This window comes from Nostoc sp. FACHB-892, assembly GCF_014698795.1.
Classification (GTDB): Bacteria; Cyanobacteriota; Cyanobacteriia; order Cyanobacteriales; family Nostocaceae; genus Nostoc.
The window spans coordinates 115344-173014 of sequence record NZ_JACJTR010000015.1; the positions used below are offsets into that span (position 1 = coordinate 115344).

52 protein-coding genes, 2 pseudogenes and 1 CRISPR repeat array (2 of these 55 cut by a window edge) are annotated in these 57671 nt (G+C 41.9%); of the genes and pseudogenes, 13 read left to right on the forward strand and 41 right to left on the reverse strand.

Annotation, left to right across the window (positions count from 1 at the left end):
• The 6 genes and pseudogenes from H6G96_RS20260 to aat all read right to left on the reverse strand — a co-directional run.
• On the reverse strand, positions 1 to 153 hold the 5' portion of the coding sequence (locus tag H6G96_RS20260) for a UPF0175 family protein (RefSeq protein ID WP_190913117.1). It extends 96 nt beyond the left edge of the window; the window shows 153 of its 249 coding nt (coding positions 1–153); it begins with the start codon at positions 151 to 153; the stop codon falls past the left edge of the window.
• Positions 154 to 252: 99 nt separating this feature from the next.
• The gene (locus H6G96_RS20265; RefSeq protein ID WP_190913118.1) at positions 253 to 591 is read right to left on the reverse strand and encodes a DUF5615 family PIN-like protein; all 339 of its coding nucleotides are present in this window, start codon (positions 589 to 591) and stop codon (positions 253 to 255) included.
• Positions 588 to 812 carry a DUF433 domain-containing protein gene (locus tag H6G96_RS20270; RefSeq protein WP_190913119.1) on the reverse strand — a complete coding sequence of 75 codons (225 nt, stop codon included), beginning with the start codon at positions 810 to 812 and terminating at the stop codon, positions 588 to 590. Before H6G96_RS20270 ends, H6G96_RS20265 begins: the two co-directional genes overlap by 4 nt.
• A gap of 81 nt (positions 813 to 893) precedes the next feature.
• Positions 894 to 1112 (reverse strand): annotated as a pseudogene (locus H6G96_RS42860) (type II toxin-antitoxin system HicB family antitoxin).
• 142 nt (positions 1113 to 1254) lie between these two features.
• The gene (locus H6G96_RS20280) at positions 1255 to 2148 is read right to left on the reverse strand and encodes a hypothetical protein (RefSeq protein ID WP_190913120.1); all 894 of its coding nucleotides are present in this window, start codon (positions 2146 to 2148) and stop codon (positions 1255 to 1257) included.
• 189 nt (positions 2149 to 2337) lie between these two features.
• The gene (gene aat, locus H6G96_RS20285) at positions 2338 to 2913 is read right to left on the reverse strand and encodes a leucyl/phenylalanyl-tRNA--protein transferase (RefSeq protein ID WP_190913121.1); all 576 of its coding nucleotides are present in this window, start codon (positions 2911 to 2913) and stop codon (positions 2338 to 2340) included.
• Positions 2914 to 3015: 102 nt separating this feature from the next.
• On the opposite strand from aat, the gene H6G96_RS20290 reads away from it, so the two are divergent.
• Positions 3016 to 3345 carry a hypothetical protein gene (locus tag H6G96_RS20290; protein WP_012410384.1) on the forward strand — a complete coding sequence of 110 codons (330 nt, stop codon included), beginning with the start codon at positions 3016 to 3018 and terminating at the stop codon, positions 3343 to 3345.
• An 89-nt stretch (positions 3346 to 3434) separates the two neighbouring features.
• On the opposite strand, the gene rpsN is transcribed toward H6G96_RS20290, so the two are convergent.
• The 6 genes from rpsN to H6G96_RS20320 all read right to left on the reverse strand — a co-directional run bounded on the left by rpsN (position 3435) and on the right by H6G96_RS20320 (position 8401).
• Positions 3435 to 3737, reverse strand: a complete 303-nt coding sequence (gene rpsN, locus H6G96_RS20295; RefSeq protein ID WP_190728168.1) for a 30S ribosomal protein S14 — start codon at positions 3735 to 3737, stop codon at positions 3435 to 3437.
• Between the two features lie 75 nt (positions 3738 to 3812).
• A complete protein-coding gene (gene nth / locus H6G96_RS20300; protein ID WP_190913122.1) occupies positions 3813 to 4502 on the reverse strand; it encodes an endonuclease III in 690 nt (229 codons plus the stop codon).
• A complete protein-coding gene (gene rseP, locus H6G96_RS20305) occupies positions 4478 to 5581 on the reverse strand; it encodes an RIP metalloprotease RseP (RefSeq protein ID WP_190913123.1) in 1104 nt (367 codons plus the stop codon). The genes nth and rseP overlap by 25 nt, the downstream gene beginning before the upstream one ends.
• A gap of 131 nt (positions 5582 to 5712) precedes the next feature.
• Complete coding sequence (gene serS, locus H6G96_RS20310; RefSeq protein WP_190913124.1) at positions 5713 to 6993, reverse strand: serine--tRNA ligase; 1281 nt, start codon at positions 6991 to 6993, stop codon at positions 5713 to 5715.
• Positions 6994 to 7191: 198 nt separating this feature from the next.
• Positions 7192 to 7512 (reverse strand): hypothetical protein, encoded by a 321-nt coding sequence (locus tag H6G96_RS20315; protein ID WP_190913125.1) that lies wholly within the window; start codon positions 7510 to 7512, stop codon positions 7192 to 7194.
• 310 nt (positions 7513 to 7822) lie between these two features.
• Positions 7823 to 8401 carry a DUF3611 family protein gene (locus H6G96_RS20320; protein WP_190913126.1) on the reverse strand — a complete coding sequence of 193 codons (579 nt, stop codon included), beginning with the start codon at positions 8399 to 8401 and terminating at the stop codon, positions 7823 to 7825.
• Positions 8402 to 9144: 743 nt separating this feature from the next.
• On the opposite strand from H6G96_RS20320, the gene H6G96_RS20325 reads away from it, so the two are divergent.
• Together H6G96_RS20325 and H6G96_RS20330 are read left to right on the forward strand one after the other, a co-directional pair.
• Positions 9145 to 9492 (forward strand): PadR family transcriptional regulator, encoded by a 348-nt coding sequence (locus H6G96_RS20325; RefSeq protein WP_190728174.1) that lies wholly within the window; start codon positions 9145 to 9147, stop codon positions 9490 to 9492.
• A 52-nt stretch (positions 9493 to 9544) separates the two neighbouring features.
• Positions 9545 to 10075 (forward strand): cofactor assembly of complex C subunit B, encoded by a 531-nt coding sequence (locus tag H6G96_RS20330; protein ID WP_190728175.1) that lies wholly within the window; start codon positions 9545 to 9547, stop codon positions 10073 to 10075.
• A gap of 450 nt (positions 10076 to 10525) precedes the next feature.
• Here H6G96_RS20330 and H6G96_RS20335 read toward each other — a convergent pair whose 3' ends face one another.
• Entirely contained in the window at positions 10526 to 10843 is a 318-nt protein-coding gene (locus tag H6G96_RS20335; RefSeq protein WP_041566316.1) for a DUF3155 domain-containing protein, read from the reverse strand.
• Between the two features lie 282 nt (positions 10844 to 11125).
• Here H6G96_RS20335 and H6G96_RS20340 point away from each other — a divergent pair, with 282 nt between their 5' ends.
• On the forward strand, positions 11126 to 12466 hold the full coding sequence (locus H6G96_RS20340; RefSeq protein WP_190913127.1) for an ATP-binding protein: 1341 nt from the start codon (positions 11126 to 11128) through the stop codon (positions 12464 to 12466).
• A 26-nt stretch (positions 12467 to 12492) separates the two neighbouring features.
• On the opposite strand, the gene H6G96_RS20345 is transcribed toward H6G96_RS20340, so the two are convergent.
• From H6G96_RS20345 to H6G96_RS20385, 9 genes and pseudogenes are all read right to left on the reverse strand, one after another.
• A complete protein-coding gene (locus tag H6G96_RS20345) occupies positions 12493 to 13737 on the reverse strand; it encodes an S-layer homology domain-containing protein (RefSeq protein WP_190913128.1) in 1245 nt (414 codons plus the stop codon).
• Positions 13738 to 14115: 378 nt separating this feature from the next.
• A pseudogene (locus H6G96_RS20350) lies at positions 14116 to 14697 on the reverse strand (S-layer homology domain-containing protein); the annotation flags it as partial.
• A gap of 1739 nt (positions 14698 to 16436) precedes the next feature.
• The gene (locus tag H6G96_RS20355) at positions 16437 to 17150 is read right to left on the reverse strand and encodes a conjugal transfer protein TrbI (RefSeq protein WP_190913129.1); all 714 of its coding nucleotides are present in this window, start codon (positions 17148 to 17150) and stop codon (positions 16437 to 16439) included.
• Positions 17151 to 17933: 783 nt separating this feature from the next.
• On the reverse strand, positions 17934 to 18674 hold the full coding sequence (locus H6G96_RS20360; RefSeq protein WP_242063344.1) for a choice-of-anchor K domain-containing protein: 741 nt from the start codon (positions 18672 to 18674) through the stop codon (positions 17934 to 17936).
• A 390-nt stretch (positions 18675 to 19064) separates the two neighbouring features.
• The gene (locus H6G96_RS20365) at positions 19065 to 21278 is read right to left on the reverse strand and encodes a tetratricopeptide repeat protein (protein WP_190913130.1); all 2214 of its coding nucleotides are present in this window, start codon (positions 21276 to 21278) and stop codon (positions 19065 to 19067) included.
• A gap of 263 nt (positions 21279 to 21541) precedes the next feature.
• Positions 21542 to 21721, reverse strand: coding sequence for a ssl1498 family light-harvesting-like protein (locus H6G96_RS20370; RefSeq protein ID WP_190728182.1), 180 nt, complete (start codon positions 21719 to 21721; stop codon positions 21542 to 21544).
• Positions 21722 to 21895: 174 nt separating this feature from the next.
• Positions 21896 to 23893, reverse strand: coding sequence for a glycine oxidase ThiO (gene thiO / locus H6G96_RS20375; protein WP_190913131.1), 1998 nt, complete (start codon positions 23891 to 23893; stop codon positions 21896 to 21898).
• Between the two features lie 97 nt (positions 23894 to 23990).
• Positions 23991 to 24374: a hypothetical protein gene (locus H6G96_RS20380; protein WP_190913132.1), complete on the reverse strand. Its 384-nt coding sequence runs from the start codon at positions 24372 to 24374 to the stop codon at positions 23991 to 23993.
• A 16-nt stretch (positions 24375 to 24390) separates the two neighbouring features.
• Complete coding sequence (locus tag H6G96_RS20385; RefSeq protein WP_190913133.1) at positions 24391 to 24729, reverse strand: 2Fe-2S iron-sulfur cluster-binding protein; 339 nt, start codon at positions 24727 to 24729, stop codon at positions 24391 to 24393.
• 75 nt (positions 24730 to 24804) lie between these two features.
• Between H6G96_RS20385 and cimA the strand changes: the two genes are divergently transcribed.
• Positions 24805 to 26466, forward strand: a complete 1662-nt coding sequence (gene cimA / locus H6G96_RS20390) for a citramalate synthase (protein WP_190913134.1) — start codon at positions 24805 to 24807, stop codon at positions 26464 to 26466.
• Between the two features lie 495 nt (positions 26467 to 26961).
• Here cimA and H6G96_RS20395 read toward each other — a convergent pair whose 3' ends face one another.
• Entirely contained in the window at positions 26962 to 27195 is a 234-nt protein-coding gene (locus H6G96_RS20395; protein WP_190913135.1) for a hypothetical protein, read from the reverse strand.
• Positions 27196 to 27355: 160 nt separating this feature from the next.
• Here H6G96_RS20395 and H6G96_RS20400 point away from each other — a divergent pair, with 160 nt between their 5' ends.
• Positions 27356 to 29500, forward strand: coding sequence for a flavin-dependent dehydrogenase (locus H6G96_RS20400; protein WP_190913136.1), 2145 nt, complete (start codon positions 27356 to 27358; stop codon positions 29498 to 29500).
• A gap of 42 nt (positions 29501 to 29542) precedes the next feature.
• Here the strand turns inward: H6G96_RS20400 and H6G96_RS20405 are convergent, their stop codons facing one another.
• Positions 29543 to 31084, reverse strand: coding sequence for a hypothetical protein (locus H6G96_RS20405; RefSeq protein WP_190913137.1), 1542 nt, complete (start codon positions 31082 to 31084; stop codon positions 29543 to 29545).
• A gap of 788 nt (positions 31085 to 31872) precedes the next feature.
• Between H6G96_RS20405 and H6G96_RS20410 the strand changes: the two genes are divergently transcribed.
• The 3 genes from H6G96_RS20410 (at position 31873) to H6G96_RS20420 (ending at position 35606) form a co-directional block, all read left to right on the forward strand.
• The gene (locus H6G96_RS20410) at positions 31873 to 33327 is read left to right on the forward strand and encodes an aminotransferase class V-fold PLP-dependent enzyme (protein WP_190913138.1); all 1455 of its coding nucleotides are present in this window, start codon (positions 31873 to 31875) and stop codon (positions 33325 to 33327) included.
• A gap of 93 nt (positions 33328 to 33420) precedes the next feature.
• Positions 33421 to 34707: a sulfite oxidase gene (locus H6G96_RS20415; RefSeq protein WP_190913139.1), complete on the forward strand. Its 1287-nt coding sequence runs from the start codon at positions 33421 to 33423 to the stop codon at positions 34705 to 34707.
• A gap of 116 nt (positions 34708 to 34823) precedes the next feature.
• Complete coding sequence (locus H6G96_RS20420) at positions 34824 to 35606, forward strand: sulfite exporter TauE/SafE family protein (protein ID WP_190913140.1); 783 nt, start codon at positions 34824 to 34826, stop codon at positions 35604 to 35606.
• A gap of 222 nt (positions 35607 to 35828) precedes the next feature.
• On the opposite strand, the gene H6G96_RS20425 is transcribed toward H6G96_RS20420, so the two are convergent.
• The 6 genes from H6G96_RS20425 to H6G96_RS20450 all read right to left on the reverse strand — a co-directional run bounded on the left by H6G96_RS20425 (position 35829) and on the right by H6G96_RS20450 (position 42089).
• Positions 35829 to 37328 carry an Ig-like domain-containing protein gene (locus H6G96_RS20425; RefSeq protein WP_190913141.1) on the reverse strand — a complete coding sequence of 500 codons (1500 nt, stop codon included), beginning with the start codon at positions 37326 to 37328 and terminating at the stop codon, positions 35829 to 35831.
• 94 nt (positions 37329 to 37422) lie between these two features.
• Positions 37423 to 38196, reverse strand: coding sequence for a TIGR03943 family protein (locus H6G96_RS20430; RefSeq protein ID WP_190913142.1), 774 nt, complete (start codon positions 38194 to 38196; stop codon positions 37423 to 37425).
• Positions 38197 to 38266: 70 nt separating this feature from the next.
• Positions 38267 to 39322: a permease gene (locus H6G96_RS20435; RefSeq protein ID WP_190913143.1), complete on the reverse strand. Its 1056-nt coding sequence runs from the start codon at positions 39320 to 39322 to the stop codon at positions 38267 to 38269.
• A gap of 699 nt (positions 39323 to 40021) precedes the next feature.
• Positions 40022 to 41086: a WD40 repeat domain-containing protein gene (locus H6G96_RS20440; protein WP_347242258.1), complete on the reverse strand. Its 1065-nt coding sequence runs from the start codon at positions 41084 to 41086 to the stop codon at positions 40022 to 40024.
• Between the two features lie 71 nt (positions 41087 to 41157).
• Positions 41158 to 41451: a hypothetical protein gene (locus tag H6G96_RS20445; RefSeq protein WP_190728197.1), complete on the reverse strand. Its 294-nt coding sequence runs from the start codon at positions 41449 to 41451 to the stop codon at positions 41158 to 41160.
• 467 nt (positions 41452 to 41918) lie between these two features.
• Positions 41919 to 42089 carry a hypothetical protein gene (locus tag H6G96_RS20450; RefSeq protein WP_190728198.1) on the reverse strand — a complete coding sequence of 57 codons (171 nt, stop codon included), beginning with the start codon at positions 42087 to 42089 and terminating at the stop codon, positions 41919 to 41921.
• Positions 42090 to 42505: 416 nt separating this feature from the next.
• Here H6G96_RS20450 and ald point away from each other — a divergent pair, with 416 nt between their 5' ends.
• Positions 42506 to 43597, forward strand: coding sequence for an alanine dehydrogenase (ald, locus tag H6G96_RS20455; protein ID WP_190913144.1), 1092 nt, complete (start codon positions 42506 to 42508; stop codon positions 43595 to 43597).
• Positions 43598 to 43898: 301 nt separating this feature from the next.
• Positions 43899 to 44216: a CRISPR direct-repeat array (repeat unit 35 nt; unit sequence TGCAATTAACCAAAATCCTTATTAGGGATTGAAAC).
• 1 nt (position 44217) lies between these two features.
• Here the strand turns inward: ald and H6G96_RS20460 are convergent.
• The 7 genes from H6G96_RS20460 to H6G96_RS20490 form a co-directional block, all read right to left on the reverse strand.
• On the reverse strand, positions 44218 to 44628 hold the full coding sequence (locus H6G96_RS20460) for a hypothetical protein (protein WP_190913145.1): 411 nt from the start codon (positions 44626 to 44628) through the stop codon (positions 44218 to 44220).
• Positions 44621 to 45199, reverse strand: coding sequence for a Panacea domain-containing protein (locus H6G96_RS20465; RefSeq protein ID WP_190913146.1), 579 nt, complete (start codon positions 45197 to 45199; stop codon positions 44621 to 44623). The genes H6G96_RS20460 and H6G96_RS20465 overlap by 8 nt, the downstream gene beginning before the upstream one ends.
• 490 nt (positions 45200 to 45689) lie before the next feature.
• On the reverse strand, positions 45690 to 46199 hold the full coding sequence (locus H6G96_RS20470; RefSeq protein ID WP_190913147.1) for a Uma2 family endonuclease: 510 nt from the start codon (positions 46197 to 46199) through the stop codon (positions 45690 to 45692).
• Between the two features lie 82 nt (positions 46200 to 46281).
• Positions 46282 to 47337, reverse strand: coding sequence for a tRNA dihydrouridine synthase DusB (gene dusB / locus H6G96_RS20475; RefSeq protein ID WP_190913148.1), 1056 nt, complete (start codon positions 47335 to 47337; stop codon positions 46282 to 46284).
• A 77-nt stretch (positions 47338 to 47414) separates the two neighbouring features.
• Entirely contained in the window at positions 47415 to 48212 is a 798-nt protein-coding gene (locus H6G96_RS20480; protein WP_190913149.1) for an Rpn family recombination-promoting nuclease/putative transposase, read from the reverse strand.
• Between the two features lie 114 nt (positions 48213 to 48326).
• Positions 48327 to 48749, reverse strand: a complete 423-nt coding sequence (locus H6G96_RS20485; RefSeq protein WP_190913150.1) for a hypothetical protein — start codon at positions 48747 to 48749, stop codon at positions 48327 to 48329.
• Between the two features lie 89 nt (positions 48750 to 48838).
• Positions 48839 to 49720, reverse strand: a complete 882-nt coding sequence (locus H6G96_RS20490; protein ID WP_190913151.1) for a fatty acid desaturase — start codon at positions 49718 to 49720, stop codon at positions 48839 to 48841.
• A 172-nt stretch (positions 49721 to 49892) separates the two neighbouring features.
• Between H6G96_RS20490 and H6G96_RS20495 the strand changes: the two genes are divergently transcribed.
• Positions 49893 to 51122, forward strand: a complete 1230-nt coding sequence (locus H6G96_RS20495) for a TetR family transcriptional regulator (protein ID WP_190913152.1) — start codon at positions 49893 to 49895, stop codon at positions 51120 to 51122.
• 514 nt (positions 51123 to 51636) lie between these two features.
• On the opposite strand, the gene H6G96_RS20500 is transcribed toward H6G96_RS20495, so the two are convergent.
• Positions 51637 to 51981: a hypothetical protein gene (locus H6G96_RS20500; RefSeq protein ID WP_190913153.1), complete on the reverse strand. Its 345-nt coding sequence runs from the start codon at positions 51979 to 51981 to the stop codon at positions 51637 to 51639.
• 201 nt (positions 51982 to 52182) lie between these two features.
• Positions 52183 to 54084: a DUF1565 domain-containing protein gene (locus tag H6G96_RS20505; protein WP_190913154.1), complete on the reverse strand. Its 1902-nt coding sequence runs from the start codon at positions 54082 to 54084 to the stop codon at positions 52183 to 52185.
• Between the two features lie 464 nt (positions 54085 to 54548).
• Between H6G96_RS20505 and H6G96_RS20510 the strand changes: the two genes are divergently transcribed.
• Together H6G96_RS20510 and thiS are read left to right on the forward strand one after the other, a co-directional pair.
• Positions 54549 to 55664 carry a thiamine phosphate synthase gene (locus tag H6G96_RS20510; RefSeq protein ID WP_190913155.1) on the forward strand — a complete coding sequence of 372 codons (1116 nt, stop codon included), beginning with the start codon at positions 54549 to 54551 and terminating at the stop codon, positions 55662 to 55664.
• A 77-nt stretch (positions 55665 to 55741) separates the two neighbouring features.
• On the forward strand, positions 55742 to 55954 hold the full coding sequence (gene thiS / locus H6G96_RS20515) for a sulfur carrier protein ThiS (RefSeq protein ID WP_190913156.1): 213 nt from the start codon (positions 55742 to 55744) through the stop codon (positions 55952 to 55954).
• Here thiS and blaOXA read toward each other — a convergent pair.
• On the reverse strand, positions 55951 to 56853 hold the full coding sequence (gene blaOXA / locus H6G96_RS20520; protein WP_190913157.1) for a class D beta-lactamase: 903 nt from the start codon (positions 56851 to 56853) through the stop codon (positions 55951 to 55953). The two genes, thiS and blaOXA, sit on opposite strands and share 4 nt — an antisense overlap.
• 133 nt (positions 56854 to 56986) lie before the next feature.
• Positions 56987 to 57671 carry the 3' portion of a glycosyltransferase family 4 protein gene (locus H6G96_RS20525; protein ID WP_190913158.1) on the reverse strand. It continues 533 nt past the right edge of the window, so only the last 685 of its 1218 coding nucleotides appear in the window; its start codon lies beyond the right edge, outside the window — the gene reads right to left on this strand; it ends in the stop codon at positions 56987 to 56989.

Sequence of the window (57671 nt, forward strand, 5' to 3'; positions counted from 1 at the left end):
GCGAAAAGTATTGGGTTGCATATCCGCTAGCTGACTCGCGTAGCCTATCGTTAAGCGCCCTGTCTGGAATAGGAACAGCGCAATTTCTTGACAAAACTCGCTTGGAGTAAGCTGAGATGCTTGGAGAATTTCGTCTGAGATTACAACACTCATAACAAGGCTAGTTTTCCGATTATTATGTTTAGGGTAGCTTAAGAAGCTTCAGGTGCAGTAGGTTTGTTAGACTGCGATCGCTTTTCTTAGCCTCCACCGTTAATCCCCTCTGATTTCGACTAACGCTTCACCAGATCGCAAAAGCTCTAATGCTTCTAGCAATGTAGAATTCAAAATCTCTTTCAATCGGGTATTTGACGTATTGCCACATGTTAACCAGATAACTTGTGGCGGTGTTCCAAGACGATCAACTAAGTCAGCAAAGTCACTGTCTTTGGTGATGAAAATGACTCCTCTAGCCCTAGCTGCCTCGAAAATCTCAGAATCTTCGGCATCTCTTAGCCCAACATCACGCAAAGCTAATGCGGTTATGCCGAATGTGGTGGTGATCCAAATTGCAATTGCGGGTGACAGATGTGCATCTACCCAGATCGTCATGCAACCAAAACGGGATGATTGAGCTTACGTGAAGCATACACAAGTGCTGCTTTAAGATCATCCGCTTCTAAATCAGGCATTTCTTCTAGAATTTGTTCGGCACTCAGTTCAGCCGCAAACAAGTCGAGTATATCTGATACTCGAATTCTCATGCCCCGGATACAGGGACGACCACCACATTGTTTGGGATTAACTGTAATTCTTCCAAGTAAGTCTGACATACGGTTTCACTCGGAGATAGTCTTTAACCTAGTATATAAGGTAGACGCTTCTTAAGTTGCAAGTGTTGAATTGCTTGGTAATCAGGCAATTTGAAGCGTGCTAGGTTCAGGAATAGATTCATTTTCTACTTGCCAAGCTTCCAAGTACATTTCAATCACTTCTTCGCCATTACGAATAGCTTACTCACGAGTTTTGCCATGAGTGCAAGGCATAATAACGCGATCGGCAAACTCTGGAATTGTGACTAAGAAAAGCTGATTTTCATCAAACCATTGAACAATCATCGTGTATCGACTCATCAATCCTAGTTCTTGATCGCTTTTCTTAGCCTGCACCGTTAATCCCCTCTGATTTCGACTAACACTTCACCAGATCGCAAAAGCTCTAATGCTTCTAGCAATGTAGAATTCAAATTGAATTGTTATGCTGTGGTGCATAGTGTTACTGTCCATCCATCCACTCGGAACAAGACTCACAAAAACCAAAGTTCCAGGAAAAACCTGTCATGACTTCTCCACATCTACCACACTCTGTTAGAGGATTAATACTATTGCACTCTGAGTTGCTACAGATACCTTCAAATTCCCCAAGAGTAATCAGAGTTTCTTGATAGCAATCTGGGCATATCGTAAATGGAAAGTATGCTCCTTTATTGACTCTATATTCTTGCTCTATTTCTTGAAGAATACGACTATGGTTACGCTTAAATTTTCTAACTTTAAGCTGAATATCTTGATTCCACTTTTGTTTTTTTTGTTGTTCGATACGTTTCCATATTGAATCAATAGTATGTATTTTTTTCTGAAGTTCTAAGCTTTCAGATGAAGCTTCAATATTTATTTGAAGCTCGTTAACAAGAAATCTATCAATCAACTCCAAAAACTTTGAAATATTCGTCCATAAACGATATTTATTAGTGGAAACTTTATAATGCTCAAACTGGTTTCTAATATCCTGAACAGTCCTAATTACTTCAAGCTCATCGTTAGAAAATATAACTTTTGGGCCAATCTCAAGCCTTTCTAATGCTTCATCCAGGTCAATTGTATTAGGAGTCTTGCCAGAAGATATTTTTTGTTTTACTTCATTGACTCGCCCTTTAAAGATAAGTTCTGGTAAACGACGGGAAAGACGTTCTTTGAGAAGCAATAAAAAGCCAGAGAATAGATGCAACACACCATACTTGTAGCTACTTATAGTTATATCTGTAGCGCTGGAATACTCTCTAAGCACATGGTCTTCATCAAAGAGTTCATCTATACCCTTAAGTATGAAGTCAACTCCATTATCAAGTAAGTTAAATTGAAGTGTAGAATCAGATTTTTCGTTACTCATGGAAAACTTTATTATCCCAATCTCGGCTTCTCACAAATAACCTCGAAATTGCGCCCTAAGCCTGAAAAAGCTACTGAATTAAATGTCCTATAAAATTTGACCTCGCTTAAGCACTATTCTTACATAACAGGAAAAGCTTAAGCACTATTCTTACATAACAGGAAAAGCTATGTTAAAAAGTTTACGGAACTATACCAAAAAACAACGACGTTGTAACGCTTGCTTTAGTAGCATTTGATATTCTTCATCTTCAACTTGATAAGCCCCAAACCTCTCCAAATGGGGATTCATCATTTGGGCATCGAAAAACACAAATTTTCTCTGGCGTAATCTTTCCACCAACTTTACCATCGCTACCTTCGAGCCTTCAGGAATGCGGTAAAACATCGACTCTCCAATAAAAGCCCCACCAATAACAATCCCTAAAATTCCCCCAGCTAATTCGTCACCTTGCCAAGTTTCAAAACTATAAGCATAACCACTCTGGTAAAGTAGCCAGTAAATCTTTTGTAATTCCGGTGAAATCCAAGTTGTCTCTCTGTCAGCACACCCAGCCACCACAGCTTGAAAGTCCCGATTAATCGCCACACTAAAACGCTCTTGATTCAGGACACGCTGCAAAGACTTGGGGTAGCGAAACCGTTCATCCAAAGGAATAAAAGTCCGATCGCAACTTCCGTACCAACTCAGGCGATCGTGTTCATCAGCCATGAGAAAATAGCCTTGTGCATAACCCTCAACAATAGCCGCGATATCATATTCCATAAATAAATATAAAAAAAACACCAGAGAAACGCAATTTGATGTTAACAGTCAACCTCAGCGTTCCTCTGCGTTTCCCTCCGCGTCCCTTTGCGTTTAAAAAAAATGACTCAACCAATTCCCCCCATTACCCTACCACCGCCTGAAAACCCCTTGCTCGAAGGTGAATGGTTACGAGAACGCCTACAACGATGGCTAGATACAGAATTTATCCCCGAAGCAGTCAACCAAAACATCGCCCAACGAGCCGCACAGATTTTTGTGCGTCAACGGATGGAAGGAGAAAACGACCTTGGTTCTCTGGTAATTGCCATTGTCACAGAGATGCAGTCGTATGATTTTTCCAATAGCTTTTATGGAGAGTTTGCGATCGCTAACGCCGTCAGCGATCTACTCTTAGAGAGTCTGGGAATTGATAAATGTTGTGGTCAATAATAAATAGTTAGGAGTTAGGAGTTAGGAGTTAGAAGTTAGGTTTGTCTCAATTAATAACTCATCACTCATAACTCATCACTCATCACTTTTTACCAACTAGACTTAACAACTCCAGGCAATAGACCTTCATGCGCCCATTCTCTCAGCACGTTCCGAGACAACCCAAAATCGCGGTAAACACCTCTAGAACGACCAGTCAACCAACAACGGTTGCGGTGGCGGGTGGGCGCACTATTCCGGGGTAGCTGTTGAATCTTGCGGTGGATTTCCAACTTATCTAGGGGAGATGCTGCACTTTTGAACTCTTCCAAAAGAGCTTCCCGCTTGTCAGCATACTTTTCTATCAACCTAGTGCGCTTTTTCTCGCGCTCAATCATGCTCTTCTTTGCCATTATTCTCGAACTTATTTAAAGACACCGTTCTCTATTCTACAGTTTCTCCATCAATTCTGGGATTACTTGTGTCGCTTACCCTACAACCATTGGCTTATTAGCAGCAGGGCATAAGTCGGCAAGCTCACAAGCAACGCAAATAGGAGAGCGTGCTTTACAAATAGCACGACCATGATAAATCAGCCGAATTGACCAATTTTCCCAATCACGCTGCGGCAGTAAACCCATTAAATCTTGCTCAATCCGAACAGGGTCTTTTGCTTGGGTTAAACCCAAACGTTCGCTAAGGCGCTTGACGTGAGTATCTACCGTTACGCCAACATTAATGCCGTAACCATGACCCAGAACTACATTTGCTGTCTTCCGCGCCACACCTGGAAGCTTTAACAACTGTTCCATTTGGTTGGGAACAACAGAGTCAAACTCATTAACAATCATCCGACAGGCGGCTTGAATGTTCTTGGCTTTATTGCGATAAAACCCTGTTGAACGCACCAAATTTTCTAATTCTACCAAGTCAGCGATCGCTAAACTAGCAGCATCAGGAAACCGCTCAAATAAAGCTGGTGTTACTTTATTCACCCGTTCATCAGTACACTGAGCAGAGAGAATAGTTGCCACCAACAATTGTACTGGTGTTGAGTAGTTCAAAGAGCAAGTAGCATCTGGATAAAGACGCTTCAGGCGAGCTAAAATTTCTATCGCCCGTTGCTTTTTAGATAACGATTTGCGGGTAATGCTCACTGGAACAATTTTTGTACCCACTCCAATTGGCTAGTTAATTGAGTAGTTTCTTTAACTATCAGAAAAATTCCTAGCCCTAAGAGTAACACTAAACCAGTTTGCATTACACCTTCTTGAATGCGAGCCGGAACAGGCTTACCACCGCGCAAGCCTTCAATCAGCAGGAAAGCCAGTTGTCCGCCATCCAAGGCTGGCAAAGGCAAAATATTGATAATAGCCAAGTTAATGCTGATAATTGCCCCAAAAGACAACAGATTTACAGTATTGTCCTCAGCTAATTTTGCACCAATTTTGACAATATTAACCGGCCCAGAAACTTGTCCAGCAGTTTGTTGAAAGTTGGTAATCAACTGTCCAAAACCGCTCAGTGTCCCAACAAATAATTGTTGAAACCTGTTAGCAGCAAGACCAAAAATTTCAAAAGGACTATTAGGACGGCGATAAATTGCTGTAGCATTAGGACTAAGCGCCACACCAACTACACCTTTGCCATCGGCTCCCTCTTTTGGCGTTAATTTTATGGATTGTTGTTGGTTTTCACGCTGAATTTTCAGTTCGATTTGCTGATTTGGATGAGTTTGAATTTCTTTTGTCAGCAAAGGAGTTGACTTGTCAGAAGCCGGGAGTTCTTGACCGTTAACAGCCAGAATAATATCTCCTTCCCGAATTCCTGCTTGGTAGGCAACAGATTCTTGATTAACAGGCTGGACAACGACACCAGCCTTATAGTTTAATTCCTTGGGAATGCCAACGATGCCTAATTGCAGAACCAGCACCAAATAGGCAAATATTAAATTTGCTATCACTCCGGCACTGATAACGATCGCCCGGTCTAAAATTGGACGATTACGCAACAGATTTGGGTCATTGGGTGGAACATCGCTATCGGGGTCATCATCAGGAAAGCCCACAAAGCCGCCCAAAGGAAAGGCGCGGACAGCATATTCGGTTTGTGAACCTTGATACTTCAAAAGAACTGGGCCAAAACCCAAAGAAAAACGGTTAACGAGAATGCCTTGAGAACGGGCTGCAACAAAATGTCCCAACTCGTGTACCAAGATTAAAACAGCCAAAACTGCGATCGCTGCTAAAACTGACATAGAGTAAATGAGTGAAAATATTAAGCTATAGTTATCTCCATTCTAATTGGGCATTGGGCATTGGGCATTGGGCATTGGGCATTGGGCATTGGTAAATAACAAAGGACAAAGGACAAATGACTAATGACCAATCATAATACTTCCCGCCCCAAGTAAGGTTGCAGCGCTTCTGGTATCCTCACTGTTCCATCAGGTTGTTGATAATTCTCCAAAATTGCTGCCATTGTCCGTCCCACAGCTAAACCCGAACCATTGAGGGTATGTACAAACTGAGTGCCTTTCTTCCCTGCTTCTTTGAAGCGAATATCAGCTCGTCGCGCCTGGAAATCTATAGTATTGGAACAGCTAGAAATTTCGCGGTATTTGCCAGAAGAGGGCAACCAAACCTCTAAATCATAAGTTTTGGTAGAGGCAAATCCCAAATCTCCAGTACTTAAATTTACTACTCGATAAGGCAACTTCAACGCCTGTAAGATTGCTTCTGCATTCCCCACCAATTTCTCCAGTTCATCAAAAGATGTACTTGGTTCGACAAATTTCACCATTTCCACCTTATTGAACTGATGCAGGCGAATTAATCCTCGCATATCGCGCCCATAGCTACCAGCTTCGCGGCGAAAACAGGGAGTAAAAGCACAGTGGTAGATAGGCAAGTTTTCAGCAGCGAGAATTTCGCCCCGATAAAGATTTGTAACCGGGACTTCAGCCGTAGGAATCAGCCACAAGTCATCATCAGCACATTTAAAGCTTTCTTCAGCAAACTTGGGTAACTGACCGGTCGCCGTCAAAGACTCGGTATTCACTAACAACGGTGGACTGACTTCTACATACCCAGCTTGAGTATGAAGAGTTAGCATAAATTGAATTAATGCCCTCTCTAATGCCGCACCAGCGCCTATCAATGTCACAAAGCGACTTTGGGCAACTTTTACAGCCCGTTCAGTATTGAGAATTCCTAGCTTTTCGCCGATTTCCCAGTGAGGGAGAATATTCGGATTTTGGGGAATGTATTCATCACCCCAACGGCGCACCTCTACGTTATCTTCCTCATTTTTACCAAGGGGTGTAGAGTCGCTTGGTAAATTGGGAAGTGCCAACACAAGTTGGGCAATTTCAGCTTTGAGGTCTTTTTCCTGGGGTTCCAGTTCGCTCAATGTAGCCTTGACAGAGTTCCCTTCATCGCGCAAAACTTGAATTTCTGGGTCTTGAGGATTGATTCCAGATTTAATCTTTTGCCCAACAATTTTACCAATTTCGTTACTCCGAGCTTGGAGTTGACTGCGTGTCCCCTCTAGTTCTCGTTGCTTGCGATCTAACTGTAAAATCGGTTCAATGTCGTATTTGCCACTACGACTATTCAATCGTTCTTGAACTAATTGCGGATTTTCCCGTATTTGCTTAATATCCAGCACAGATTTTTCTCAGTTTTTAGCCTAAAATCTTCCTGTCAATACAGTTAACACATAAGCATTTAGCATATAGTAATTTTGGTTGGCTGTGACCTGAAAAACAAAGTTTATTAGAAAAATTCAGTCTTAATCTCTGAATCAAGATTTTACCCTAGCATCACTGCCAGGGCTAAGAAATCATATAATAATCTATTTAGCTAATCATAAACTCTTATTTTGAGTCACTGTCGTTTCAGAAAACTGACCAAGACTCTGACCATTACCACTACCATTATTATCAGTGGCTGCAAACGTCCTTTGAGTGATATTAGGTGGTTCCTTATCGTCTCTGGTTTGTCCAGGTGAAGGTAACCAGTATGCAAGCACACCTGATAAACCACCCCAGTAAAGCGCAATATTTTTATCATCTGTTGGTGAGCCAAGCTTGAAAATGCACAGTCCCAAGACGATGCTACTAAAGAAAACCTGTACGCCAAATCTCCATACGTCTTGATTAAATTTCTGTGCTGATTGATTTCTCATGGTGTCATACTTCCAAAAAAGGTACATATCATCCCTGTGCTAGTTTTGGCATCACCAATACAACTTGGCGGAATTCGTAATTATGCTCGTACCCTTACAGGTATCTTGCTTGGCGCAGCGTGCCGCTTTTTTGACTCGCTAACGTAATTCGTAATTCCTATACCGCAAGCGTTCCATTGATTTGAATTACGCAGTGCTGTACTAGCAGTATGTTTTTCAAGGATTATGTAGTTGTCTTCACACCCAGCTTTGTCCGTTTCGGAAAAATATGATTAACTTCTTTTGATTCTTAGAAAACTCAGCACTTGTATTAGGGCCGGTTAATCCGATTCAGTAGCCATAGTGATGCAATAAGCCCTGCAAAATGTGCTGAAACAGTGTTGGTGTTTGCCTGTACCACAAGCATATCTAGACCGCTAATAATCCGGGTAGGGTCAAAAAATTGGGTAGTTATAGCTTGGGGTGATATGGATCTTGCTACCAGTGTACCAACGATCGCTTGCGCCCCCAAAAGAGTTACCAGCGTTCCCCCTAAATTCAGCCACAGCCCTAAGCGTAATACTTGCACAGTCTCGCTTTTCCGAGGGCGGTTACTGGGATTCGAGGATTCCAATTGCTTGCCAATTCTAGTGTAACGATAAGCTAAATAAATGCCCCCACCCAAAATAACCAGTCCACAAATTGCTAAAAATACACCAAAGCCAGTCCCAGGATTATTACTAGAACTGCCACTTCTTTGATTAAAGATGGCGAACAGCAACACAATTATGCTAGAAACAACGCCTAGTACTAGCTGAATCCAAAAGCTAATCCAACCTGTAAGGCGAAAAGTTTGGGCAATTGCCCGGAGAGTTGAGGAAGATGATGGAGCATCGGGAGTCTGTGACATACTGATCACTAATGTGCTGGGCGCTTGATTAAAGGACACGGGGACAAGGAGAACTTTGTTGAGAAGTTATCACACTCCGCGTCTCTGGCTCTCCGAGAACACCAATTCAGTAATCCTGGAAGAACCTTTCCCTCAACCCTACAAGGGTTGTAAGCTAGGGGGTTACGTTTTTGATTCCTGAATAGATGCTCTAGTCTTTGCGTCTTCTTTGATCAATTTACTATCACATATACCAAATGGGACAAGAGATTATCTTGTCCAGCCAATCAGCAATGGTTACTACTTAAATAAATATGTCCAAAGGCATAGCAGCTTTAATCCAGGCATATTCCTTAGCTTAAGCTTTTAGAATCTGCATTGAGAAAATCACTGTAAAACAAAGTGTTTATTAAGTTCTACAGACAAAATAGCATTTTACCTGTAAAATTTCTTCGATGGCATTTTATTGCTTAAGCAGTTCTAACTAGCTCGGCATCACTTAACACCAAGGCAGTGGCCTTGCCACTGTCTGTTCGCTCCTCACCACACCGTATCGAGCTTGAGTAGGGGTACATTCTTTTATGCCCCTAAAACTCGCAAACTCGTCCCACAACTTCACAGGTGTGGGTAATTATTTCGTATTTACGCTTTGGAAATCTATTCTAAGTAGTTTTCTGTACTGTGTTTGCTTAGTTGCATCACTGTATACTGACTACAAGAATTGTAGACCGACCCTAAGGCATTTTTTTAGCCATTCACTAACCATGAAACTTGAGGATATATATCAATTCTTTGAGAATCCTCCGCCAACTTACCTTTGTCAGGAAGTAGCAGTTTGTTACATACTGTCTGTTTTGTTACAAGGTGAATCCTACGGAACCGAGTTGATTGAGCAATTAGAAACTGAATATCCAACCTATAGGCTTTCGGATACCGTACTTTATAGTGCAATCAAATTTCTGGAAGACCAAAGGGCAATCACTGGATATTGGAAGAAACTGGAAGGACGAGGACGCCCTAGGCGGATGTACCAAGTTTCTCCAGAATGGCAAGTTCAAGCGCAAGAGTTAGCTTTTCAATGGCTTGATTACATCAACAGGAAGACAAAGTAACGAATGATTGATAATGAATAAGTCTCCTCCAGTCAAACAGTAACAATTAGTTATGGATACTGCTATTCTGCCATCTACGTTCCTGCTAACCTTGTTGTTATCGGTTGGGCTGTTTTTCTTTATTCGTGCCTCGACTAAAGACCGCATAGAAACAGCGCAACTGGTATCTGAGCAAGACGAAGCTGCTTTAATGTCTCAATTACAAGAGTATTTTCGCTCACGGTCTTACCGAGTGGCAGAGGTAGACCGAGAACAAAACAAAGTGACTTTTGAAGGTAATGTTCGCCCCAGTTGGTTCTTAGCTATATTTTTAACTCTGCTGGCAGCGACTGGTATTGTTTGTCTATCACTAGTCGTGTATCTGCTTTTTCCTAACCTCAGTACCTTTGTTCTGGCTATGGTACTGCTGTCGCCTTTAAGTGGCCTATTTTATTGGAAAAAATCTGGGAGACTTGAGAAGGTGTCGCTCAAAGTAGAAACAACTCAGAGCAAACAAACCCCCTCAAGTAAAATCACTGTAGTTGCCCATCGGGATGAACTGGGCGAGTTACAGAGAACTCTACAGCTCAAGGCTGGGGAATAATTTTTGGTTTTTATGACCATCTATTAACTATGATATGCAGACTTCTGACCTGACCTACTCTTTAGGCAATGGAAAGTAGGAAGGAGGAAATCAAGACTTCTGCTTTGTCAGTTTTCCCCACAACTTTTGTCGTGGGGAAAAATTTAAATTCATTAACTTAAATTTGTTGACAGAGCTTGGTTAACAATTCACGGCATAAGAGCACAACTTCACTAGCGCTTTTGGACGCGCTTGGCTTTATACCCACTCCCTTCTGCATCGTCAAAATAGCATCAATCCATGCAAGATAGCGTGGTTTGAGACAAATTAACTTTCCAACTACCTGGACTAGCCTTAAAAAGCAAATCAACTCCAAACTAAAAAAAGATTAAATTCTGCATAAACTTAGCAATTTTGCCAGTTAATGATAGTCAGGAGCCATATTCAATGCGTATGATGACCGTTTATGGTTCACCGACTAGCTAAAGCAAGAGGTTCTTGACCTGGCGAGGGTTCTAATACCCTTAAGCTAGGAAACAAGAAATGGTTTTCCTCTACGTATTGAGCACCAAACAGTCCCTTTTCTGCCCAGAAATAACGATCTGTAGTGTGTTCGTTTCGCTTTACGAGTAGCAACGCAGGTGGCAAAATACCTTCAGCTTGAATGAATCTTCTTGCTGCTGTCACAGGTTTTTCTTCGCCACTTTCGATGCTATATTGAGGCACATGTTCCAAAATTCGCCGTCCTTCCTGACGACGACGACTTTTCCTTTTGCGTCTCCTTGCCAATCTATTGTCCTCCTCTTTCAAGCTATAGATTGTAGTGATAGCTACAAAATCCGTCGCCATTATATAAGTTCTAGTTCAAAATATCAATAGGTTTTAGCGTTTTAATGCAAAAAAATTAATACCTTTGAAGATAGAGAAAAAAATCACCCAAGAATATAATCCCTTGGTACAAACCATCACTAAGAAGATTTTAGTTAAGCTTTATTAAATGAGTGAGGTAAACACTAAGTATCTTCTCTTAATCATGCCTCAAAATCTGTAATCTTGAGCAAAAGCTAAAAAATGTTAATGTCTGCCAGTTCCGATTTTCTTGCTCTGTGTCGAGAGCAAATAGCGTTGCTAACCCAAGGGCTGGGAGCAACTTTAAGTATTGTGTACCTGACACAAGAATTGGTAGAGACTCCTTCAGGTGAGGCCAAACTGATTCCTGTAGTGATTTATCCGGAAACAGCATTATTACCGCCAGGGGAGGAAACTGCTGAGGCGACAGCATATAAGCAACTTCAAGTTGGAAATGTGTTTATATTACCTAATCAACAAACAAGGTTATTGACAGCAGGATCAGAATCTCCAACCTCGTCACAGGAGTTTGAGGCGTCTCAACCCCATCTAAAAGAGGAATACCTTTTTAGTGGCAACCAAATTGTTTTACCTCTGGTTTATGAGGGTGTGATGATGGGGTTACTGGTCACGGGTAGGCAAGACCGGGCATGGAATGAACAGGAGGAAAGTCAGATTCAACGGATAGCCCAAAGTTTAGCGATCGCTTGTATTTTAGATCAGCGACGAGCATGGTTTGAGCATGAGTTACATGAGCAACAAATTCTCCAAGAAAAACAGCGAGATTTGCTTGATAATCTGTTACATCAGTTTCGTAACCCATTAACAGCATTACGGACTTTTGGTAAACTGCTATTAAAAAGGTTGCGACCAGGAGATGCTAACCGGGATGCGGCAACTAGTATTGTGCGAGAAAGCGATCGCCTCCAAGAATTGTTGCAACAATTTGATCAAGTAATTGATTTGACAGAGGCAGATTTAGCACCACTACATCTGCCCGGACATGAAGTATTTGTGGAAGCAACTATCCAAAAAGACGCTAATCCACCGCTATTATTGCCGGGAACGGGAGATAAAGCAGTTGACTGCTTTTTAGCAGATATATTAGAACCATTATTAATATCAGCCAAAGCAATCGCCCAAGAGCGAAAGTTAAAACTAATAACTGAAATTCAACAGAATTTACCTTTAGTACGTGCCAACATCAAAGCATTACAAGAGGTTTTAACTAATATCATCGATAATGCGTTAAAATATACCCCCACTGGGGGCAAAATTTTAATTCAGGCGGGGCAAAAAAAGTCTAATTTTCAGGGAATTGTGATCAGTGATAACGGACCTGGCATTCCACCCGAAGATTTAGAGCATCTTGGAGAACGACATTATCGGGGTGTACAAGCGCAAACAGAAATCCCCGGCACTGGTTTGGGGTTAGCGATCGCAAAACAATTAATAGAGCAAATGCAGGGCGAAATCGAGGTTTTCAGCCCTGCAATCAACTCTAAGTTCACTTCACCCCATGCACCAGGGACTACGTTTATTATTTGGTTACCGGAAGTTTAGGATTTGTTCTTTGTAAAGACCAATGACTATCTTAGTGAAACCAACAGATTTTGATTAATTGTCATTTGTAAATCGGTATCTGGGTCAATCGCTACTAAGTCAACACTATTTCTACCGAAGAACAAACCAATTAACGCACCGATACCAGCACCACCCAAGACTTCTTCTGTGGCAATGGCGCGATCGCCTGTGACAGCAGATACCGCAGCGGCTGCACCTGCGCCCAATACAGTATTTTTAACAATTGACCCAGTACTAGTACCCTTGTTGACTCTTTCAGTTTTAGTAATCACTTCAGAGCTAGCGTTCAGTTGATACTCTTGGCCTGTAGTCAAAACCAGTTTTTCGGCAACGAATTGAGAACCACCTGTAGCAGGTTTTAGTTGACCAATAACCTGGCTACCAGCAGGAATCACTACAGATCCTTCTTGTGTAATTACGTTTTGGGATACTGTCAATGTCAAAGGCGCTGTCTCATCCTTTGTAACCAGAATTTTATCTGCCTTGTCATACTTCACGGGGATAGCAGTCCCTTGAGGAATTGTCACAGCTATAGGTGTTGGGGTAGTAGTAGACCCGACAGCGACGACATAGGGCGAGTTAATTGCTGAGGCTTGATTAGAACTAACTAATGCTTGGTAGATAAAAGCTGCTACCTGGGCGCGAGTGGCGGTTGCGGTTGGATTCAGGAACTTCACATTAGGATAGTTCACCACAATTTGCTTCTCAGTTGCTGCTGCGATCGGGCTACGGGCATAGCTAGCGATGTTAGAGGCATCGTTGAAGTATTGCAGAGTACTTTCGGTATTACCGCTAGGAGCATATTCTAGACCGTTAGCGAGAGAAACCAAAACCTGCTGGCGGGGAATAGCTTGGTTAGGCTCAAAACGATTGCCAGGATATCCTGATAAGAAACCAATGGTATAGGCTTGTTGAATCGCACTGGATGCCCAATAGTTGCTGGGTACATCAGCAAAATTGATTCCTTGCCGCTGCGGTGCTTTTTGAAAAGCTTTGTTGACCATAGCGGCAAATTGAGCGCGTGTCACCTCTTCTTCAGGACGGAAGCTACCATCAGGAAATCCGGCAATTACACCTCGTTGTGATAATTGTTGAATAAATTGTGCCGCCCAATAGTTAGATGAAACATCAGAAAAAGTAGTTTGAGCAAAAGATGGTGAAGCTGTAATCAAAGGCGCTACAGTACCAACTGTGACGCTTAAAGCCATGAGTGCAGTTGTTCCAGATTGCAAACGATTTAAATTAAACATTAAATTTTAACCTTGAAAAAATCATTTTTTTACTGTTAATTAATTAGACCTTTGCTGAAGTATTAAGTTGCCAATCATTTCTTATCTATTGTTAAATAAATTACTAAGGAGTCTACAAATAAATTAGATATCAAAAAGAATAAGCTAACTGTCAATATAGTTAGCAATAGATAATAGCTGAATCAGCCTCTTAGCGATGAACGCTATTAAAAAAATGTTGTAAAAAACCTGAATACTATATGAGACGATACAGAGATAGAATAGTTTCTGGAAAATGGAATTTTTAGGAAAAATAAAGGCGATCGCACACTATAGTTGAAGTTGCGATCGCCTATCAGAGATGATTAAAGTCACAACAGACAATTAATTCCTAGGGGCTGACACGACATAGGGCGAGTTAATTGCTGGGGCTTGATTAGAACTAACTAATGCTTGGTAGATAAACGCTGCTACCTGGGCGCGAGTAGCAGTTGCGGTTGGATTCAGAGACTTCACATTAGGATAGTTCACCACAATTTGCTTCTTAGTTGCTGCTGCGATCGGGTTACGGGCATAGTTAGCAATCTTAGAGGCATCATTGAAATATTTCAGAGTACTTTCGGTATTACCGCTAGGAGTATATCCCAGACCGTTAGCAAGAGAAACCAAAACCTGCTGGCGGGGAATAGCCTGGTTAGGCTGAAAGCGATTACCAGGATAACCTGATAAGAAACCAATCCTATAGGCTTGCCCAATGGCACTAGAGGCCCAATAGTTGCTGGGCACATCAGCAAAATTGATTGCTTGCCGTTGCGGTGCTTTTTTGAAAGCTTTGTTGACCATAGCGGCAAATTGAGCGCGTGTTACAGGTTCTTCAGGACGGAAGCTACCATCAGGAAATCCGGCAATTACACCTCGCCTTGATAATTGTTGAATAAATTGTGCCGCCCAATAGTTAGATGAAACATCAGAAAAAGATGAAACATCAGAAGAAGCAGTTTGAGCCAAAGATTGCGGAGAGCATCCCACTCTGACGGGTTTGCTTTGGAAAGTAAAAGTCATTGGCTGACAAACAAAACCTGCCGACTTAGGCTCTACATAAGGTCGTTTTGGCGGATTTTGTTTGTCTAGCCGCGATTTCCAACCGCTAGATATTTTTTTTAAAGTAGGATGCTTACTTAAAAACTCTGAGTCTGCAATAATATCGTTAGGGCCCTTAACACTTACCTTAGAAGCATTGATGTAGAGATTATAGTCATAAACAACGTTTTTAGTTTGATAATTACTGTTAATATTCTTACCAGGAAAACCATAGAGAATGTTTCTTAAAATTCTCACATCAGATGAATTATTAGCAAATATCTGCCCATCTTTAATTTCTGGACTCTGATTATTTAAAATAGCAGTGTTATTTACAATATCAACATGATCACTTAAAAACGCATGAATACCTGAGCCACCATTATTAAATGTAAGATTGTTTTGAACTAAAGTACGCCCTTTATATGCACCCAATTTTGAGTTATTACGATTATTTTTTGTAGTATCGATAATAATTCCATTACCGTCAGTGATCTTTCCGACTTCAATCCAAGGGATGTACATGCGATTGTTGTAACTCTTATTGTTGGTTACAAACATTTTGTATCCCTGTTTGTTGTCAAAATTCCAATTGCTCAACATTGAAATGCCACTGTTACCATAAACGCTGTACCAAGCATTATCAAACACCACGTTATTGTCTATTGTCACATAGTCCGATTCAATCGCTGCAATGCCTCCTCCTCCACACTTATGTACCTTGTTGTTGATAATGCGTATATGGTGAGTATGACCATTTTTTCGACCATCCACGCTGATGCAGTTTCCATTCGTCAACGGGTTTAATCTGTTATTCTTCTGACTCCTCGCATAATCAAGGCTTACATTGGCATTGTTCCCTATCACTTCAAGCCCGTTGATTTCGATATATGAAGCTCCATGTGAAATTAGGATACCATTCCATGTATTGTGCTGAATTTTGGGAAAATGCCCAGGATATGCTTTATACCTAATCCATGCATTTGCAGTACCAGAACGTTTAATACTTAATACACTCGCAGCTTTGGCTATATTTTTGTATACTCCGTTCATAATCAATACTGTATCGCCAGGATTGGTCAGGTCTGCTGCCTTTTGAATTGTTCTAAAGGCAGATGAAGTAGAAAGTCCGTTATTTTTGTCATTTCCATTACCACTAACATAGTATGTTTTCGGTGTTGAATTTTGGCTAATTAGGTGGCGGCTGGATAGGCTCATTTCCTTGTTAGCCGATACCTGATGGGCATTTTCAAGTAAAGATATTTTTATCCTTTCTCCCTGAGCCAAAAGACTTAATACTACGGGAATTGCAAGATATGTGCTTACACTGAAACCTTGAATTACCACAAGTAAAATCTCCTTTTTTTGCCACTATTTAATAAAAATATCAGGATACTAGGTAATTTTGAATCCTCTTTTGGATTGAAAACAAAATAAAACCAATTTTACTAGCTCCCCACATAGCTCAATTAAATAAGTATCCCAATAAATATTGATACTGATTAAGACGATATAGAAGTAGAATGGTTGCTGTTAAATAGAATTTTTTACTGTCAAAAATGAAGGCGATCGCACTCTATAGTTGAAGTGGCGATCGCCTATCACGGGTGATTAAAGTCACGATTTGAATTGAATTAAATCTAGTAGCGGGATTGTGGTACTAAATTCAAGTTAGAATTCAGTGTGAGCCTCAAATCCTGTGCGGGTCTGAGGACAAAAGCATTTCCTTGTTTTTTCCGCAACAACACACTTGCTCCCGCACCCGCAGCCCCACCGAGAACAGGTTTTAAATCGTCAATTCTGCGGTTCCCAGTAACTAGTGAACCTAAAAGACCAGCACCCGCACCAATAGCTGCATCAGTTAAAACCTGACCTGTGCTAGGCCCTTGTGAAACTCTTTGAGTTGTGGTGTATGTCCGAGAAGTTGCATTAATCGACTGACGCCGACCATTAGAAAATTCTAATTCTTGAGCTACAAACTGCACGCCTTTTCCTTGGTTATCATCTGTATCTCTTGAATAACTATTTAGGTCAACAGATTCTAGTCGTCCAATTACTTTAGTACCAGCAGGAATCAAGACATTTCTATTCCTGTCGATAATGTCATTCGCTATTCTTAGCGTTAAAGATTGACTTTCCCCAGGAGCAATAGTAATTGTCTCTTTCTCATAGGTAACAGGTAAAGCAACCCCAGAAGGAATGGTAACGTTTCCATATTGCCCAATTCTGTCTTGCCCAATTCTGTATTGTGCATTAGCAGGAGCTAAAGTTAATAGTGGGGCAGTGACGCTTGCGGTAACAGCTATTGCCATGAGCGCAGCAGTTCCAGATTTCCATTGATGTAAGCGTGTCATAAGAGGGTTGTCCTTTGTGTATGTGATGTATGTAATGACGAGGGTTCACTGAGTTTGTTTCTGGCTGTTTTGGAACCTGTCTATAAGCGTATTCCGAGGATAAAAGTACTTATTATGATGGGAAGTTTATGCGATCGCAATCGCTCTTCAGAATTTGTATTTTGCTAATGTGCCTTATTAGAATCAGAGGCAAGACAATTATAGGACGCAAAATGAGTATCATTTTGTTCCCAAATGCTGTTTTATTACTTATGTCCACATATCTAAGCCATTGATATAGAGGCGAATGGGCTAACTGCGAACTCTTACTTCCATTTTAGATTGACTTGCTAGGACTTGGGAAATATTTTCACTTTCTTAACAAATGATTTAGCTGTGGGACTGAAAGAGCAACTAAGCTGATGCGCGCCTAAATTGTATAAACATTCTTTACGGTGGTTAACTGTTAACTGTTGACGGTTAACGGTTATCAGTCATCAGTCATCGGTTATCAGTCCTATCAATTTTTGATGCGATCGCAGCAATTCTTGTGCTGGGTTACAATTTATTCAATTACCATCAAGAAAAATAAAATATGGAGGTTTATAGCAGTTCTTAATTGCGGAAAATAATACAACCAGTTGTGTGCAGGGTTTAACAGACTTGAGTAAACTGGCGTACTGTTTGTAGAGCTTCCCTCAGGTACGAGAACCGCTAAAAACCTCATATTGGAGCAGAAAAATTATCTAGTGTAATTACATCCTCAAGGGCAAACAGGAGCAGATGTTCTAACACCCAAAGCTCTTATGATTTCTTGTCCAGTAATTTTTTACGAGATATCAGGTATATCCCTACTAGGGATAGACCCGCCACTGTTGCAGGTTCGGGTATGGTTTTGGTTTTAATTTTGGCATAAATAGCTGTTGTAGTTGTGGCTGCTTCAAGAGCTTTAATATTTATCTGGCCAACATCTGGATTAAAGCCAGTTAGCTCAAGCGTGTATTCATTGCCTTCAAAGCTAAAACTGCTATTACTCAAGCTTGTGTCTATAATTACAAAGTCTGCATTCTCTTCAGGATCTGTTGCGTTATTAGGTGTATTTACTAGACGCAAGTTAAAGTCAAAAACTTGGCTGGCTCCAACGGGAGGGCTGAAGGATAGATTGAGATTTAGAGGTACAGATTCAACGCTTGTACCTTCAGCTACCGTTCCATTAAAGTAAGTTAAATCACCTACTTTGAATGCAGAGTTGATCTCAGTTGAAAATGAATTTCCATTAAAGTTAAGTTGATTTGAGCCTGTTATCGTACACTCACTAGGGCCTGGTAGACACACATTAGGATCACCCCAAGTAAATGTGTTGCTTCCCACACCTGTGTATATGGGATTGGTATCGGTGCTTCCTGGAATAGGTTCACCCCATGTACCACTAGAGATTCCAGAAAAAGTTAGAGCATATACTTGGTCAGAAAAACCAAGTGTTGTGGTCGCACCGACAAAAAAACTAGATATAGCAGTCGCAAAAACCAAACTTAATTTCATCATTTAAGTATCCAAATCTCAATACTGGAGCTTTTTTCAATTATGTCTCTGGTCTAACTTAGTAAATTTACTTAAATATGCCAATGCTTTATTGTATTCTTTATACATCTTTAGTATTTTTCATAAAATATTATTGAAAACTTTACATATTAAGCTAAGTTTATGTAATAGTAAAATATTTTACTAATTTATTATTAGTAAAAGAATAATTGCAATCGTTACCTTACTTGGTTCCCTGATTAATTGTCAAGCCAATATAAAGTTCCTCTTTTTGAGCGACAAAGGCTCATGATACAGAGCAACTAATAATACTTTTGACTTCCGCCTTGCGCTACTAGCGTCAATTGAGAAGTCCTTAATCAGGTTCATCCTCAAGGGTTCTCGGTATATGTTTTATAACTTTGACAAAATCTCTGGCAACAACTGACTAGGAACTTTAGATAAAGCCAGATTTTGTCCCTGTATGCCTAACTCATTATGAAAAGCACGAATAGTTTTTACCACATAAGTAAAGGTTGTTTGATAAGCCTCTGGTTGTTTGCTCAATCCGTTTAAGGCTTGCAAATGGTTGTCTAAAGATGTTTCTAGGTGTTGAGAACGTGTTGCTTTGTCACCATTAAACGACTTATCTATTACTAGCTGATAATGTGCCAGTCCCAGGTTATTATAAGAGGCTAGCAAATCAAAACTTAAAGGAGTACCGCTAAGTGAACGAGCCAAATCTATGGCCTCTTCGTAAGCGCTGATACATAGTTGCAGATACTTTTGCCGTGCCTCTTTAGTTGTCTGAGATAGGTTTGCTAGATGCCAGTAAGCAGTACCTAGATTATTTTGTGTAGCAGCGCAGGCGCTGGGAACATTAGCTGGAGTGCGATACTTGAGAGCTTCGCTATATACATCTATAGCTAGCTGAAGATTTTGGGCAGGTTGCTCGTATTGTGCCAGATTCCAACAGGCAGTACCGATGTTGTTTTGAATCATGCCATACTTAAGCGGTTCCTGTTCGGGGTTGTAGTATACAAGTGCTTGGTTGTAAGCTGCGATCGCTTTCTTTAAATGCACAATCGGTTGGTTGTATTGCCCTAGATGCCAGTAAGCAGTACCCAAATTATTTTGGCAAGCCGCATACTTTGATGAGTCCATGTCGGCTGTACGGTAGCTAAGTGCTTCATTGTAAGCTAAAACTGCTTGCTGCCAGTTTTCAGATGGGTCAGAAAAACGAGCTAAATCACCATAAGCCGTCCCCAAATTATTTTGCACACGAGCGTAAGTTTCCCGATGCGTCTGGGGTGAAATCATCTTTAACGCCAACTGATAAAATTCTATTGCCTGCTCTATATAAGTTTTTCCTTCCTCAGAATTGGGTGGTGTACGGTACAGCATCCAGTAGAGTGTACCCAAATCATTCAAGATATCTGGGAGTTGTGGTGAGTTTTCGTCATAGCTAATTGCCTCCTGATAGGCAATAATTGCCACCATCAGATTTTCTAGGGTTGAATCTCCTTGCTCAATGCGAAGGCGGTATAAGGTACCCAAGCGATGATAAGCTTCTGCCAGTACCTCTACTGGAACTTGTTTTTCGTGTAATTCTTCAATCTCCAGCAAAATCTGCTGCGGTTGCAAGTAATCCTCTGTATCTTGAGCAATATTTGTATTTATTGTTGCTATTACTAGCTCCGTTAACTCGCTACTAATATAAGACAAAGACGACAGCGATTGAGAATTAGTCTCACTACCAGACCGATTAGGAGATTCCTGCTGTTGTGGCGTAGCCTTCAATAAATCCCCTATTAGCGGCGAAGTTTCCTCAATTTTGTGTACACCATTACCTTGTGTTTCTGCCAGAAAATCAGAATTATTCTTAAACTTGAACTCGGTGTCTGCGGTTCTAAGTTCTCCTGGGACAACTGATTCATTTAGAATCGACTGCTCAATATTACCTAAATCCAAGCTTCCAGAACGTGAAAAACGTTCTGGATAGCCCGAATTTTGAGTTGCTGGTGTGGGTTCACCGGCAAACATAAATACACCAGTCCGACAACGCCAAAACTGTGGCGCTGATTGCTTGATAGCAGATAACCAAGGACGCGGTATCCACAACAGCAAGTTAGATTCTAGGAATCGGCTAGATTCTTGTATAGAGAAATATTGTTCGCTCAAGCGGAGATGGTGCAAAAATAACCGTTGTGTAGCGACTGGTTGCTTGGTGAGATGCTCCACGCCGACAATCTGAAATGCTGGTACTGGAAAAGGTCTTCCTGGGGTATCTTTTGATGCCCCAACAATTGGCGGTGGATAATTTGCCAACCATTGATTTATTTGAACTATGGGATTGGGATCGTTTAAATTTAAACGCAATGTAACTAATCGCGGATAGGCTGGAGTGCTATTTTCCTGAGCATTTGATGGCTGAGATAGCACTTGTCCAATAGGATAAGCCAATGTTGAATGCAAACGACCCGCTACTTGATTTCTCAAATATAAATCATCACATACCGCCAAAAAAAGTTGTCGTCGTAACCCAAGGCTGAGGGCAAGTTTCAAGCGGTTGTATACTTGCCGATTCCAAGCAGAATTATCATTGTGTGCAGTATCATTCACGCTCATGGCGGCTAAAGAGCGAAAATACAGTACATTTCACTTTTCTCGGCGTATTCAAGTGGGCTAAACTCATAATAGAAATAATTTTTAAACTAACGCTCTGCTGCTCAGGATAAACCGAGCTTTTCAGGTTTAGAAAAATAAGACAGTATATAATTATACTCTAATTAATAATTCAATTTTAACAAAAAATAAAAAACCAGGCCCCTTTTAAAATCGGAACCTGAAAAACTATAAAGAAAATGAAATTTTATTAAAATGTTTTGCGATCAACTGCTTTGAGAAACAAAGAAAGCGACTGAAATCAACCCGCCAACCAAAACTGTAGCAGCGATTCCTAGAAAGAGATAAGTTCGCTTTTGCCCTTCTGTGGGAGGTTCTGCTTGATAAATCTTTGGTTCGCGGGCAAAATTATTCAGAAGACCGCCTTCTTCGTTTGTATAGGGCATGAATTGATTCCTTTATCTTGATTGTTCATTTAATGTTACATAAATGCTAGATCCGCTCTTAAACTGCTAGACAAATCGTTACATTATTGGGGATTGGGGATTGGGGATTGGTTATTCCTTTTGTCTCTTTTGTCTTGCTTGCCCGTATATTCCCCATACCCCATTCCCCATGCCCTAACTAGTAATCGTCCCAGTTAGAGGAGAACTAGGACTAGCGTAGTCTTTGATAGGCATCCTGCCAGCAAGATATGCCAAACGACCGGCAACTGTTGCTAAATTCATGGCACGAGCCATTGCTGCTGGATTTGGAGAAAGAGCGATCGCACTATTAATCAACAAAACATCTGCTCCCAATTCCATTGCCTGAGCAGCTTCTGAGGGTGAACCAATACCAGCATCCACCACCACTGGCACATTCGCATTTTCGATGATGATTTGGATGTTGGCGGTTGTTTTTAGCCCTTGTCCAGAACCAATCGGCGATGCCAAAGGCATTACCGTAGCACAGCCTACTTCTTCTAAACGCTTGGCTAACATGGGGTCAGCGTTAATATAGGGCAATACAGCAAAACCTTCTTTAACTAGTTGTTCTGCGGCTTGCAGCGTCCCAATCGGATCTGGGAGCAAATACTTAAGGTCAGGTATTACTTCTAACTTGACAAAGTTATTATCTTCCTGCCCTAACAATTTCGCCATTTCTCGCCCCAAACGCGCCACCCGAATCGCCTCTTCAGCAGTTTGGCAACCTGCGGTATTGGGCAACATCCAGATTTTTGTCCAATCTAAAGCTTCAGCTAAACCTTCATGTCCGGGGGCCTTGGTTTGTACCCGTCGGACTGCTACGGTGACAATCTGGCAATCACTGGCGACGACGCTTTGCTGCATTTCTTCGATGCTGCGATACTTGCCAGTTCCAGTCATCAAGCGGGATTGAAAGGTTTTGCCAGCAATAATTAGTGGTGAATCTTGAATGGCGAGTGGTGACTGCTGAGGCGATATGGCAAGATGATGCCCGTTGGAGAAATTGGCAGAGTGAGTCAGCATTGGGGTAGAGGTAGATGGTCTGGACTGGAAGCGCGAATAGTGAAAATCAGCAAGTAGGGGGTCAGACTTTTGTTCCAAGATCAAATCAGCAATCAATGAAGCTGTTACGGGTGCAAGTAGAATCCCGTTACGGTAATGACCTGTAGCAAGGGTTAAATTTGGACAGTGGCTAGTGCCAAGGATGGGCAGCTCATCAGGGGTGGCTGGGCGAAATCCCCACCAGAATTCTTGGATGGGATAATGTTTTAGCTGGGGATACAACCGGATGGCAGCTTGTAATAGTTTTTGAATGCCTTCTGGGGTGTTGTTAGGGGTAAAGCCAACATCTTCGCTGGTTGCGCCAAGAACAAGGCGATCGCGTCTTGGTACGATGTAAATATCCTGCCCAAACAAAACCCGCTTCAAGGGCAATTCCGGCGCAAATTCTGGTATCCGCACACTCAGCATTTGTCCTTTTCTAGGACGCACGGGTATTGGTAACAACTCATTTGACCAAGCACCTGAAGCTAAAACATAGTGCGCGGCGCGAATCATTCCAGCATTGGTTTGCAAACCAACCACTTTTCCTTGCTGCTGTAAAAATGCTTCTACTGTAATGCCGTCTTTGAGTTCAACACCAACAGACTCAGCAACTGTCCACAATACGTGAGCTAGAGCTTTATTATCAACTAGTGCGTCTTCAGGATACCACCAGCCACCAACGACCTCTGCTCCCAATCCTGACTGATATTGATGAATTGCCTCTTCGTTTAACCAGTAAGCCGGGGATGAGGAGGATGAGGAAGAATTTACTTCCCTATCTCCCCCTGTTCCCCTTGCCCCCTGCCCTGCCTCTTCAAAGACGGGTGCAAGGATACCGCAGGGCCGGTAGCCAGTATTTAACCCAGTTAATTCTTCTAGTTTGCGCGTCCAGTCGGGATATAAAGCACGCGATCGCCAACATAAGGAACGCATTGCCCCATTAGTGATGTTTTCCGCATCTGGTGCCAACATCCCAGCAGCGGCATGGGTAGCGGCAGCCTGAAAGTCACGACAAAACACGGTGACACTTGTCCCGCGCAGTTTTAGTTCAATGGCGATCGCTAAACCAATAACGCCGCCACCAATAATTACAATCTCACTAGTCATTAGTCATTTATTATTAGCTATTTATCATTAGTACATAACTAATAACTCATAACTAAAACTCATAACTTATAACTTGTAATTAAACATGGATGTATCATTACCACAAAGCACGAATAGGTTCGTTGCCTTGATTTACATCAGTGGATGGTGTATCAGTTTGTGAAGTATCTGTATTAACGTCTGTTGTACTGTCAGTATTCTGGGCAACGCTACTCCTGTTGTCAGGTCTTGGGGCTACAATAGTGCGTCTAGGTTGGTTTGTTTCACTTGTTTCATTTCCTTCAGTTCCTTCAGTTGCAGCTCCATCATTCCTGCTGCCAGCACCGCTATTAACATTGATATTAGCTGGCAGGACTTCTGATTTCCTGTCACTGGGATTGTTAGCAGTTTGTACGCCCATAGGAAAGTTGATGCCTAGTAATGTACCAAGCAGAATGGCTAAACCTCCAGCCATTAAAATTAAGGGTGTCCATCTACCCATCTTGTCTTACTCCTTTTTAACCTTTTGGTGTCCACACTATTCGAGAACCTTGTCCCCAAAATCCATCAAACTTTGTCACTTTCACGTCGCCTAAAACCTGAGTTTGACAGGCTAAACGCAAGTCTGTTGTAGGAGAATGGGGAGGAAGCGAACGCCGTGCTCGATCACGCCAATTCGCTGCTGATACTTCACCCTCTACCTTAACCGCGCAGGTTCCACAACTGCCAATGCCCCGACAGTTTATTACCTTAGCACCGTCATTGTAGAGGTCAATACCATTTTGCAGCAAAATTGTTCGGAGATTGCTTTTACTTACGCACTCAATTGTTTTACCTTGAGCTAGTATCTTAGGCATTTTTAAATTGTCAAACTGGCGTTTTGTTGTATATTGACACATTGCCTCGAAAGTTGTCTCGTCGGTCCCAGTTTTATGACCACAAATTCCTCACCTCAACTTTGGCTCTATGACACTACATTACGGGATGGCACTCAGCGCGAGGGGCTATCAGTATCGATAGAAGATAAGTTACGCATTGCCAAAAGACTCGATCAACTGGGAATTCCCTTTATTGAAGGCGGTTGGCCTGGTGCAAATCCCAAGGATGTACAATTCTTCTGGCAACTCCAAGAAGATCCGCTAAAACAAGCTGAAATTGTGGCTTTTTGTTCGACTCGACGCCCCAACACCACTGCCGCAACCGAACCGATGCTACAGGATATTTTGGCTGCGGGAACTCGCTGGGTAACGATTTTTGGCAAGTCTTGGGATTTACATGTCACAGCCAGCCTGAAGACGACATTAGAAGAAAATTTGGCGATGATTCGTGACACCATTGAGTACCTCCGTTCTCAAGGTCGTCGCATTATCTACGATGCCGAACATTGGTTTGATGGTTACAAGCATAATCCAGATTACGCTTTACAGACATTAGAGGCTGCGATCGCATCTGGTGCTGAATGGCTAGTCTTGTGTGATACCAATGGTGGCACTTTACCCCACGAAATTAGCCAAATTGTTCAAGATGTCAGTAGTCATTTGTCATTTGTCATTAGTCAAGAACCAATGACAAAGGATAAAGGACAAAGGACAATCCCTCAAATTGGAATTCATACTCATAACGATTCGGAAATGGCGGTTGCTAACGCAATAGCCGCCGTTATGGCAGGGGCAAAGATGGTACAGGGCACAATTAATGGTTACGGTGAACGTTGCGGTAATGCTAACCTCTGTTCGTTAATTCCCAATTTACAACTGAAGGCGGGTTACAGTTGTATCACAGAAGACCAGCTAACACAACTTACAGAAGCTAGTCGTTTTGTGAGTGAGGTGGTCAACCTTGCACCAGATGAACACGCTCCCTTTGTGGGACTTTCGGCTTTTGCCCACAAAGGCGGTATTCATGTATCAGCCGTGGAACGTAATCCCCTGACTTACGAACACATTCAGCCGGAACAAGTCGGGAATCATCGCCGCATCGTTATTTCTGAACAGTCTGGACTTAGCAATGTTTTAGCCAAAGCCCGCAGTTTTGGAATTGACTTAGATCACCAAAAGGCAGAAGCCAAGCAAATTCTCCAGCGCCTCAAAGATTTAGAGAGTGAGGGATTTCAATTTGAAGCAGCAGAGGCTAGTTTTGCGCTGTTGATGCACGAAGCTTTGGGAGATCGCCAGAAGTTTTTTGAAGTCAAAGGTTTTCAAGTCCACTGTGACTTGATTGAGGGGAAAGAAACTAGCAACGCCCTAGCCACAGTCAAACTCGCTGTTGATGGGAAAAATATTCTGGAGGCGGCGGAAGGTAACGGGCCCGTTGCTGCTTTGGATGCAGCTTTACGAAAGGCTTTGGTAAACTTTTATCCCCAAATAGCAACCTTTGATTTGACAGATTATAAAGTGCGGATTCTCAACGGACATACGGGTACTGCGGCAAAAACCCGTGTGTTGGTAGAATCAGGCAATGGTCGTCAACGCTGGACAACAGTAGGGGTTTCTACCAATATTTTGGAGGCTTCCTATCAAGCTGTGGTGGAGGGCTTGGAATATGGTTTGTTATTGCACTCTCAAGCGGAAGCAATGGTGAAAGCTTCTAGTTGACAAAAATATGATGTAGTGTAAGTTTTACGATTTGCAATGAAAATGGGAGGCGATCGCCTCCCATTTTCGAGCTAATAAGCAGATCATTGAACGCTAACTTCCACCCTTGCATATATTCAGTAAACCAAAAAGTTTTTTTCCAAAGAGCGATCGCTACCACATGAATCGATATAAAACATTGAAATTCCAACCCTTGGATTTACTCGAAAAAACTGGCTGATCTGGCAACTCATCCAGAAGACTGATCATTTTGAGTATATTCATCCTTAGGCTAGTTTTGACGTATCTGATTGAGTTTCTAGTGCCCAGTGCTGATATGGTTAAGTTAGTGGCTTCTGTGCCGTAAATGCAAACATAGCAACCCAATTGCCAATTCCAGATATGTTACTCCTATACCTAAAATGCGTAGGCGCACCCCGCCGCAGGCATCGCCAACATTTAGGTGCAGTCCTAGAAAACTAATGCTGCGACAACAACTTCATCATAGACAAGATTTTAGGAGAACTTTTCCCAGGATTGGGCAACTAATTGGGTTAACCAGCGACGTTGTTGCTGATCCAACAGGGAATCATCTGCTAGCAACTGAGCGGTTAATTCTTCCAAAGATTGACCCTGAGCACGGACAATTTTAATCACTCCAGCGATTGCACTGGCAACTAGTTCTTCATCAATCGGCTGTTGTCGTAGGGCAGCAATTTCCTGGGGACTGTCTGGAATGGGATAATTCATGGCGTGGGTTTACAGAAATACAAAATGTACAATAAATTTGACAAAATCTTAAAATTTCTTTACTGAATCTTTACCAAAGTAATAGGGCGGAGTGTACTTTACTTTGTGCCTTCATAAAATCTGTCTTAGTGAGTAGATTGATCGGAGATGTCAGGAAACGATGAGAGAAATCCTTTATTTAGAAGTACCAACTCCAGATATAGCAACTGTGCGTAACTGGTTACAAACAGATTTTGAACCCGGAAATGCAGAAAAAGTGCTTACATCGGAAGGCTTTCGCCTCCAAATTCCCACTGAAACTACAACTGCTGGGGTAGCTATTTCCGAAAACTTGCCTGCGGAACTTTCGGTATTTGTCTGGTCGGTGCAACGAACTACCTATCTGAAAGTGTTTCGTTGGGCAGAACAGCCCTTTCCCAATGAGGGACAAATCCTGCAACGTCTAACCAAGGAAATCAGAAACCGTTTTCCACATCATTATCCAGAACCGCCAGCGATTGATTTATCTCAGCAATCAATATTTGCAGCACTAGCCCCTTATTACCCCCTCACGGTCAAGTATTTTCAGAAAATGCCCAACGGTGAATATGACTTAACACGTGCCTACTGGTGGGAACAACGATGGCGCGAAGGAGTACGGAATCCGCAGCAGCCTCGTCAAGTGGTGTTTTCCAGTCAAGGGGACACAGGACTGGGGACTAGGGACTGGGGAAAAGGTAATCCCAATACCCAATCCTTAATCCCTAATCCCCAGTACGACATAATTTACATCGGCGGCGCACTAGGCGCGATTCATGCAGCATTGATGGCAAAACTGGGATATAAAGTTTTGCTGGTGGAACGAATGTCCTTTGGGCGAATGAACCGAGAGTGGAATATTTCTCGTGATGAGATTCAAAGTTTGGTTAACCTGGGTTTACTCACCCCCGCTGAGTTAGAAACCATCATTGCCAGGGAATACAAAGACGGATTCAATAAGTTTTTTGATGCTAATAATCCATCGAAACTGCGATCGCCTGTCCTCCACACACCTACAGTCCTAAATTTAGGCTTAGATTCCGAAAAATGGCTGCAAATGTGTGGGCAAAAACTGCAAGCAGCAGGCGGTGAAATCTGGGATGAAACAGAGTTTATCCGTGCAGATATTGATATATCACAAGTTGCTTTGAAAGTCAAACACTTACCTAGTCAGGTTGAGAAGCAAGTAAGTGGACGACTGCTAATAGATGCGATGGGGACTGCATCTCCCATCGCTTGGCAATTAAATGGTGGTCGTGCTTTTGATAGTGTATGTCCGACAGTGGGAGCGGCAATTGAGAGCGGATTTGAGCCGCAAGTGTGGGATTCACAATATGGGGACGTTCTTTACAGTCATGGGGATATCTCGCGGGGAAGGCAGTTAATTTGGGAATTGTTTCCCGGAGCAGATGATGAACTGACAATTTATTTATTTCATTACCACGAAGTCAATGCTAAAAATCCCGGTTCTTTGCTAGAGATGTACGAGGACTTTTTCACGATTTTGCCAGAGTATCGCAGGTGCGATATGGACAAATTGGTGTGGAAAAAGCCGACATTTGGATATATACCGGGGCATTTTAGTGTGGGAAGTAACGATCGCACAGTTGCCTTTGATCGATTGATTGCAATAGGTGATGCCGCATCACTCCAGTCTCCCCTCGTTTTTACTGGTTTTGGTTCGCTAGTTCGCAACTTAGAGCGGTTAACTACGCTGTTGGATATTGCTCTCAAACATGACTTGTTGAGTTTCCGCCACCTGAACCAAATTCGCGCTTACCAAAGCAACGTTTCAGTGACTTGGCTATTTTCCAAAGGCATGATGGTGCCTACTGGGAAATTTTTACCGCCCCAACGGATTAACTCCATGCTCAACACCTTCTTTGGACTGTTAGCAGACGAACCCCAAGAAGTAGCAGATAACTTCATCAAAGATAGATGTGATTGGTTAACCTTTAACCGCCTAGCACTTAAAGCAGCTACAAAAAATCCTGCCTTACTTTTATGGATTTGGGAACTTGCTGGGCCTAGAGATTTAGGGCGATGGCTTGGTAGTTATTTTAACTTCGGTCGCCATGCCCTAATTAGTTCTTTGCTGAGTCCGTGGTTCCCCCGCTTCTTGAACCGGGTAGGTTTTTGGCTAGAACCCCGGAATCCAGGCTTGTGGCTGTGGCTGCTGGCGATTAATTATGCGATCGCTACAGGCAAACCGCGATCGCGCTCTCAAGTAGTAAAAGCCAACCCAGAAGCTATAATACCGAAGTCAGAAGTAAGAATTAGTCATTAGTCATTGGTCATTAGTATTAGACAAATGACTAATGACAACTAACTATTGACTCTTGGGGCGAAAATTCGGCAGTTCCACAGATGCCAATGATTTACGCCCCTTAGGTGGACGCTGGGGATAAACCACAGGTGAAGGTGATGTATCACTGGTGTTCTGATCTAATGACTCTGGAGGCAAATTTGTCGCCGACAATTCCAACTGTGTTAATTGTGAAACTTCTGACCAGTAATCTTCAGTTCCTTCACTAAGCGTCTCAATATCAGGTGAAGTAGAGGAAACAGGTAAGTTATTGGTTGGTGAAACCATAGAATCTGTCGTGCAAGAAGTGGAGATAGTTATAGAAGAATTGATTTCTGGTTCCAACTGCTCCTCCTGTGGATTTTTTAATTTCTCATCGTCTTCTAGGATTGTTGCTATCTCCCAGATAGGCGCATCACCCTGATTGCTATCTACATCAGTTTTTGCAGCAGGTGATGATGATGCAGATGCAGATTGAGAGGTAAAAAACATTTGGATTAGACTATCTAATTGCTGATCTAAATTTGATGACTCAGAAGTTGAAACAGTTTCCGGTGTATCTGGATCATCAATCTTTGGAGATGGGCCGGGTTCTGCTGGTGTTGGGGTATTTTGCTTAACTGACCAGTTCCAAGAAGATGATGGCGGCGGAGTCGGTTCATTTCTTTGGAATGGGATTGGTGCTGACGGTTCGCCCCAAGAATCATCGAGATTATCCAAGGATTCTGGTTCTCCTGACCAAGGTTGAATCGGCTGGGCGTTAGGAAATAAAGACCGAGCTTTTCTAGAGAATCTTCCTTGTTTACTAGTTATGTCTTTGGGATGTTGTGCAGTATCTTCTAGGGAGTCGTAGCTAGGAACTGATGTATCTAAACATTTTTCTAGAGCTGCTTTAAATTGCAGCGTCTGGCGTTGTTGCCGCATCAATCTAGTACGTAACTCCCGACAAACAGTTTCTGATTGCAATAGCTGCTGAGACTGTTCGCTGTTATTAGTGTGTAGTAACGTACATTCTCGCTCTAACTGGGCAAGACGTTGTTGGCTAATTTGTAGCTGTGCTTTATAAGTATCAGTGAAAATTTCCTGGCGTTGAACAGTTTGTACAGCAGTTTCTAATTGTTGAAATAAGGATTTTATCTGATCTTGAGCCGCAGCCAGTTCTTGAACGTGTTGGTTGAGCATCGACTCAGTAACGCTAGAACGCGTTTTCTGCCACTGCAAAACCTTTTCTGACTCAGCTAAATTGTCTTTTAGCTGTTCCACTTGTTCATACAAGTTATTGTTAGCTGCACGCAATTCTTCGTTCAATGCCAGCAGGTTCTGAAATTCTGAGTCAATAAGTGCTTGTTTGCCGCTTTCAGGCTCTGCAACCCAGTCCTGCTGGGTGGTATCTTTTGAAAATTGTGTATCTTCAGCTGGCATCAAAAGTGGCATTTTTTTTACTACCATATTGTCATTAGGCACAACTGAGTAAAAGGGACAACTCGCCTGCTCCGATTGTGGCGAATTAGCAGAATTTAGGGATTCCATCACAGCCCCCTTGTTTGAGGTGTCAGCTTCATTCATCACTCTTGACCCACCTGCTTAAAAATATTCAGCAGTGCTGGCATTAGCATTGCTTATCAATTCTGTCTAATCAGGGTTTGCTCTAGAAGCTAAGTTTAACTCTCTCCAAGCACCAGCAATTAATCATCAATTGGTGTTCCCCATTTTGTATCTAGACTGATGCCGTTATAACACTATGATGCTCTTCCCCGTCAAGAAGATACGCAAACAAAGGGATTAGGGCCGCCTCTGGAGATGGTCACAGAGGGGAAATCCGATGCTTAAAAACTAAAATGCATGGGCTGAGAAGTTTTTCTACATGAAAAACTTCCTCACCACATAAATTATTGTCTATAATCGCATCTACCTTAATATTTAAATTATAAATGTATCTGTAAATACGTTTATCGTTTGGATGTTTTATTACTCAGGATAGATGTTGGTACAAGTATTTACTGCTCGATGATAATTCTGTTAGTTTGGGCGATCGCTATTTATATATCAGCAAACAACTAAGAGCTTCTGTTAAAGCGCTGACTCCACAACAATACAAAGTATACTTTAATACTTATTGTTAGTGTTTATAAATGTAGATTAATTTATAATACTTTTATTGTAAATTAAGTATTATCACGGATACATTTTCAATTGATTTATTAAAATAATTGAAGTAACCGAGTTTTCTAGTAGTAAAAAAGTAAATATAAAGACTATTTAACCACGTAGTAATGTGATTATTACGTTAGATAAAGCGTTGTAGCAGTTAGGCTTGTCCAAAAATTCAAACTTTAAAATAGAGGTTCTTAAAGATGACTGATATACTTACAATGGGTGCAAACATAAAGCAAGAAGCTGCCCAATTACCACTGATTGCAGAAAATTTTGACAGTTTTTGGGATAAAGAAATCAGACCGTTATTTACAGATGAGTCTCTATCTTTCAAGGTAAAAACTCTTAACGGAAACTATGTCAAGTATATCAACTTGGATAATGGAGCTACAACCACTCCCTTTGCAAGCCTCAAGCAGTATGTGGACGAAATGCTTGACACCTATGGCAGTGTACATCGAGGTTCTGGGCAAAAGTCCATCATCACTACACGAGAGTATGACGCTAGTCGGAACGTCATTCGGGAGTTTGTGGGGTCATCTTTAGACAACTATGTAATCTTTGCAAAGAATACAACAGAGGCAATTAATGGAGCTGCCACACTTTGGGCAAAAAAACCTGGAAAAATCTTAGTTTCTGATATTGAACATTCATCCAACCTGCTGCCTTGGGTTACTAGAGACGAAGTTGTACAGTACAGAACCCAGGCGGACGGAAGTGTAAGTGTTGCAGAAATTGAGAATATCTTCAAGGCACATCAAAATCTTCCCAAAGCAGAGCAAATTAAGTTAGTAACTATTACAGGTGCTTCGACAATTACAGGTTACAGACCCCCGATTTACGAAATCGCAGCTTTAGCACATCGGTATGGTGCTAAGATTTTTGCCGATGTGTGCCAATTAATTCAGCATGAGCGAGTAGATATGCGTGCCGATAATGACCCGTGTCATTTAGATTTTGTAGCTTTCTCTGGACACAAGATGTATGCGCCCTATGGAACTGGGGTTTTGCTGGGGCCAAAGGAATTTTTTGACAGTTCTTATCCTTATCAAATTGGCGGTGGAAACCTGCCCTATATTACTAGAAACCTAGAGATTAAGCGTTTTTATACAGAACGGGCCCATGATCCTGGAACACCAAACGCAATGGGTGCGATCGCCATTGCCAAGGCGATTCAAATTATCGAAGCCCTTGGACGCGATCGCATTGCTCAGTATGAACACTCTTTAGTTGAATTTACATATACACGGCTTCAAAGTATTCCTGGTGTCAAAGTCCATATTCCAGGAGATAATTTAGCCCATGTTATTCCCTTTGATATTGATGGGTTTGATGGACGCTTAGTAGCAGAGATTCTGGCACAAGAATACGGGATTGGAGTTCGGGCTGGGGCTTTCTGCACATACGAATACATTCGCAAACTCAAGAATATTTCGGATGGGCAAGACTGCGAGATTGCCAAAGAAGTAGACAGAGGAATTACGCGCAACATTCCTAGTATTATCCGAGCAAGCTTTGCTGTATATAATACATTGGAAGATTGCGATCGCTTTATTGATGCGATCGCTCAAATAGCTAGAAACGGATTTGCTCACTATTTGCCCAACTACACACAAGATGAAATAACTGGTGTTTGGACAGCGATAAACAGCTAGTCTTACCCCTTTTTCTCGCTAAAAAATATATGGCAGTAGGGGCACGATATGCCGTGCCCCTATCTACTGAAAATTACAAGGAGGTAATATAGCTTGAGCGATGAAAACCTCTTTGACCAGGAGGATTATCTACAGGCACGGGTTGATCGGTATATCTGGCAAAAAAGTACAGATGCAAGTATTTCGCGCCAGCGCTTTCTGCAAATACTAGCCACTATGGTTGGTGCAACAGCTATCGGAGGGTTAGCCAAACCTGCGCCTGCTTACAGTCAAGCAGCTATTAAAACTAAAGGCAGTAAAATACTCAAGCCATTACCACCAGGGTATATCTCTCATAGCAAAGGCACATTAGAGATGAACTGGGAAGCAATGTATGGGCGTGGTTATTTAGTACCAAACGATTGGTTCTATGTTCATAACCGCAGTACACCTCCGCCATTTGACCCTTCTACATGGCGTTTGCAAATTCATGGAACCGGCGTTTCTGCCCCCTGTAAGTTCACTTACGATGAAATAATTGCTATGCCGTCCATCTCGGTCACTTGTGCCATAGAGTGTGCTGCTAATGGTCGGCGCTTCTTTGAAGAGGCTTACAACACACCACTCTCTGGAACACGGTGGAGACTTGGAGCTATTGGTGTGGCTGAGTGGACTGGTGTACCACTGAGCATATTATTAGAGCGAGCTAAATTAAAGTCCACAGCAAAAGATGTACTTGTTGAGGGTGCAGATGTGGATTCGCTGGACTCTAAGGGGACGAATAAATCCAAGTTCAACAATGTAGTTCCGATTGCAAAAGCGTTAGCAGATAACTCGCTCCTTGTCTATGCAATGAACGGAGAACCATTACCTCCAGATCATGGTCAGCCGTGCCGTGCCTTATTTCCTGGTTGGGGAGGAAACGCTAACGTTAAATGGATTGAGCGGATTGAGGTTTCTGAAACACCGATATATACCCAGTGGGTGACGGAGCAGATGGTGCTGATTGGTGCAGACTACCCAGCGATCGCACCGTATAAGGGTAAGCTGATTACCTATCAAAATGTTAAAAGCGCTTTTGAGTTGGCTTGGCCCGCTACGCTTTCGGCTCGAACTCACTTACTGCGTGGGCGTTCTTGGTCTGGGAAAGGAAAGATTGTCCGTGTAGAAGTCAGCCTAGATGGGGGCAAAACTTGGCAATTTGCACGACTACGAGAACCAAATTTTCCATTTGCATGGGTACGGTGGGACATCGAATGGAACCCAGTTCCGGGGGAATATTTTCTCCAGGCTCGTGCTACTGACAATTTAGGTAATACACAACCGAGTACAGTTCCGTGGAATGATTTTGGATTGCTCTACGGAGGTGTTGTTAGCTATCCGGTGACGGTAAAGGGGTGAGGGAGTTAGGAGTTAGAAGTTAGGAGTTAGGAGTTTGGAATCAAGTGATTAATGCCCAATGCCTAATGCCCCATGCCCACTCAACACTATCAGTTCTCTAGAAAAAGACCTATTATATGATTGATTTTAGTTGGTTGATTTTAGTAACTGGGGGTTTAATATCTGGAGTTATAGCTGGACTTTTAGGAATAGGTGGCGGTATTATCACAATTCCTCTTTTAGTCACACTAGGTTATACTCCCGTTCAGGCGATCGCTACTAGTAGCCTTGCAATTGTGATTACTTCAATTTCTGGAAGTTTGCAGAATTGGCGAATGGGCTACTTTGACTTTAAACGAGTAATTTATTTAGGAATTCCAGCTTTTTTAACTACTGGAATAGGTGTATATTTCGCTAATAAAATTCCATCTTACATAATACTATTTACATTTGGTATCATACTGCTTGCTAATATCTATTTGATTGAACTTCGTAAGCAACTGGTGTTTAAAGAAAAACAGAATACAGCCCCAGTATTTAACTCCTTAGTTTCTAAAATTGGTACTGGAGGAGCAGCAGGAATTTTAGCAGGTTTATTTGGCTTAGGTGGCGGTACTATAATGGTTCCACTGCAAATTTTGCTACTAGGGGAAGAAATTAAAGTAGCAATTCAGACTAGCTTAGGTGTGATTGTCATCACTGGTTTAGCTGCCTGCACAGGACACACTTTAGAAGGAAATATTCTATTTATTCAAGGTATAGTTTTGGGATGTGGCGGTCTTTTAGGCGTTAAAATGAGTACTCGCACATTGCCAAAACTACCAGATTATACTGTGAGTTTAGTACTTCGTATCTTCTTAGGAATACTATCAATTTATATTTTTTGGGAAGCTTGGATAAATTATCAAGTGATACTTTAAAAATCTTCGATAAAGGATAATTTGTCACCTTGTTACCATCAAGATTCCCGACTTCCTTAATAAGTCGGGAATCTAAGATTTTTCAACGAAGAGGTGTTTCTTGAAGGGAGCATAATGCTTGGAAAAATTATTATTTTCTTCTGCCATGAAATTAAAGAGGGAACATGGGTTTGAATCCCCATATAAATTATTCCCCCTGCTCCCTGCTCCCTTGCCTCTATTTCAAGGTAGCCAGCGAGGACGAAATCCGGCTAAGGGGAGTTGTTCTGGTCTAATTTCAACGGTTGCAGCATCGGCAATGGGTAACAGAGGCATTAACCACAAGCTACTGGTTGCGATCGCATCTCCATCATCAGTTTTCAAAGTGTTTGGTGGTAATGATGCTGTTATGTTTGTCTGCGGTACTACTTGGTCAAATAACAAGCCTAAACCGTCAGCAGATAAACTCATTTGCACATTCCGTTGAGCGGGAGGTAATACTAACAATGGTTTCTGTTGCCCGGTTTTTAGATCAATTGCCACCACATAAGGCTGTTCTATGTATTGTTCCTTAGATACTAGCTGTGTCAGTAAGCAATAGATAGTGGGTGAGGCAATATCAAATTGGCAGCTGAGAATTGAGCCTGTAGTTTTTAATAGTTGTTTCTGCACACCTTGGTTTGTTACTAAAAACAAATCTCGCGTGTAATCTGTATTAAACTTTACCATCGCTGCTTGAGAGCCATCTTTAGAGAAAGCCTGTACCAAACCAAACTGCGGAAGAAAATCTAGGGGTTTACTGGCATCACCTTGCAGTGGTAGGATGGCTGCTCCCTGTCCTTGGGCAACTGCTACGGCTTGACTATCTGGTGTGATGATAAAGTCTCCCCCAGGTTGGCTTTCCAGACGTTTAGGGGTGGGTTTTTCTGCTGAACCGTTGCTGGTTGCTGGCATAAACCACAGCCCAAAGTCACCGGGATTAGTTTTATTGCCTCGCTGGATGACAATAGTTTGCCCATCAGGCGATAAGTCAAATTTCAGGTTTTGATAATCTTTACTATCTAAAACCAAGTCAACTCTGCCTGCTGGTTCTACTTCTTGTTCAGATTTACCAGGAACGCCTGTTGTCACTGTGTATAGTTGGGCTGAAAGTAAGTCTTGGTTGTTAGCAGCGCGAGCAGAAAATAAAATTTTCTCCCCATCAGGAAAGGACTCAAAGTCCATTACTATCAAGTCTTTAGGGGTAAGTAGTCTTTTTTGCTCTTCGGTTAAGTTGTAAAGAACTAATCGTCCCTGTTCTTCTTTATCGGTTCCTATGTAAAGAATAATGCGATCGCGTGTGCGGAAGCTACCAACAAAGGGCTGTATTACCCGATTTTTGCCTTCTTGTTCCGCAAACTGATCTTTAGCTCCCTCTAACTGCACTTTATAATTCGTGCCATAGGGTGCTGGTGTCACCAGTGTATAAACCATCCGCCGCCCTGCCCAACTGAATTTACCTGCTAGGGGTGGCTCAATTTTTAAGTTCTCCTCTACGCTTTTTATTTCCATTGGGCGGCTGAAAGTGAGGGTGAAGGAGGTATCTTCTGCCCCAATTTGTTGATTTTGCCAGGTAAAGTCCCGGACACGGGCAGTGATTACATCACCTTGCATTATGATTAACCCAATCAGCACACTCAGCAGTAACATCAGTGCGATCGCTATCCGATCCAGGGGTTGGATAAATGCTTTAGATTTAGTCATTTGTCATTGAGCATTGGGCATTGGGCATTGGGCATTGGGCATTGGGCATGGGGCATTGGTTGTTAGTCATCTACAAATGACAAATGACTAATGACTAATAACTATATGGATTCTCCGGTTGAGGAATCTTTTTTAGAGAGGTAGCGGCAATAGTAAGTTGGCGTTTATCTGCCAAATTTTCTGTCACCATTTGCCCTTCGACCTCCAGCCAGGTATCAGGGGAGTAACGCTCTTGATTTTCTTGTAGTTTGACGGGTAATCCCACAGGGTAAGCATCTGCTGCACAACAAGTTAAGACAAATCGGGCTAAAAATAAATATTCTTTTCCTATATCTGGCGGGTGGATCACAAATCCCTGCACCTTGACTTTTTGTCCTGTATATGCATCTGGCTCTGGATAGACATTGACAGTGCGTACCCAGTCTACAAGTGATCGCTCTTCTGGACGAACAGTTACCCGAAAGGCTTGGGGTTTGACACGTGTGCTTCCCAATAAATCAGCCGTCACACCCCTTTGGAGTGCTTTGTCACTAGCAAAAACTTGCGGTGTAATGATAAAACCTAGAATTGCTGTAGTCAACAACAAAGCACTGCCCCAACCAGGGGGAAATAAACTAATATGCTGCATATTTGGCGTAACATCACGGCGACGCCGTTGCCAAAGTTCCTGCATCTTAAATAAACCAATAATGATGAAGCCGATACCAGCCACAATCACCAACCCAAAGAAATTTGGGTGAATCAATAGGTTCAGCTTGTTAGTTTGCCAATATCTCAACATCAAAACACCCCAAGCTGTAATTGCTAAGGCATCCAGCCAAGGGAATAAAAGATTTAGGATTTTAGATTTGGGATTTTTGTTAGCCATTAATCATTAGTCATTGGTCATTAGTCATTAGTCATTAGTCATTAACAAAGGACAAATGACAAATAATTTCTTAAAAAACGTACAAGTTCAAGAAAAGGGTGAACAAAAATGTTAATTGTCCTGCTAAAGCAAATAAGTAAAAAATAGTTTTGGGTTTAAAAATAGATAACATCAAACCAACACTTTTGATGTCAATCATTGGCCCAAACACTAAAAATGCCAGCAATGAACCACTGCTAAAGGTTGAGGCGAAAGATAAGGCAAAGAAAGAATCGACTGTAGAACAAATTGACACCACTACTGCTAATATCAGCATGACCACAATTGAACTAATGGGACCAGCTCCCAAACTGAGAATTAATTCGCGGGGAGCTAGGACTTGAATAGCAGCAGCGATCGCACTTCCTAAAATCATCACCCCGCCTAATTCTCGCAATTCTTGGATGCTATTATCCACCACTAAGCGCAGTTTATCTGTAAGCGGTTTATTCGGATTAGACACTGCGGTAGTAGCCTGTACCAAATTAGGATCTATCCGCAAAGGTATACCTGCTTTTCCTCCTAAGATATAAGTCCCGGATTGTAACAGATTCGGTACTGTTGCTTCCTGTTGTACTTGGTAACGCTTACCACGGCGTTTGGTTTCAGGTTGTGCGGGTGGATTAAACTTCATATACCGAGCGATCGCAGGTTGGACTATGGGATTTAAGTCCTTTTGAAAACTGAAAACAAAACCGATAATTGTGGCAATTGCTAGAGAAAATACGACTCGTAAAACCACTATTTCTGGCTGATCTCGAAATGCTGTCCAAGTTGACCAAATTACAATTGGGTTAATTGTTGGTGCTGCTAACAAAAAACCAATTGCGACTGGTGTGGGTACTCCCTGCATTAGGAACCGCCGCGCTACCGGTACATTCCCGCACTCACACACTGGAAATAAAAAGCCGATCATGCTGCCAACTAAAGCACCCAGCAGCGGATTTTTGGGCATTTTTTCTACTAATTTGCGCTCATCAACAAAAAACAGCAGCAAACTGGAGAATAAAACCCCAAGAAGCAAAAAAGGCATCGCCTCGACTAGCAGACTTAGAAATATTGTAAAACCATTGTTCAGTTGATTCATGGGCGTCGCAGTCAAAAGCGGTTTTTAGTTTTAGGGTTCTGCCTAGTCATTCTATCGAAATGGGGATCAAAAGCAGTTCGGGAAAATTAAACATTATTTAAGTAACAAGTTGTCTTCCGTTTCAAGTAGCGTTTAAGCCCTATAAACCTTTGCTTCAGCCAAGATAGTGATATTTACCTGAGTGCATTTACTGACATGACCATTTCTAAGATTGTCTAAATTCAGAAATTGTTCCGACTAGAGGGCAAGTAGCTGCATAGATGATTTAGAATAATCTATGTTTATACTTACAGTAATTTGCTCGATAAGATATTAACTCGGCTGTATTTTCATCAAGGATTCACAGTTCTTCAACAATTGGGGTAGGCGCACCCTATCTTAGACATCGCTCTTGGTTGCTAGCAGCATTGATTTTAGCTAGTTTTGGCAAAATTTTATCTAAGCTCTGGTTGATTTTCTACTATAAAAACTCTAAAAATGCAAGATTAAAGTTTAGCAAAGACGATAAATGATTGGGGGAATTTTTGGCGTTAGCGATCGCCTGACTTTCTACATGACGTGAAAAGTCGAGCGATAACGAGTTACTAAACCTTGGAAGGAGCGTCAAAATCCCAGACAAGTATATCCCCGATTTCTTTAAGAAATCAGGGATATAGTCTACTAGTTCAGGATTATTTTGTCCGATCGCTGTTAATGCTGTTAATTAGGTTTTGATGGAGTTCCCCAAATCTTGATTTGTTTATCAAATCCACCACTGGCAAGAATTTGACCATTTGGACTAAAAGCGATCGCACTTACCCAATCTGTATGTCCACTCAGTGTATTTATTAACTCACCTGTAGTTAAATTCCACAATCTAATGCCATCTCTACCGGCACTAGCAAGGGTTTGTCCATCGGGGTTCATGGCGATCGCATTTACCCAGTTATTATGTCCTGTAAGGGTGCGGACTAATTCTCCAGTATTAATATTCCACAGCTTGACTGTGCGATCGCGGCTTGCACTAACTAATGTTTGTCCATCTGGTGTAAAGATGACAGCGCTAACACCATTAGAATGAGCTGCCAATTCACTAATTAATTTACCAGTACTCAAACTCCACAGCTTGATTACACCCTTATTATCACCGCTAGCCAATGTCTGACCATCAGGACTAATGGCTAGGGTATAAATCAAGTTATCAAAACGTACTAGAGTCCCTAGAGGACGTTGCTGTAGCAAATCCCATATCCGAATTCCATCCAAAGCTCCACTGATGAGAACTTTGCTATCAGGAGACACTGCCAAAGATAATACGTTGCTGGTATGTCCTACAAAAGAGCGGGTAAATTTAAAATTTTTCAGGCTCCAGAGGTTAATCGTGTTGTCAGTACTACAGCTAGCGAGGGTTTGACCATCTGGCGAAATCACTAAAGATTCTACGGCTGTTTTGTGTGCTTTGTTAATATCCGCCAACTTTTTGCCGTTTGCTGGATTCCACAGGCGAATTACACCCTCGTTTTCTGCACCTCCACTCACAAGCATTCTGCTATCTGGACTGAAAGCGAGAGATTTAACAGTTCCTTTATGTCCTTTGAGTGTGTAAAGTAGTTGGGCATTAGCAAAGCTGCTGTTAGTTTGATTTGGTGTTACTTCAATAGCAGCATGAGCTTCATGAATATAAAACCCTTCCCAGGTAATCACTGGAAGGGCAATAGCTGCCATAAATGCCAGGATAATATCCGGGCGCAGAAAATTACCCCCACCTCTTCCCTGACTACTCACTCTTTTTCCTCACTTTTATAGATACGGTTACATCAATTTTGCAGAGTTATTACTTAACAACTCTGCACTTCCTAAAGAGGTGGTTTTTTCTTAGAAACGCTTAACATTGGTAAAGGCGCACTAGAAGAACGAGAAGGCAAATAATGTTGCACTATAGGCTCCTCTGGTAGAGGACGACGCTGCTGGAAACGCCACAACTTAAAAGCTAGCGCTATCCCTGTTGTTCCCAAACCAAAAGCGAACAACGACCAGCTATCATTCAAGCCGCCAATCAGGGCATCTATAGCGCCCATCGTCACCAATACACTAATGAGTGGCTCTTTTCGGTAGGTTGACTTCAAAAAACGAGGTAATACAGCATTCATCACAGCTTGGTTGGTTCCAGTTCAGCTTTTGTGTATATTTACCAAGAATACCTCACCCGTAATTTGCCTATCTCATTTAAGGCAGATACTAATTATGATTTTCTTTAGTAGGGGAGGAAGTGGACTCATTAATCACCTTGTATATAGTAGTAGACTGTGGCGGAAGTTTGCCTACCTTTATCTATGGGATTTTGCTACTTGCCAAGTTTCGTTAATTGACATAAGGGCTGAATTTCCGCCGTACTGTACTAGTTGCAAGTCTATAATATTTCTATAACTAATAAATATTTCGATTCCTCTCTTGCTTACATTCTAGGGCAATAATTTACGAATAAGTCTAATTGAAAGTATCTAGGGCGAAGTGCTTCGCTATCAATTGTTAAAGTCGAAACCAACTGGTTGTTCCAGCTGGTTGAAACTCTTTTAATTACTAGCTTACAACTTCTACCTTATGCTTGTGGGTGGCACTACTTCAGACCCAGCCATGATAGCACCCCTTGATTGGTGACGGATTCAATTACCAGCAGCAAAGCGAAGCCAATCATTGCAGCTCGACCATTCAAGCGTTCAGCATATTCGTTAAAGCCAAACTTAGGCTCCTCTAGTTTAGGTGTAATCGTTGGTTGTGTTTGTGTCATTTTTGTGAAACCTTTTTTCGGCAAACGGGACTTGATATTAGACTTTGCAGCAATTGTCTAAGAAGGTGGGGAAAAACGCTAAAGGTTAAAGGAATTATTTGCCCTTAACTTTTACCCTAGACTTGGTAGCTTATAAGCTGATTGCAGGCTTGAATAACAAGATGACTTGAAAAATTCAGCAAAAGCTTCCTAGTAGGAAGCTATACAATCGCTCTTTTAATAAATTGTTACTATTCTTTATATATTGTATAAATACTGGGGCAATAGTCAAGGGTAAGAGTTTGAGGCTACTCAGATTAAATTGAGAAACTTAGGACACAGATTAACTATCTCTAATACAGCTATCTGTAATAGATCAGTAGCAAGCTTGAAATTCGCAGGCTACAGTTAAACAAAAAAATTATCAGAGGCGATATATGGAAATTGGCGTTCCCAAGGAAAATAAAGATCAAGAATTTCGGGTAGGTTTAAGTCCTTCTAGTGTGAGGGTGCTGCGGGAAAATGGTCATAGCATCTTCGTACAGACGCAAGCAGGTAATGGTGCTGGATTCTCAGATGAGGACTACAGAAGTGCTGGAGCCGAAATTGTACCCACATCAGAAACGGCTTGGAATCGGGAATTGGTTGTTAAAGTCAAAGAGCCGCTAACATCTGAGTATAAATTTTTGCAGAAAGGGCAGATATTATTTACTTATTTACATTTAGCAGCCGATCGCAAATTGACAGAGAATTTAATTGATTGTGGCACAACTGCGATCGCTTACGAAACCGTAGAACAACCTGGTGCTAATAGACTACCCTTGCTCACCCCCATGAGTGTGATTGCCGGTCGGCTTGCAGTACAATTTGGGGCGAGATTTCTAGAACGCCAACAAGGTGGTAGAGGAGTTCTTTTAGGTGGTGTCCCTGGAGTTCAACCAGGTAAAGTAGTAATTTTAGGTGGCGGCGTTGTTGGCACAGAAGCAGCTAAAATTGCTGTGGGCATGGGTGCTAGCGTCCAGATTTTAGATGTGAGTGTCGAGCGCTTATCTCATTTAGAAACCCTTTTTGGCTCTAGAGTCGAATTGGTTTACAGCAATTCTGCTCATATCGAAGCCGCAGTGATTGAAGCCGATTTGCTCATCGGTGCAGTTTTAGTACTGGGACGCAGGGCACCAATATTAGTATCCCGCGAATTGGTTAAACAAATGCGTCCTGGTTCTGTAATAGTTGATGTAGCCGTTGACCAAGGTGGTTGCATAGAAACCTTGCACCCGACATCACACACAAATCCGGTGTACGTTGAAGAGGGTGTAGTGCATTATGGCGTTCCTAATATGCCAGGAGCAGTACCTTGGACAGCAACCCAAGCACTCAACAACAGTACATTACCTTATGTCGTCCAGTTGGCGAATTTGGGAATTAAGGCACTGGAAGTTAACCCAGCATTAGCTAAGGGTGTGAATGTGCAGAATCATCACTTAGTGCATCCTGCTGTGCAAGAGGTATTCCCTGATTTGGTAAATTAAGGTGTGCAAGGATTAGGCGATCGCTTATTTTAATAGAGGTAGCGATCGGTAATTAGGCTAATTTCCTTGCCAAATGCGCGGATGGGTAGGTGTACAAAATGATAAGGAGCAAAAAAGGCTGTACGCTCCATCTATACAATACTTTCAGGGCAATGGTACTTTAAAACCATCCGCGCACCTTATGGGGAGTGGTTTTCAGCGTTTAGCATCTTGTAATATCACTATTCCCTATATTATGATTCGTTCATTCGCGCAATTGAACCTTGAAAACCAAATACAGCAGCGCTTTCAGAAGCCAGATTGCAATTAACCAAAATCCTTATTAGGGATTGAAACATTTTGGATAAAACAGTTCTAGGTTCACTGGAAATGCAATTAACCAAAATCCTTATTAGGGATTGAAACATTGGTACGAGTCGATTAACGTCGATTCTCATATTTGCAATTAACCAAAATCCTTATTAGGGATTGAAACATGACCTGCATTATTATCCCTAAACCTATAAAAGGTGCAATTAACCAAAATCCTTATTAGGGATTGAAACGAGCGCTTGAAGTTTCCCCATGAAACTCAGGAAGAACATTGCAATTAACCAAAATCCCTATTAGGAATTGAAACTTTATACCTGCTCGTCAGGTATGCCAAGATGGGCTTTGATTATCTTTTTGTATTTCTTTTTTATCTGCTCAGATTTCACCCCACCCATCTGTATTTGATAAAGAATGTTAGGCGAGCATTTCCCTTTTGGTTGACACACACCAGAATCGATTAGTCTAAAAATGTCATTTTCACTATATTCTCTAGGAAAATTATAAGCTATGACTGACTCCTGAATTATGAAGCTAGGGACGCTTAATCCAGGTTTTAAAATGCATGATGTGTCCGAGTTTGGATGCCTTTTACTAGCATTTAAAAATAAATACTTGTTTTCATCTATTGCAACAACAGCAATATATAAATGCATTCCTTTCGGCGGTGTGTCCAAAAGGAATGCATCTCCAAGGTTTATAGGACTAATGTTACTAGCCATTCAACACCCAGTCTAAGTAATCTTCTCTTTCAAACTCTTCGCGGATACGCTCTATGTCCTCATCAGTTTTTCCTACATTTTTGAGAACTTCTTCAACGGATATAGGAATGGCGCTTCCATAAGGATTTACCCATTCTGGAAACAGATGAGTTGTTTCCGCTAAATCAAAAGGATCTATGTGTCCATATTTTGCATAGACCTGTTCAATGATTTTCACTTCTGCCTCGGAAAGCTCATCGTCTCCCGGATATTCCCGCAGAGAAACAGTATAGTTAGCAGAAATTTTATAGCGAGGATCGCGTGAGTAAATATACCTCGACCATAGATCCTTGGCACCAGCAACATCTAAGCCCTTGATCAAATCATAGACACGGCTAAGGACGGGGCCATAATTCATTGATACATATCGGTCGCCAGTAATTGGCTGCTCTAAACGCTCTAAAGCAATCCGATCTGCCATGTAAAGCAGCTTGAGCAAACCTAAATATGACATAGGTTTGCCATGAAGCTTCAAAAATAAACATGCCACTTCAACAGCTTTCTCAGGGTGAAATTTAAACCGTATTTGCATATCAACCACTTTTTAGTACTATTGTACTATTTTGAGAAAACTCCAAGCTCAACGCTCCTACTAAAACTTTATTACCATAGCCCGAACTTGATCAAAGTTTTTTAATTCACGCAGATGATAGCGAGAAACTTTTCACAAACTTCAAAGTATCATTAACGCATTACTGCCCTGTGCAATCAGCATGGACGATTATTTGCTTGCCTTAGCTGCTTGCCGTTTGATTAGGCAAAAGCCCAAATAGAGTGATCGCTTTATCGTGGACTCCTGACTGGGGGGCGATCGCCCAACACTCATGACAAAATTACCAATAGCAGGACTATTAGATGGATCGCCTTTTCAAGTCAACAATTCGTCTACAGCTACACTAAAACCCAGTAATACTTTTTGAGTACTAACCACATCACGTAACCGCTCAATAATCCGGGGTAAATCGCTCAGTGACAAGGCTCAATGGCGTAAATTCGTTCCTGAACTGGTAGTTCGCCCCGATTTATTGAGCGGTTACCACATCACCAGCTTTAAAACCCAAAACCTGATTATCAATCATTACAAAAACTAATCGACTGTCAGGAAATACTAGCCAAACTTCCTCGCAACCAGACTGCAAATACTCCTGTGCTTTGAGAAATAATTCTTCAGCTAAATCGGTGGGTGAAACTATTTCAGCAATTAGTGGGAAACTCTGTGGCAAAGTGGGAACATCACCAAACTCAGCTACCAACTGAGGTGTCAGATAAGCTACATCGGGACGGCGACCCTGTTTATATGTGCGACAAGGTACTTCAGTATAAACTTTTCCACCTTGTTGATTGGAGTTGATGTAACTTCTCCAGTAAAAGTAGATGTTGCCTTGAATTTCACTATGTTTTAATGTCATCCCTGTTTTTTCTACTAGTTGCTCATCTATCCACTCCATTCCCTCTGGGGGATTTGCCATGAAGTCTTCTAAAGAGAGGATTTCGGGGATGGATACAACATCATTTTGTTTGGAGACTAACATTGCGATCGCCCACTTTATTTACGTAGAAAATAATAATTTTAATTGTTCTATTTGACATAGATTTTCTGGTTAAATCTATTTTTTAAAGCATTACCAAACTACCTTCTGTTTCTTCTTCAAGTTCATAACCATTAGCCAATTTTTCAATTGCTTGGTCAATCATTGCCAAACCCTGATCTACCTTTTCAACTAAACTTAGCTGTCCTCGGAGTTCGGCAGCACCAACGAAACCTTTAGCATACCAAGTCATGTGCTTACGGGCTTGACGTACACCGCGATCGCCTTTATATTCCCACAAAGCTTGTAAATGATCTCTTGCACATTCCAAGCGCTGAATCGGTGTAGGTGTCGGTAATATTTCCCCAGTTTTCAGGAAGTGATCAATTTCTCCTACTAAAAACGGATAACCCAAAGTTCCACGGGAACACATCACGCCATCAGCGCCAGTTTGTTCTAAACATTTCACCGCCGCTTCAACCGAAAAAATATCTCCATTCCCAATCACTGGGATAGAAAGCACTTCTTTGACACGGGCAATCCATTCCCAACGGGCATTGCCATTGTATCCTTGGGCGCGGGTGCGTCCGTGTACTGTAATCATTTTTGCCCCTGCATCTTCCATCCGCTTGGCAAAGTCCAGAATAGTAATTTCGTTATCATTCCAGCCAATACGGGTTTTTACTGTCACAGGTACATCAACAGCTTTTACCACTTCCCGTACAATTGCCTCTGCTACTTCTGGTTGCCGCAACAACGAAGAACCACCACCATTTTTGGTGATTTTATTTACCGGACAACCCATATTAATATCTACAGTATCAGCACCTTCTGCAACTGCCTTTACTGCTGCTTCTGCCAGAAAATCTGGACGGCAATCAAATAATTGAATGCTAATTGGGCGCTCATTTGGGTCTACCTCCATGATTATGGGTAGCTGCTTGACATAATGTAACCCTGTAGCGTTCACCATTTCGGTATACATCATCGAATCTGGCGCATAGCGACGCACAATCCGGCGAAACACCATATCTGTTACCCCAGATAGAGGCGACTGGAGAACCCGACTTTTTACCTCAAAGGAGCCAATTTTGAGGGGTTGGGAAAGTCTAGCTTGGAGAATGGGAGAGAGCAAAATCATATAAAAAATAAAAAATTAATGGGAATGGAAAATAGCAGGAATATTTAGAGGTATCTGCGATCGGTGATAGTTGTAGGTTATGTATCCTGACTTGGAGGCTGTTTTTGCATTTCTTGCTGAATCTCTTCTAGGCTCAAACCTAACTCTTTTGCTGTTTCTTCAAAACTCAATCCCAATCTCAACAACAAAGGTATCATTCTAAACTTTTCTTCATACGCTCCTTCTTGCTTGCCTTCTTGATAAACTCGTGTTTGTTTCAAATCACTTAACCCAAACATACCTTCAATCTCCTCTCGACTCATTGTCGGAAACTTGTAAACCAAAATTGTCTCTATCAATTCTAGTAACTGCCGCCGTTGTGGTTCAATGTTGATTTCTTGCCGGGTTCTGTGTATTAACTGTCTAGCAGATGTAATTGCTGTCTCCTCTTCATCGACCACTAATTTCATCGTAGCAATTCCAACTGGCAATGATGCAGTTTCACCTAATTCATTAAGATAAATGCGGCTGATGCGCCCACTAGTGAAAAATTCACTGTAATTCTTGATATCTGCTGTATCTAAACTGCGATTGGGATAGATAACTACTCCTCGCCAAGAATTTTTAGGTTTATTTTGACGTAAGTATAAAGAAATTTCTGAAAGTAAGCGTGAATAAATTTCTGCGTCTGTTTGAAACTGGACTTCAACAAAGTAAATCGGATTTTCTTCCCCTTGTGCTGGAAGAAAAACACCATCTATACGGAATGCAGTTTGCTTGATTTTGATTGAGGAGAATTTATAATCCTCTGCTGTTTGCGGTGAATTACCAATTAATTCAAAAAAGATGCTAGGAAGTTCTTGAAAAAGGCGGTAAAAAATGCTGTCAGTTTTCACACTTGGTGTATTGCGGTGATTTAAACCGTTAGATTTTACCGTAAAATAGCTAGTAACAGATTATTTAATTAGACTTAATAAAATGGGGGCAATTTCAGTTATATATATGTTATGTCAATTTGTAGATAGTTGACTACGCCACTCTTTCAATACAAGACTAGACCACAGCAAGAAACCTATCAGTAACAGTCCCATAATTCCATCCAGCCAAATTAGGCTATGCATTTTCAAAGACATGGGAGCAACCATCGGGAAAAGATAATGGGCTGGACTGGAGATACTAGTGATTGAGTATAAGGCTAATAAAAAGTACGCCAACCAAAACATACTTTTGGTGTAAAACCAATATCCCAACAGTCCTACTGGAGTCATCGCAATCACAGTGCTAATTACTCCAACAGAAGTGAACCACTGGGGACCAGGATATCGACTCAAAAATAGTGCATTGTCTATGTAGTGTAGCCAAGTAGAAATGAGGTTGAGTGTGATTACAGCTAGCAGAATCGTCTGGCGAAACCTAGAAGTATTAATCATCATGTAAATATGCAATTAAAATGCGTAATAGTTTATTAAGCCGATTACGAAAAGCAATCGGCCTAACAAATTCATGATAATTTAGTTGCAATTTAGCCGTGAGTTGCACCTTGAGGAGGACGCGAGACAACTTTTTTGGCTAAACCTAAAGTCTGCAAAACTAGGATGCTCCACCAAGTAACATCAATCTCCCACCAAGACAACCCAGATTTCGCCATATGAGGATAAGTATGATGGTTATTGTGCCATCCTTCTCCATAGGTGACGATCGATACCCACCAAAGATTACGAGCGCCATCATCAGCATCAAAGGTGCGATAACCCCATAGATGTGATGCTGAGTTCACAAACCAGGTTGAATGCCAAAGCAAGACACATCTGAGAAACACTCCGTAGAACACAAAAGACCATCCTCCTAAGGCATAAAGCAGCAGCCCAAAGGGTATTTGCAATAGCAAGAAATAGCGATCTAGCCAGCAATAAAAGGGTTGCCTTGCTAGGTCAGGGGCATATTTTTTATAGGTGTCATAGTCAAAAAATTCTGGACGCGGGTAGAAAATCCATAGTATATGGCTCCACCAAAATCCTTTTTGGGCAGAGTAGGGGTCTAGGTCAATATCTTCCGTGTGGGCGTGATGCTGGCGGTGTCCACCTACCCAAAAAATTGGCCCACCTTGCAAAGCCAGCGCTCCAATGAGGGCGATCGCATACTCTAACCACTTGGGAACTTGGAAACTCTTATGGCTCAGTAGTCGGTGATATCCCAAGCAAATACCAATGCTCCCGAATAACCAGTGCAGAAACACTAGCAAACCTAATGCTGGCCAGGAGAAAAACCAAGGAGCCAAAAGTGCTAAGGCATGAAATACACCAAAAAATACCACATTTATCCACCTGAGTTGAGGTGAATTGCCTCTCTCAGGAGCGATAGTTTCGCCAACGCCTTTAGCGATCGCCCCAAAATTTGCGGTCATAAAAATTCCTGTTGATGGATGATCAAGCGATTTGCTTTTTCTTAGGCATAATCCCACAGAGATTTACCCGCCCTGTATACTAATTCGTTACAGGAGAGTAAAGCAAGTATCACTTACATTTGTTATGCTAGCAGAAATCTGATATCCGTGCAAGTGCCACTTGCATTATTTTATGTCATCTCAACTCATTTCCACTCGCCAACGCCTAATTCAAGCTGCACTTGAGTTGTTTTCTGCTCAGGGAGTCAGCGCTACCACAACCCGCCAAATTGCTGAAAAAGCCGAAGTTAATGAAGTGACGCTATTCCGCAATTTTGGCAATAAGCATGGACTGCTTTTGGCTGTACTGGAAGAGTCCGCAGCTTTCAAGGATTTAGGTGAATCGCTGGTGCGGCGAGCAACGCCTCCCAGCAATGTCTACCAAGCTCTGAAAGATTATGCAAGTGACACTTTACATACATTAGAACGAGTGCCAGAGTTCGTCCGGTCTGTGGTGGGTGAAGCCGACCAATTCCCGGCAGAAAATCGCCGCGCACTAGGCAGGGGAGTAACAGAGGCAAACCGCTATGTAGCTCAGTATTTAGCTACTGTAATCCAGCAAGGACACCTAAACACCTACTTACCGGCAGAGAAATTAGCCAGTTTGCTGAATGGGATGATCTTGGGGTATGCCGTAATTGAGTTCACCAGTGAATTTCACGAACTTTGGGAGGATCGCGATGATTTTCTGGAAAATTTGGTGGAGTTGTTTTTACATGGAGCGATGTCATCTTCAGCAGAATCAGCAATAAACTCTTTACAAGGAGGTTTTATTACCACAGAAGTAGCTGATTTGCCTGCTAATTTAGTTCACGAAATTTTGCAACAAGCCAGGAAATTGGGAATACGAGATTATGCCTTGGCTTATCTGTTATTTGGGGCTGGGTTATCTGCCACGGAAATAATTAGCTTGGAGCGATCGCACCAAATCTACGATACTCAAGGGCACTTCCTGCAAATTACTATCCCTGGATTTGTCCGTCAAGTGCCTGTGAATCAGTGGATTATGGGCAAACGCTACGGCTCTTTTACCAATAATCCCTTAATCAAATGGTTGAAAAGTCGTAAAGATGCTCAAACAGCGATGTTTTTGAATGAAATAGGCAAACCCCTCTCAGAATCAGAGCTTGAGACACGTTGGCAAGTATGGAGTGAGGGACTGTTAACTCCCCAAGGACAAACGCCAGCCATAGCACAAGCACAACAAACCTGGCGTGTAGAAATGTTAATGCGGGGGATCAGCCTGGAAAACCTGATTATTTTAACAGGTTGCGATCGTATGCAATTACAACCCTATGCCCGCCGAGCTAGAGAAAAAGCCGCCCTAGAACAAGCAACCCGTTTAGATCATAAGCCAGGATAGGGAGATGGGGATTTAGACCCCAACACAAAACAAGCTTTGGCATTGGGGATAGGGTCTTAAACCCTAAAAGACAAGCGGTAAAGGACTTCCCAATAAAAAAATATTCCACTGTTCACCCCACATTCAGCAGTCAACAACTTCAAGCAGGATAATTTATTTCTTGGAGTTCCCTACGTTGAAATCGTGTTGAAGTACTTCTAAGTCATGTTGAGGTACTTTGAAATCGTGTTGGAGTATTAGATGATGGGTTTCTTTAGCTCAACCCAACTTAGGCTAAATCTTAGACAACTCTTTAAGTATCTACACTACTTTGCTTGTATTCAATTTTATTTATACGTAAAAAGGTAATTTAGCGATCGCTCTTTTAAAGTCTAACATCACAAAATCGCGTTGCTCCCTTAAGAAGCAGATTGCAGATTCCTAACGTGCAGTCAAACGCTGTTTATGATCTGGCACATACTCTTCACTCATGCGATCGCCTGATAATTTGACAGCTCGTCCGTTTCAATTGTGATTATTTGGATACATCCTGTGAACCAGATGACTCCTGACTTCGGCTTGTGTTGTACTGCTGCTGTTCCTCTCTTAAGCATGGATTGAAGCGCGAACCGATCGGGCAGTAGTCCTCATTAGATGGCCATTCGAGCGACGACTTCCCCATCCTGCGATCAAGACGGGATTTTGGGTCTTCTCCTAGATTTGCTGGGGGGTTTAATGTCGGCAGAGGTGTAGTCCATACTTGCTGTCTGTCTGTTGGCAACTGCTGCTCCCTTTGTTTCGACTCTGCCATTGCAGTAGTTGCAAATATGCAGGAGGCAGTTAATAAGGAAACTGTAGCTGACAAAAAACGATTAAACATAATTTTGTTCAGAATATATGCTCTTCTCTCTACCATCTAAACGGAAATTACACAATTGTCGCCTCAATGCCAACTTGCTACAGCCACAGAAGGTAAAGCAATAGGTAGGGGAGACAAGGGGACAAGAGGTGAGAACTTGAAACAAGTCTTTCCCCTTGTCCCCAATTCTTCTTGTCCCCAAGTCCTCTTCCCCATGCCCAATTAATTCAATGGCTCCATAATGGCTCTTAAACCGTTGGTATAGAGTGTTTTGAGCATTTCTTTAGCATTATATTCACTGCTAAATACTCCTGCTTGCATAACTCTTTGACCTTGCCAAACTGTGGAAAACGCACCAGGAGCAAGGTATTGCACTAAATCTTTATCCCTATCAGTGAAGAGTGGAACTACTACGCGATAACGAATACCGAACTGTGTCGCAGAGTTACCACCATAAGGAATACTTGCAGAACTTGTTTGCATATTGCGAGTATTACTAATGGGAATATTGTTATTAGGAACTGGTAAAAGTGCTGAAGCACCTGGAGCAGCAGTTTGTAGTATTGGTAATGGCTGTTGTGTTTGATTCCTGATACTTGGAACTGCTGGCTGTGCAACTGAATTTGATGGATACTCAGGAGCAGTAAACTCAATTGTATTCGGCTCAATCCGCACATAATTTAACTGTCGCGGATCAGGTAGTTCTGCTGGGCTTGAAGTTGCAACTTGAGTATTAGTTGGTTTTTGTCTAGCCAACAAGCTGGTAGGAGTAGGAAATCTGGCAACTTTAGAGGTGGGTTGCTGTTGATTTGATCTAGGCGTGGAAAGCGGCACATTGGCTGGTAACAATGGCAGTGGTTGACTGTTTAATTGTGCAGAAATAGGATTATTTGCGGAAATGCTGTTGCTAGTTTGTCTATTAGTACTTTCAGAGACTTCAGGAGCCGAGAAGGTGATTTCCCCCCTTGGTGGTATTTCTCGTAATACATTGTTGGGAGCCGGAGCAGATTCAGAAGTTTGGCTTGCTAGTGCTGTTGTACCGTTGATATCTACCTTGCCAGTGATGCGACTACTCACAAGGTTGTTACCAGCAGCAGAAATCACCTGTTTGGAAGCGCTGGCGTTAATGTCGTAGCGAGCATTATTTTGAAATGCATTACCCCCAGGTTCAGATGCACTACCCAAATCTGGCATTGCTTGAGCGATCGCAACTAAACCATCTTCTTTATTATTTTGAATAATATTATTCCGTAAAATCGGACGGGCCTTTGCTTGCACGACAATTCCCGATCTATTGTTCTGGATTTGATTTCCTATGACTACAGGAGCAGCATTTTGGGCAATATTGATGCCAAAACCCGTTTGGTGAAAGACATTTTCCTTCACTTGGGGACTGGAGTTACCAGCAATTGTCATGCCATTGGCTCCATTGCGATCAAAAGAATTCTTACTAATAGTAGGTGCAGCATTACCACAGACAGAAATCCCATCTTGGGTACTGCCAGTAAATGTATTTTCTGCGATTACCGGATTACTTGATTCAATCCATAAACCGTAACCACGCCGATTAGGATTGGTTATCGTTACCCCAGTCAGCAAGGTTTGGTTTGCTCCAACAATTGCGACATTTTGACCGGCAAAGCTCCGGCTCAGGTAATCACCACCTCCCTGAATTACAATGTCCTTACCTTGATTGCTAGGATTACCTTGAATTGAAACACCCGGTTTCATAATTAAGGGAAATTCTTCTCCTGTCTCGGCACTATAAGTGCCCGTGGAGAGCATAATTACAGTATTAGACTTAGCTAATCGCAACGCTTGGGTAATAGTTTTCACAGGAGCGGATTCGCTGCCATTGCCTGCACTGTCATCTCCACCATTGGGGTTGACAAACAGCACGTTAGCCTGAGAATTTGTTGTCTCACCCAGAGGTGCTGAATCTGGTGTCGATGGCATCTGAGCAATCGCGCTACCCAGGAACGCCATACTTGCCGTTCCCATGCTAACGGTAAAAAATAATACTGAGAAAATAAAAAATAAAACCTTTGCTGATTTCAAAAACCTTAGCTTTGCAGACATAACCTCTAGTCTACGGTACTTAGGTAACACACGGTAGTGAATCATATTTAACACAACTCCTCAGAAGTAACAATAACTTCTTATACTCTTAGAGAGTATTATGTCGATAATATTACTCAAATATTTACCGAGTGGCGATTTTTAATACAGGGCAATAAATGATATTGTGTCTATTCAACAATACTTTGTCCTAAAAGACACGCTACGTGATTGCCAAAATACCCTCACCACTTTCAATACGGTTCGGTTAAGAAAATTATCTCTTAAGGTGAGCAGGGAAAGAGAATGTTAACTTAAGCGCAAACCCTTTTAAAACCTAGTTTCCAGCCTATTGCTGGAAATAATTTTTATCGCGAAATACTTGACTAACCTTGGCGCGAAACTGTAGCCTCAAACTACCCTTATCACTGCCATTCGGAACATGAGATAATTTCCCGTAACCCTCGATATTACGTTATTTTGCGTGTATTCTATAAAAATTAAGTAAAAAAAAGCAAATTAATTAACTTATGGTTACTAGGACATATGATAATTCACATTCCGATGAAAGCACTAACGGGGTTGTTGTAATGGTCGAGCCATACAGCCAAAAAGAGCAAATACAACAAGTTGTCTACCGTATTTTAGATGCCAATTTAGATCGCGCTCGTGAGGGCTTGCGAATTATCGAGGAATGGTGCCGCTTTGGGTTGAATAATGGGCAGTTGGCTCTGGAGTGCAAGCAGCTACGACAAGAGGTAGCTAAGTGGCATACCCCAGAATTGCGGGCGGCGCGAGATACACCAAGCGATCCTGGGACTGAGTTAACCCATCCTCAAGAAGAACAACGAGCTAGTATCAAATCGGTGTTACAAGCTAATTTTTGCCGGATAGAAGAAGCATTGCGGGTGTTGGAAGAATACGGCAAACTTTATCACCCAAATATGGCTAAAGCTTGCAAGCAGATGCGCTATCAGGTTTATACCCTAGAAAGTAGTTTGATGGGTCATCAGCGCCATCAATTATTGTGGCGATCGCATTTGTATCTTGTTACTTCCCCTAGTGAAAATTTGTTAAACAACGTCGAAGCTGCACTTAAAGGTGGATTAACGCTTCTACAGTACCGCGATAAAACCGCCGATGATTCTTTGCGTCTCGAACAAGCTAGAAAACTCCGGCAGTTATGCCACATCTACGGTGCTTTGTTCATTGTTAACGATCGCGTGGATGTAGCTTTAGCTGTAGATGCTGATGGGGTGCATTTAGGACAACAAGATATGCCCATTGCTGTTGCTCGGCAATTACTTGGTTCGCAGCGTCTGATAGGTCTTTCTACCACAAATAAAGAAGAAATGCAAGGAGCAATTGCTGAAGGTGTAGATTATATTGGCGTGGGGCCAGTTTATGAAACTCCCACGAAACTAGGTAAGGTAGCAACAGGTTTAGAATATGTCAGCTATGCTGCCAAAAACTGCTCAATTCCCTGGTTTGCTATTGGGGGAATAGATGCCAATAATATCAATGATGTAATCGATGCAGGAGCCAAACGTGTGGCGGTGGTGCGATCGCTCATGCAAGCTGAACAGCCTACCCTAGTAACACAATATTTGCTCTCCCAACTCAATCGCATTAAACCAGAAATTTAAAAGAGTCATTAGTCATTAGTCATTAGTCATTTGTCCAAAGTAAGTAACCAATACCTAATACCCCATTCCCCACATTTATGTCTAATGAGATTACGGTTCAGGTAAATGGGGAAACCCATAGCTGTTCGTTTCAAACTTCTTTACCCGACTTGATCCAACAGTTGGGTTTTAATCCGCGCTTGGTGGCTGTTGAGTATAACGGCGAAATTTTACATCGCCAGTTTTGGCCAGAAACAAAAGTACAGCCAGGCGATCGCTTAGAAGTGGTAACTATTGTTGGTGGTGGTTAGTTGATTTGAGCTAGCAAACCCAAATCCTTGAGGCTGCGTCGTGTAATTTCGATGCGGGCGGGTGCATCCTCTGCTTTATCCATATCAAGGGTTGTTGCGAAAAAATAGACGTTTTTATTTTGCTCTAAATAACCCACGAACCAACCAACGTTTGGTTTGGTAGTCGTTAACCATCCCGTCTTCCCCCGCAGTATGTAGTCTGGAGTTTGTTCGCGTACCATAATGTCTTTGACAAGATTTATTGTCCTTTGGGAGAAAGGTAAATCGCCTTGATATAACCGTTGCAAAAACTTAATTTGCTCTTTGGGTGTAATTTGCAATAGCTGCTGTTGTAGCCAAAAACGATCAATGTCTGCGGCTGTGCCAATTTGACGATTTCCATAACCTACTTTATTAATAAATTGCTGCATTCGTTCATATCCAGCCCTACGTGCTAGTACTTGATAGAACCAAACAGTTGAATCTTTAAAGGCTTGACGCAAATTCGTATCATGATTCCAGGCATCAATTTCTCGGTGAATTCCATCCCAAGTGAGAATCGCCACATCATCAGGAACTACGCCTGTTTCTAAAGCTACCAGTGCGTTAAAAATTTTGAATGTTGAAGCTGGAGCGATCGCAGTTGCATTACGTTTAGAATTGTGTTCATAAATGCGGTTATTTTTTGAGTCGTAAATCAAGATAGAACCTTCACGGCCAAATTCTTGAAAGTGCCGCCCTAAATTTGGTGCTTTAACAATAGGACGTTCAGATGAGGTTGAAGTCGGTTGAGCCAGAAGATACATTGTCCCAAAGCTAATCACACTCAATACAGTAAGACATCCAATAACTGTGAAGATAAGTGATTTAATTCGGTAACCCCGAAGGAATCGCCCTATGCGAAACAAGATATTTTTCATTACATATTTAATAGAATCACAACTGAGATTCTACACAGCAATCTTGCTCATCTTCAAAACTATTTATGCCGTGCTTGACTACCATTAGTTTTTGGCGATCGCTAAACGTGAATTTATCTTACAAAACCGCATTTTACTCCTCTGATTTGTAAAGCGACCGATGAAGAGTTCTGCGCTTGGCTAATTCTTTACCTTTGCGACCAAGCTGCTCACGTAGTTGCTGGTCTTTGCACAACCGATTGAAAGCTTGAAAAACTTCATAACCAGAATTAGGATTAACCAGTATCCCATTTTCCTCATGCTGAACTGTGTCTAGAACACTGCCTAAGCGAGGCGCAATTACAGGCTTACCGAAGTAACTTGCTTCTAAGTAAACCATACCAAAACCTTCCATATTATTAGGTTTAGTATCTAATAAAGTCAGCATGGCAAATATGTCGCAAGCAGCATAATAACCTGCTAATTCTCGCTCTGGCACATATCCGGCAAAGTGGACGCGCTTATGTACCCGCAAACGATGTGCCAGAGATTTCAGTTCAGATTCGCTTGGCCCTTGACCACAGATTATATAGTGGACATCTACCCCAAAAGTTAGTAATAGTGGGATATTATCAATTACTCGGTCGAAACCTTCATGTTTTGCTAGCTTTCCTATGGAGAGAATAAGTATCGCTGATTCGGGAATGTTGTACGCCTGACGCATACGAACACGTAAATCATCAAGGCTGCTAGGACTTGCTACATTATTACCAAATTTTTCTGGTCTAATTACTGGGTTAATAACATGGGTAGGAGTATCTAATCGTAAAGCAGTTCTG

Coding starts and splice junctions, on each gene's coding strand:
- H6G96_RS20265 (WP_190913118.1), bottom strand. CDS start 591: ATGACGATCTGGGTAGATGCACATCTGTCACCCGCAATTGCAATTTGG.
- H6G96_RS20270 (WP_190913119.1), bottom strand. CDS start 812: ATGTCAGACTTACTTGGAAGAATTACAGTTAATCCCAAACAATGTGGT.
- H6G96_RS20280 (WP_190913120.1), bottom strand. CDS start 2,148: ATGAGTAACGAAAAATCTGATTCTACACTTCAATTTAACTTACTTGAT.
- aat (WP_190913121.1), bottom strand. CDS start 2,913: ATGGAATATGATATCGCGGCTATTGTTGAGGGTTATGCACAAGGCTAT.
- H6G96_RS20290 (WP_012410384.1), top strand. CDS start 3,016: ATGACTCAACCAATTCCCCCCATTACCCTACCACCGCCTGAAAACCCC.
- rpsN (WP_190728168.1), bottom strand. CDS start 3,737: ATGGCAAAGAAGAGCATGATTGAGCGCGAGAAAAAGCGCACTAGGTTG.
- rseP (WP_190913123.1), bottom strand. CDS start 5,581: ATGTCAGTTTTAGCAGCGATCGCAGTTTTGGCTGTTTTAATCTTGGTA.
- H6G96_RS20315 (WP_190913125.1), bottom strand. CDS start 7,512: ATGAGAAATCAATCAGCACAGAAATTTAATCAAGACGTATGGAGATTT.
- H6G96_RS20320 (WP_190913126.1), bottom strand. CDS start 8,401: ATGTCACAGACTCCCGATGCTCCATCATCTTCCTCAACTCTCCGGGCA.
- H6G96_RS20325 (WP_190728174.1), top strand. CDS start 9,145: ATGAAACTTGAGGATATATATCAATTCTTTGAGAATCCTCCGCCAACT.
- H6G96_RS20330 (WP_190728175.1), top strand. CDS start 9,545: ATGGATACTGCTATTCTGCCATCTACGTTCCTGCTAACCTTGTTGTTA.
- H6G96_RS20340 (WP_190913127.1), top strand. CDS start 11,126: ATGTTAATGTCTGCCAGTTCCGATTTTCTTGCTCTGTGTCGAGAGCAA.
- H6G96_RS20345 (WP_190913128.1), bottom strand. CDS start 13,737: ATGTTTAATTTAAATCGTTTGCAATCTGGAACAACTGCACTCATGGCT.
- H6G96_RS20355 (WP_190913129.1), bottom strand. CDS start 17,150: ATGACACGCTTACATCAATGGAAATCTGGAACTGCTGCGCTCATGGCA.
- H6G96_RS20360 (WP_242063344.1), bottom strand. CDS start 18,674: ATGATGAAATTAAGTTTGGTTTTTGCGACTGCTATATCTAGTTTTTTT.
- H6G96_RS20365 (WP_190913130.1), bottom strand. CDS start 21,278: ATGAGCGTGAATGATACTGCACACAATGATAATTCTGCTTGGAATCGG.
- H6G96_RS20370 (WP_190728182.1), bottom strand. CDS start 21,721: ATGCCCTATACAAACGAAGAAGGCGGTCTTCTGAATAATTTTGCCCGC.
- thiO (WP_190913131.1), bottom strand. CDS start 23,893: ATGACTAGTGAGATTGTAATTATTGGTGGCGGCGTTATTGGTTTAGCG.
- H6G96_RS20380 (WP_190913132.1), bottom strand. CDS start 24,374: ATGGGTAGATGGACACCCTTAATTTTAATGGCTGGAGGTTTAGCCATT.
- H6G96_RS20385 (WP_190913133.1), bottom strand. CDS start 24,729: ATGCCTAAGATACTAGCTCAAGGTAAAACAATTGAGTGCGTAAGTAAA.
- cimA (WP_190913134.1), top strand. CDS start 24,805: ATGACCACAAATTCCTCACCTCAACTTTGGCTCTATGACACTACATTA.
- H6G96_RS20395 (WP_190913135.1), bottom strand. CDS start 27,195: ATGAATTATCCCATTCCAGACAGTCCCCAGGAAATTGCTGCCCTACGA.
- H6G96_RS20400 (WP_190913136.1), top strand. CDS start 27,356: ATGAGAGAAATCCTTTATTTAGAAGTACCAACTCCAGATATAGCAACT.
- H6G96_RS20405 (WP_190913137.1), bottom strand. CDS start 31,084: ATGAATGAAGCTGACACCTCAAACAAGGGGGCTGTGATGGAATCCCTA.
- H6G96_RS20410 (WP_190913138.1), top strand. CDS start 31,873: ATGACTGATATACTTACAATGGGTGCAAACATAAAGCAAGAAGCTGCC.
- H6G96_RS20420 (WP_190913140.1), top strand. CDS start 34,824: ATGATTGATTTTAGTTGGTTGATTTTAGTAACTGGGGGTTTAATATCT.
- H6G96_RS20425 (WP_190913141.1), bottom strand. CDS start 37,328: ATGACTAAATCTAAAGCATTTATCCAACCCCTGGATCGGATAGCGATC.
- H6G96_RS20430 (WP_190913142.1), bottom strand. CDS start 38,196: ATGGCTAACAAAAATCCCAAATCTAAAATCCTAAATCTTTTATTCCCT.
- H6G96_RS20435 (WP_190913143.1), bottom strand. CDS start 39,322: ATGAATCAACTGAACAATGGTTTTACAATATTTCTAAGTCTGCTAGTC.
- H6G96_RS20445 (WP_190728197.1), bottom strand. CDS start 41,451: ATGAATGCTGTATTACCTCGTTTTTTGAAGTCAACCTACCGAAAAGAG.
- H6G96_RS20450 (WP_190728198.1), bottom strand. CDS start 42,089: ATGACACAAACACAACCAACGATTACACCTAAACTAGAGGAGCCTAAG.
- ald (WP_190913144.1), top strand. CDS start 42,506: ATGGAAATTGGCGTTCCCAAGGAAAATAAAGATCAAGAATTTCGGGTA.
- H6G96_RS20460 (WP_190913145.1), bottom strand. CDS start 44,628: ATGGCTAGTAACATTAGTCCTATAAACCTTGGAGATGCATTCCTTTTG.
- H6G96_RS20465 (WP_190913146.1), bottom strand. CDS start 45,199: ATGCAAATACGGTTTAAATTTCACCCTGAGAAAGCTGTTGAAGTGGCA.
- H6G96_RS20470 (WP_190913147.1), bottom strand. CDS start 46,199: ATGTTAGTCTCCAAACAAAATGATGTTGTATCCATCCCCGAAATCCTC.
- dusB (WP_190913148.1), bottom strand. CDS start 47,337: ATGATTTTGCTCTCTCCCATTCTCCAAGCTAGACTTTCCCAACCCCTC.
- H6G96_RS20485 (WP_190913150.1), bottom strand. CDS start 48,749: ATGATGATTAATACTTCTAGGTTTCGCCAGACGATTCTGCTAGCTGTA.
- H6G96_RS20490 (WP_190913151.1), bottom strand. CDS start 49,720: ATGACCGCAAATTTTGGGGCGATCGCTAAAGGCGTTGGCGAAACTATC.
- H6G96_RS20495 (WP_190913152.1), top strand. CDS start 49,893: ATGTCATCTCAACTCATTTCCACTCGCCAACGCCTAATTCAAGCTGCA.
- H6G96_RS20500 (WP_190913153.1), bottom strand. CDS start 51,981: ATGTTTAATCGTTTTTTGTCAGCTACAGTTTCCTTATTAACTGCCTCC.
- H6G96_RS20505 (WP_190913154.1), bottom strand. CDS start 54,084: ATGATTCACTACCGTGTGTTACCTAAGTACCGTAGACTAGAGGTTATG.
- H6G96_RS20510 (WP_190913155.1), top strand. CDS start 54,549: ATGGTTACTAGGACATATGATAATTCACATTCCGATGAAAGCACTAAC.
- thiS (WP_190913156.1), top strand. CDS start 55,742: ATGTCTAATGAGATTACGGTTCAGGTAAATGGGGAAACCCATAGCTGT.
- blaOXA (WP_190913157.1), bottom strand. CDS start 56,853: ATGAAAAATATCTTGTTTCGCATAGGGCGATTCCTTCGGGGTTACCGA.